Source organism: Streptomyces sp. NPDC001927, from assembly GCF_053594455.1.
This window is the reverse complement of the sequence record NZ_JBSFEN010000011.1, coordinates 114228-171441: the sequence shown is the minus strand read 5'-3', so window position 1 is coordinate 171441 and position 57214 is coordinate 114228. Positions and strand designations below refer to the sequence as shown.

Below are 57214 nucleotides of genomic sequence, written 5' to 3'. Positions count from 1 at the left end.
TGCCCGCCCCGTCCGTCCTGGCCGCCTCGATCAGCTCCGTGGGCAGCGCCCGGCTCAGATGCTGGCGCATGAAGAAGACCCCGAAGGCGGAGACGAGCGCGGGCAGCACGACGGACTGCAACCGGTCGGTCCACGACACCTCGGCGATCAGCATGAACAGCGGTACGACGGCCAGCTGCGGTGGCACCATCATCGTGCCGATCACCACGAGCAGCAGCCCGTTCCTGAACCGGAACCGCAGCTTGGCGAAGGCGAAGCCGGCCAGCGTCGAGAAGAGCACCGTGCCCGCCGCCACCGCCCCCGCGACGACCGTGGTGTTGAGCAGCGCCACCCCCAGATTGGCGTCCGTCCAGGCCGTGGAGAGGTTCGCCGGCAGGTTCCCGCCGAACCAGAGCGGCGGCGGGGTCCTGGCGAGGCGCGTGGTGTCCCGCGAGGCCGCGACCGCCGTCCACAGCAAGGGGAAGAGAGACCCGGCGGTGAAGAGGACGAGCAGGGCGTACACCGGCCACCCGGCCGCCCGCGACGCGGCACGCATCAGGACTCCTCCCGCCCGGCGAACCACGGCCGCAGCAGCCGCGCCACCGCGCCGATCAGCAGCAGGATCAGGAACATGGCCCAGGCGATCGCCGACGCCCGCCCCAGATGGTGGTTCACCCACCCCTGCTCGTACAGATAGAGACCCAGCGTCTGGTACTGGTGGTCCGCCCCGCCCGTGGCCCCGGCGCCCCCGTTGAAGAGCAGCGGCTCCCCGAAGAGCTGCGTCGCGCCGATCGTCGAGACCACGACCGTGAAGAGGATCGTCGGCCGCAGCCCCGGCACCGTCACATGGACGAACTGCCGCCACCGCGAGGCCCCGTCGAGCTCCGCCGCCTCGTACAGCTCGCGCGGGATCGACTGCATCGCCGCCAGATAGATCAGCGCGTTGTAGCCCGTCCAGCGCCAGATCACGATCGTCGACACCGCGACCTGCGAGGCCCACGTCCCGTTCTGCCAGTCCACCGGGCCGAACCCGACCGCGCCGAGCACCCAGTTGACCAGCCCGTGGTCCCGCCCGAAGAGCAGCGCGAAGACCAGCGTGGCCGCGGCCACCGACGTCGCGTACGGAGTCAGGGCCGCGACCCGGAAGAACGTACGGCCGCGCAGCCGGGAGTTGAGCAGATGCGCGAGGCCGAGCGCGATCAGCAGCTGCGGAACGGTCGACAGGACACCGATCGTGACTGTGTTCCCCAGCGCGTTCCAGAAGAAGTCGTCGCTCAGGAGCCGGGTGAAGTTCCGCGCCCCCACCCACTCCATCCGGTCCGGCGCGGTCAGCTCGACCCGGTGCAGCGAGGCCCAGCCGGTGTAGAGGAGCGGGAAGAGCCCGAAGGCGGCGAAGAGGACGAAGAACGGGGCGACCAGCGCGTACGGCCCGTAGCGCAGGTCCCGGCGATGCCGCCGGGCGCGCGGGGTCGCCTCCTTCGTCCGGCGCGCGGGCGCTTCCAGCGGGGGTACGGCGACGTCCACCTCGGCCTCGGTCATCGGGTCACCGGTCCAGGGCGTTGTCGATCGTCTTCACCGCCGCGTCCCACCCGGCCCGCGGCGGCCGCCCCTTCTGGTCGACCTGGAGCATCCCGATGTCGGCCAGGTTCTGCGCGATGACCGCGTCCTTCGGACCGGTGACCGCGACCGGCACGCCCCGGGCGGCCGTCGCGAAGATCGCGCCGACGGGCGCGCCGCCGAAGTAGGCGTGCCGGGCCCCGGAGACGGCGGGCAGGGCGAGGGCGGCCGAGGAGCTGGGGAAGCTGCCCCGCCGCGCGAAGAGCGTCGCCTGCTGGGCGGGCGCGGTCAGCCAGGCCACCAGCTTCGCCGCCTCGGCCCGGTGCTTCCCGGCCGACGGTACGACGAGGAAGGAGCCGCCCCAGTTGCCGGGCCGGGGCGCCGCCGCCACGTCCCACGCGCCCCGGCCCGCGGGCCCGGCCTTGTCCTGGATGTAGCCGAGCATCCAGGCCGGGCAGGAGACCGTGGCGAACCGGCCGTTGGCGTACGCCTGGTCCCAGGCGGGCGTGAACTGCTGGAGCCTGGCCGTCAGGCCCCCGGTGGCGAAGGCGGCGGCCAGGTCCCAGGCGCGCTTCACGGCCGGGTTGTCCTTGTAGACGACCTCGCCGCTGGTGTCGTAGAAGCGGCGGGGGCTGCTTCCGGTGATCGCGGCCATCACCCCGGAGGCGGAGTCGACGAACGCGACCCCGGCGGGCGCGGCGGCCTTGAACCGCCGGCCGACGTCCAGGTACTTCTGCCAGTCCCCGGCCCAGAGCCGCCCGACGGCGGCCCGGTCGGTGGGAAGCCCGGCCTTGGCGAAGAGGTCCTTGCGGTAACAGACGGCCTGCGGCCCGATGTCCGTGCCCAGGGCGACCGTTCGGCCGTTCCGGTCGGTGCCCTGCGCCCATTTCCAGGGCAGGAAGGCGCTCTTGTCGACGCCGCTCGCCCGGCCGAGGTCTTCGAGCCGGTGCCCCTGGGTGGTGGTGACCTCGGCGATGTTGTTCACCTCGACGGCCTGCACGTCGGCGAGGCCGGAGTCGGAGACGAGGTGGGTGAGGAGCTGCGGGTAGTAGTTCTCGTTCCGCTCGATCGAGGTCTGCCGGACGACGATCCCGGGGTGGAGCCGCGTGTACGTGTCGTAGAGCCCGGCCTCCTTCAGGCCGAAGGCGCCGAACACCCCGACGGTGAGCGTGGTCCGCCCGGGCTGTTCGGCGGGGCCCGCGGCGCACCCGGTCGGCAGCGTGCCGGCGAGCACGGCGGCGACGGCGAGGGCGGTACGACTCCTCCGCATGACGGCCTTCCGGTGCCGGGGCGTGGTGACCGTCGTCACGTTAGGCGGCGCCCCCGCCCCGCACCTCGGGGGCGCCGCGCGCGCTCACCCGAAGGGCCCCGGAAAACGACCGAGGCCCCGGTTCTTTCGAACCGGGGCCTCGACCTTCAGGGTGAGTGACGGGACTCGAACCCGCGGCATCCTGGACCACAACCAGGTGCTCTACCAGCTGAGCTACACCCACCATGACCGGCGGTTTCCCGAAGGTTTCCCCGACCGGCCGAGAAGAAGTCTACAGGGTCCGGGAGGGTGCTCGCGCCCGCATTCGACCCGGGGGCGTCAGAGGGGCGTCAGGGGCGCGAGCAGGGCGTCCCAGGGGGGTGTGGGCTACTCCGGGGGCAGGACGTGGCGGGCCGCGATCTGCTTCGCCGTGTCCGAGTCGGGCCCGGGCTGCGGGACGAAGATCGCCTCGCGGTAGTAGCGCAGCTCGGCGATGGACTCGCGGATGTCGGCGAGCGCGCGGTGGTTGCCGCTCTTCTCCGGGCTGTTGAAGTACGCCCTCGGGTACCAGCGGCGGGCCAGCTCCTTGACCGAGGAGACATCGACGATCCGGTAGTGCAGGTGGCTCTCCAGGGCCGGCATGTCCCGCGAGAGGAAGCCCCGGTCGGTGGAGACCGAGTTCCCGCACAGCGGCGCCTTGCCGGGCTCCTTGACGTGCTCGCGCACGTAGGCGAGCACCTGCGCCTCGGCGTCGGCGAGGGTCGTGCCCTCGGCCAGGGCGTCGAGGAGGCCGGAGGAGGTGTGCATCTGGCGCACGATCTCGGGCATGGTCTCCAGCGCCGCTTCCGGCGGCCGGATGACGATGTCCACGCCGTCGCCGAGCACGTTCAGTTCCGAGTCGGTGACCAGCGCGGCCACCTCGATGAGTGCGTCGTCCGTCAACGAGAGCCCGGTCATCTCGCAGTCGATCCACACCATGCGATCGTTCATGCGTCCTACCTTAGGGGGTTGCCCCGGCTTCGGACCCGGACGCCGACGGACGATGCGCGTGTACGCCGGCGGGCGCCCGGGAGAGGTTCTCCCCGGGCGCCCGCCGGTTTTCTCGGTGCGCGGCTTGTGGCACGCGGTCTGGTCGGCCCCTAGGGGGCGCTGCGCTGGCCCGGAAGGGCCGGTCGCCCGGAGGCGTACGCGTCGGAGTGCGGCTTCCCCGGGTCCAGCGGCCCGCCGGGCCGCCGGCCCACCGGCATGCCGCCCTGCGACGGCACCAGCGGGTCGAGGACCGTCACGGGCTCGGCCTGCGGGCGCCGAGCCCGGTAGGCCGCGCGGTACGCGGCCGGCGAGGAGCCGAGCTGGCGGCGGAAGTGCCCGCGCAGCGCGACCGGCGACCGGAAGCCGCAGCGTCCCGCGACCTCGTCGACCGAGTAGTCGGAGGTCTCGAGCAGCCGCTGCGCCTGGAGCACCCGCTGGGTGATCAGCCACTGGAGCGGGGCGGACCCCGTCAGTGAGCGGAAGCGCCGGTCGAACGTACGCCGTGACATGTACGCACGGGCCGCGAGCGTCTCCACGTCGAACTGCTCGTGGAGGTGCTCCAGGGCCCAGGCGACGACCTCGGCGAGCGGGTCGGCGCCGATCTCCTCGGGCAGGGACCTGTCGAGGTAGCGCTCCTGACCGCCGCTGCGCCGCGGCGGGACGACCAGTCGGCGCGCGAGCGCGCCGGCGGCCTCCGCGCCGTGGTCGGTCCGCACGATGTGCAGACACAGGTCGATGCCGGCCGCGGTGCCGGCCGAGGTCAGCACGTCCCCGTCGTCGACGAAGAGCTCCCGCGGGTCCACATGGACCGACGGATAGCGCTTGGCGAGCGTCGGCGCGTACATCCAGTGTGTGGTGGCCGGGCGGCCGTCGAGCAGCCCGGCGGCGGCGAGCACGAACGCGCCGGTGCACAGACCGACGATCCGCGCGCCTTCTTCGTGTGCCCGGCGCAGCGCTTCGAGTGCCTCCGGCGGTGGCGGCGAGGTGATCGACCGCCAGGCCGGTACGACGACGGTTCCGGCGCGACTGATCGCGTCCAGGCCGTACGGCGCGGTCAGTTCGAGGCCCCCTGTGGTCCGCAGCGGGCCTTCCTCACCGGCGCACACGAGCAGCCGGTAACGCGGTACTCCGGCGTCCTGCCGGTCGATTCCGAACACGGAGAGCGGGATGGAGCTCTCGAAGATGGGGCCGCCACTGAACAGCAGCACCGCGACTACTTCGCGGCGGCGGCGCCCGGACAGCTTCCGTGCGGCCTCCGTAACGGCGGAGTCCTGGCTCATGACGCTAAGCCCCCCTCGGTGTTCGCGTCTCCCTGGTCCTGTCGCTCCTGCACGATTCCCCTCGGTTTTGCACGAGACCCCAGTCTTCGATACCCATGATCGAATCTACTGTGTTCCGTAGTGCCGACGTGCCACGTTCTCCATCCAGCACATTGTCGACAAGGCAACTTGGCGCGAAGCATTCGATCACGAAGCGTTCCACTCGTGGGCCGCGCAGGGAAGTGCGCGTGGCTCGCATGGCCCGTCCCCGTAGGGTGCGAAGGCCCGGCGCACGCCTTTCCGGCCTGGTGGCACGGGGGTTGAGGGGTCATTCCGCCAAGGACGCGCCGACATCTGGAACTTGGCTGAAAACATATGGGTGTGGGCGTGCGAATACGTCAGCTTGGCGAGGGACGCGTCACCCGTGACGGTGGTTTCGGCCGCCGTGCGAGCGACGTGCGCGGGGTGCCGCCGTCTCGGCCCGCAGGCCCCGCTCCGAGCGGCGCAGCAGCACCCGGCAGACCGCCGTCACGGCCGCGAGCCCGAGCGCCGTTCCGGCGGCCCCGCCCAGCGAGGTGCCGTAGACCACGAGGACGACCGGGACGAGGACGCAGCAGAAGACCGCCCACCGGACGACATCGCCCGCCGACTCCGTGGGGGCCGCGGACGCGGCGGGCGCGGGGCGGCCGGCGGGTCGGTCGGCGGGTCGGTCGGCGGGGACGCGGTCGAGGGGAAGGTCGTCGGGGCGGGCGGTGGCGGCGGCCGTTGGTGCGGGCACGGGCGGGGCTCCCTGCGACGGTGACTGGACCTGTGGGAACGACAAGCGGAACGTTCCGGTCACTCTCGCGGGCCTCCGTTCGGCCCCCCGGACGGACCCCGTAGGGACCACTGGCGGGACCTCGGAGGGGCACGGAACGGACAGCTGTAGGGGACAGGCGGCATTGCCATAACGGGACGGGCTCGTGCATGCTCCCTGGAACGCCGTGCGAGCGCTGTGTGCGGGCCCTGGACGGCTCTGGGCAGGAGAGGAGTGTCGCCGTACCCTTGGGGGTATGGGCTTGGGAAGATGATTCCCGGACACAGCTCCGCCGCCAACCGTTGCTCCGTACGACGCAGACGTATACGTATACGACGTTCTCCCGTTTCCCTTCCCACGAGGATCTTCTTCGCCGAGACACCGATGGCCGGTCACGAATTCCCCGAACCCGCGGACCGCAAGCGCGTCGCCGATTCCACGGTCGACCCCCTCGCGGTCGAACAGCCACGCCACTCCTGCGATCCCGCCTTCCGCCATGGAGTGGTCGTCGGTTTCGACGGCTCGACCTCCAGTGAGCGAGCCCTCGCCTACGCCATCGGCATGGCCAAACGATCCGGCTCCGGCCTGATCATCGTGCATGTCGCCAACCGGCTCCCCACCACCGTCTGGGCGGGCTGCGAGCCGCCGGTCTTCGTCGACGTCCCCGACCACCGCACCGAGGTGCTCGGTCTGGAGCTCGCCTGCGCGGACTACCTGGCCGAGGTGCCCTGGATCCTCGTCGAGCGAGGCGGCGACATCTGCCACGAGCTGGAGGAGGTCGGCCGGGAGTACTCCGCCGACGCGATCGTGGTCGGCTCGACGCACGGGATCGTCGGCCGGATCTTCGGCTCGGTGGCCGGCCGGCTCGCCAAGCGCGCGCAGCGGCCCGTGATCGTCATCCCCTGACGCGCCTCACTTCCTCGACGCTTCGTCAACTCCCTTCGTACGGCGATAATTTCTGGCCACGAAAGGTGATTTGTGTGCTTGTGAAGGGTACTTAAATGTCACCGGATCAAGCAGCTCACGCAGCACAACTGCCCACTTGAAGGGAGCCCGCCGTGGACAAGGACGTCGCCGCGGGAAACACGACCTCCACTCTCGGCCACCTCGCGCTCGGACTGACCCTGCTGGCCTTCGGCATCGGCAGCACCGGCGTCATCGACAACGTCGCGGCGTCGGACGCCGCATCCCTCGCCACCTGGGTCGGCGGGGTGGCGCTCTTCCTCGTCGGCCTGCTCGCCCTGCGTGCCGGCAACGGCGGTGAGGGCACGGCCTATTCGGCGCTCGGCGCGTTCTGGTTCACCTGGGGGACCGGAGTCGGCGACGGCGGCTCGGCCGAGGCCAGCGGTCTCTTCCTGCTGCTGTGGGCGCTCCTGGCGCTCACGCTGACCATGGCGGCCGCGGGCAGCGGTCTGTTCGGACAGGGTGTCTACGGGCTGCTGTTCGTCGCGCTGCTGCTGCTCGGCATCGGCGCACTCGCCGACAACGGCGGTCTGGCGAAGGCGGGCGGCTGGGTCGCCGCGCTGGCGGGCCTGGCGGCCTGGTACGGCGCGACGGCGGCGGTGGCCCACTGGCCGACCTCGCTGAGCCGCTCGGGCCGCAGCGCGGCCACGGCGAGCTGACGGCAAGAAGACAGGCGCCACGAAACAAGCGGTCCCCGCGCACGAGGTGCGCGGGGACCGCTCTGTGTGTCCGGCCGGGCGTCCGCCCTTCCGGGGACAGGTCCGGAAGGTGGGCGGACGGGCTTTCCCGGCCGTGGTCGAGAGCTCCGGGTGACAGGCCCGGACATCCCCCAAGCTCTCGGCTTCGCTCGAGCAGGGGGGACCCCCAGCTACTCGACCGTGACGGACTTGGCCAGGTTGCGCGGCTTGTCGATGTCGCGGCCCATGGCGAGCGCCGTGTGGTAGGCGAGGAGCTGGAGCGGGATGCCCATCAGGATCGGGTCCAGCTCGTCCTCGTTCTTCGGGACGACGATGGTGTGGTCGGCCTTGGCCTGCTCCTGGTGCGCGACCGCGAGGATGCGGCCGCTGCGGGCCTTGATCTCCTCCAGGGCGGCGCGGTTCTTCTCCAGCAGGTCGTCGTCGGGGACGATCGCGACCGTCGGCAGAGCCGGCTCGATCAGCGCGAGCGGGCCGTGCTTCAGCTCGGAGGCCGGGTACGCCTCGGCGTGGATGTACGAGATCTCCTTGAGCTTCAGGGAGGCCTCGAGGGCGACGGGGTAGCCCCGCACGCGGCCGATGAACATCATCGACTGGGCGCCCGCGTACTCCGCGGCGATCTTCTTGATCTCTTCCTCGGTCTCGAGGATCTCGCTGATCTGGCCGGGCAGCTTGCGCAGGCCCTCGATGATCCGCTTGCCGTCGGTGACCGACAGGTCGCGGATGCGGCCGAGGTGCAGGGCGATCAGCGCGAAGGCGGTCACCGTGTTGGTGAAGCACTTCGTGGAGACGACGCAGACCTCGGGGCCCGCGTGCACGTACACGCCGCCGTCGGCCTCGCGGGCGATGGCGGAGCCGACCACGTTGACGACGCCGATGACGCGGGCGCCCTTGCGCTTCAGCTCCTGCACGGCGGCGAGCACGTCGTACGTCTCACCGGACTGGGAGACGGCGATGTACAGGGTGTCGGGGTCCACGACCGGGTTGCGGTAGCGGAACTCCGAGGCCGGCTCGGCGTCGGCGGGGATGCGGGCCATGGACTCGATGAGCCCGGCGCCGATGAGGCCGGCGTGGTACGAGGTGCCGCAGCCGAGGATCTTGATCCGGCGGATCGAGCGGGCCTCGCGGGCGTCCAGGTTCAGGCCGCCCAGGTGGACGGTGGAGAACCGGTCGTCGATCCGGCCGCGCAGCACGCGGTCGACCGCGTCGGGCTGCTCGGAGATCTCCTTGTGCATGTACGTGTCGTGGCCGCCCATGTCGTAGGAGGCGGCCTCCCACTCCACGGTCTCCGGGGTGGCCGTCGTGGTGGCGCCCGAGGTCGTGTACGTACGGAAGTCGTCGGCCTTGAGGGTGGCCATCTCGCCGTCGTCGAGGGTGACGACCTGGCGGGTGTGGGCGATCAGGGCGGCGACGTCGGAGGCGACGAACATCTCCTTCTCGCCGATGCCGAGGACGACCGGGGAGCCGTTGCGGGCCACCACGATGCGGTCGTTGAAGTCGGCGTGCATGACGGCGATGCCGTAGGTGCCCTCGATGACCTTGAGCGCCTCGCGGACCTTCTCCTCCAGGGTGGTGGCCTGGGAGCGGGCGATGAGGTGGGTGATGACCTCGGTGTCGGTCTCGGACGCGAAGACGACGCCGTCGGCCTCCAGCTTGGCGCGGAGCTCCTGGGCGTTGTCGACGATGCCGTTGTGGACGACCGCGACCTTGTTCTCGGGGTCCATGTGCGGGTGCGAGTTGATGTCGCTCGGCGCGCCGTGGGTGGCCCAGCGGGTGTGGGCGATGCCGGTGGTGCCGGTGAAGCGCTTGGGGACACGGGCCTCCAGGTCACGGACCCGGCCCTTGGCCTTGACCATCTTCAGGCCGGTGGCCTTCGGGCTGGTGATGACGATGCCGGCGGAGTCGTACCCCCGGTACTCCAGCCGCTGCAGGCCTTCCAGCAGCAGCGGGGCGACGTCGCGCTTTCCGATGTAACCGACGATTCCGCACATATAGGTGTCAACCCTCCAAGTTGGTGTGTGTGCCCGGCCGTGACCCGGTCGGCGTCACCCGTAGACGATGCGGCGCAGCTGCCGGAGCGAGAGCTCCGGTGGCGCCACCGCGCGGTGCGGCAGCTCGGCCGCAATGCGCTCGAAGATCTCGGCGTTCACCGCGCCACCGGACTGCAGCTCGCGGTGGCGGCGGCGGACGAAGTCCTCGGTCGACTCGTCGAAGTACGCCAGCACGTCGAGCACCACCCGGGCGGCCTCCCCGCGCTGGAGCGCGGTGCTGCGCACCAGGTGGTCGATGAGGTCGTCATGCGACGGGCGGCGATCGAGCACCCGAGAATACTGAGGGGTCACCCCCATTCTTCGCAAGAATCCTGCCCGAATTCGGGCAGACTCCTTCATGATCACCGCTCTGAGGGCGAAATTGGTCTACACCTTGACCGCTGAAGTGGTGCACGGTACGCATGGTGACTGTTCGGATACGCATATCCACAGCCGTAAAGCCCGACGAAGTTGATCGACGTTCATTGACGTTCATCGAAAGGGACCCAAGTCTGTGAGACAGCGCAGAACGCTTCCCCGCCTCCTCGGCGCCGCACTGCTCCTCGCGGCGGCCGGCATCTCCTGCGTCGGAGCCGCCCCCGTCTCCCACTCCGCCGCCGACTCCACGACCCGCCCGCTCGGCCAGGTCGTCCCCGTCCCGGCCTCCGTGGCCCCGGCCGGACAGCCGTACACGCTCACCTCCGCCACCCGCATCCGGATCGACGAGGACTCCCGCGACTCCCGCGCCGTCGCCGACTACCTCGCCGGCATCCTGCGCCCGTCCACCGGCCTCTCCCTGCGCGTCGTCGACGAGCACGACGCGAGCGGCGGCATCCGGCTCCGCCTCAGCGGTGCGGAGACGTCCCTCGGCGACGAGGGCTACCGGCTGCAGTCGGGACGGGACGGCGTCACCCTCACGGCCCACCGGCCCACCGGCCTCTTCCGCGGCGTCCAGACCCTGCGCCAGCAGCTCCCGGCGGCCGTCGAGAAGAAGACCAGGCAGCCCGGCCCCTGGAAGGTCGCCGGCGGCACCATCACCGACACCCCGCGCTACGCCTACCGCGGCGCGATGCTCGACGTCTCCCGGCACTTCTTCACCGTCGAGCAGGTCAAGCGGTACATCGACCAGCTCGCCCTCTACAAGATCAACAAGCTGCACCTGCACCTCTCCGACGACCAGGGCTGGCGCATCGCCATCGACTCCTGGCCCCGGCTCGCCACCTACGGCGGCTCCACCCAGGTCGGCGGCGGCCCCGGCGGCTACTACACCAAGGCCGACTACAAGGAGATCGTCCGCTACGCCGCCTCCCGCCACCAGGAGGTCGTCCCCGAGATCGACCTGCCGGGCCACACCAACGCGGCCCTCGCCTCCTACGCCGAGCTGAACTGCGACGGCGTCGCCCCGCCGCTCTACACCGGCACCGCCGTCGGCTTCAGCTCCCTGTGCGTGCCGAAGGAGATCACGTACGACTTCGTGGACGACGTCATCCGCGAGCTCGCCGCGCTCACCCCCGGCACGTACCTCCACATCGGCGGCGACGAGGCGCACTCCACGACCCACGCGGACTACGTGGCCTTCATGGAGCGGGTCCAGCCGATCGTCGCGAAGTACGGCAAGACCGTCGTCGGCTGGCACCAGCTCACCGGCGCCGTGCCCGCCCAGGGCGCTCTCGCCCAGTACTGGGGCCTCGACCGGACCAGCGCGGCGGAGAAGGAGCAGGTCGCGGCGGCCGCGCGGAACGGCACCGGGCTGATCCTCTCGCCCGCCGACCGGGTCTACCTCGACATGAAGTACACCAAGGACACCAAGCTGGGCCTCGCCTGGGCCGGCTACGTCGAGGTCCAGCGCTCCTACGACTGGAACCCGGCCGCCTACCTCCCCGGCGCGCCCGCCGAGGCCGTCAAGGGCGTCGAGGCACCGCTGTGGACGGAGACCCTCTCCGAGAACGCGCACATCGACCAGATGGCCTTCCCGCGCCTGCCGGGCGTCGCCGAACTGGGCTGGTCCCCGGCGGCCACGCACGACTGGGAGACGTACAAGACGCGACTGGCCGCGCAGGGGCCGCGGTTCGAGGCCCTCGGGATCGACTACTACCGGTCGCCTCAGGTTCCGTGGCCGGCTGAGTAGACAGAAGCGCGGGCCGGGTGGAGGACCGTACTCCACCCGGCCCGCGCCGGTCCGAAAGGTGAGCTAGCGCGTGAACCGCGCGATCGGGTTCACCAGGTCGCCGACCAGCTGAAGGGCCGCCGACGGGTCCGCCAGGTCCACCATCTGCTTGTTGTTACGCAGCTGGAGGCGGTTGAGGGCGGAGAGCGCGAAGGTCTCCGCGAACAGGTCGTACCGCTCGAACTTCTCCGCCAGCTCCGGCTTCGACTCCTGGTACGCGCGCACGCACTCCGCGACCGTCCGCCAGAACGCGTCCTCGTCGAGCGTGCCCTCCGCCGCGAGCGTCGCCGCGAAGAAGCGGAAGAAGCAGTCGAAGACGTCCGTGAAGATCGACAGCAGCTTCATGTCCTCGGGGACGTCCGCCCGGATCCGCTCCACGGCAGGCGGCAGCACCGCCGTCGGGTCCATCACGCAGATCTCCTCGGCGATGTCCTTGAACACCGCCCGGATCACCGCGCCCTGCTCGTCGAGGACCAGGATCACGTTCTCGCCGTGCGGCATGTAGACCAGGTCGTACACGTAGAAGCTGTGCAGCAGCGGCAGCAGGTACGCGTCCAGGTAGCCGCGCAGCCACGCCGTCGGCTCCAGGCCCGAGTCCGCGATCAGGGCGCCCGCGAAGGACGCGCCCGCGTGGTCGACGTGGAGCAGCGAGGCCATCGTCGCGAGCCGCTCGCCCGGTGCCAGGGAGGCCACCGGCGACTCGCGCCAGAGCGCGGCGAGCATCTTGCGGTACGGGGAGTACCGGTCCGTCGCCGCCTCGTACTCCAGGTGCCGGTAGCCGACCGCCGCCCGCTCGCGGATGATCGAGAACCGAGCTTCCTTGAAGACGGCGTCGGCGTCGATCAGCCCGGCCAGCCAGTCGTTGATCGCCGGGGTCGCCTCCATGTACGCGGCCGAGAGCCCGCGCATGAAGCCCATGTTGAGGACCGAGATCGCCGTCTTGACGTAGTGCTTGGCCGGATCCGCCGTGTTGAAGAACGTACGGATCGACTGCTGCGCGAGGTAGGCGTCGTCGCCCTCGCCCAGGTACACCAGGCGCTGCTGGGCGACCTCGGCGGCGAAGGTGACGGCGAGCTTGTTCCACCACTGCCAGGGGTGGACCGGCATCAGCAGATAGTCGGCCAGGTCCAGGCCCCGCTCGGCGAGGGTCGCGGCGAAGCCGTCGACCGCCGCGTCGCCCAGCTCGGCGCGCACGAAGGCCTCGTACTCGACGTCCGCGCAGCCCGTGAAGGTGGTGCGGTCGCGGCGCGCGGCCAGCCAGATCAGATGGATCGGGGCCGCGGCCTCGGGGGCGTACGCGTGGTACTCGTCGACGCCGAAGCCGAGCCGGCCGTTGTTGGCGACGAAACAGGGGTGACCCTCGGTCATCCCGGTCTCGATCGCCTGGAAGTCCGCGCGCGCCAGCTCGGCGGCGGTGACCGGCGGCTTCGTGGCCTTGTACGCCGTACCGGACAGGGTGGAGGAGATCTCCTCCAGGTAGACCGGCAGGACCTCGTCGCTCAGGCCCAGCGAGCCGCGCAGCTCGGTGATGAACAGCAGGGCGTCGAGCGGGAGATGCTCCTCGCCGCGGTGGCGCGTGATCGACTCGGCGTGGACCTGCCAGTGGTCGAGGGCGTACCGGTCGGCGGCGAAGCGGTACTCGACGGTGCCGTCGTCGCTGCGCACCCGGTAGCGGTTCCCGCCCAGCTCCTGCGGGTTGAGCAGCCGCTCGTGGGCGAACTCGGCGAGGCCCTTGCGGATCAGCGCCCGGTTGGCGTCGGCCCAGCGGGCCGGGGTGAGGTGCGCGACGGGGTCGGCGACGGGGGACGGGCGGCGGCTCATACGGTGGCTCCCACGGCGGCCTCGAACTGCGCACGGGTGCAGAAGGACAGCAGGGCCTTCTTCTCCGGCTTCTGGATCTCGCGCTCGGCCACGAAGCCGACGGCCTCGTTGAGCGCGTGGACGGCCTTGTTGGCCACGTCCGGCTCGACGACGACCCGCTCGGTCGCCGGGTCGGCGAACAGCTCCCGCATGACGGCGGTGATCACCCGGCGGGTGAAGCCGTGGACAGGGGTGTCGGTGGGCGCGACGAGGAAGTGCATGCCGACGTCGCCGGGCTGGGGCTCGTACAGGCCGACCAGCTCCAGCTGGGACGGGTCGTACCGCTCCATGAGGATCGCGGGCACCTCGTCCACCAGGCCGATGAAGGCCTCGTGGTACGGGTTCGCGGCGAACGCCATGTACTCGCGCTCGACGTCCTGGAGCGCGGCGTCCTGCATCATCCAGAACGCGGCCTTGGGGTGCGTGACCCAGCCGTGGATCAGCTCGGCGTCCGCGAGCGGGTCGAGGGGGCGGAAGCGGACGGTGTCGGTGGTGATGTCGGCGGTCACGCGGCGAACTCCTGGAACGCGATGGTCTTCTCGACGGGGTAGTACTCGCGGCCCAGCATCGCTCCGATGATGTACGCGTTGCGGTACGCACCCATGCCCAGGTCGGGCGAGGTGATGGAGTGGGTGTGGACGCTCGCGTTCTGCACGAACACGCGACGCCCTGTGGTGTCGACCGAGTAGTTCCGGGCGACGTCGAAGCGGCCCTGGGAGTCCCAGCGGAGCTGGTCGCGGACCGGCTCCAGGAACGCGGGGACGGAGTACTTGTAGCCGGTCGCGAGGATCAGGCCCTCGGTGTCGAGCGTGAAGTCCGTGCCCTGCTCCTCCTGGTGGAAGCCGAGCGTGTACGTGGAGTTGGTGTCGTCGTACGCGGCGGAGTGCAGGGCCGAGTTGGTGAGCAGCCGGGTGGGGACCGGGCCGGCCAGGTTCTTCTGGTAGAGCAGGTCGAAGATGGCGTCGATCAGCTCGCCGTCGATGCCCTTGAACAGGTTCTTCTGCTGGTTCTCGAGCCGGTAGCGGGTCTGCTCGGGCAGCGCGTGGAAGTAGTCCACGTACTCCGGCGAGGTCATCTCCAGCGTCAGCTTGGTGTACTCCAGCGGGAAGAAGCGCGGAGAGCGGGTCACCCAGTTCAGCCGGTAGCCGTGGACGTCGATCTCGGAGAGGAGGTCGTAGTAGATCTCCGCCGCGCTCTGGCCGCTGCCGACCAGGGTGATCGACCGCTTCTTCTGGAGCGCCTCCTTGTTCGGGAGGTAGCGGGAGTTGTGGATCAGGTCGCCGCCGAGGCCCTGGCAGGAGTCGGGGACGTGCGGCGGGGTGCCGGTGCCGAGCACGATCCGGCGGGCACGGAAGGTCTCCCCGGCCTCCGTGGTCACCACGTACTCCTCGCCGGCCTCGTCGTAGGTGACGGCGGCGACGGTGGTCGAGAAGCGGATGGAGCTCAGCTGGTCGGCGGCCCAGCGGCAGTAGTCGTTGTACTCGACGCGCAGCGGGTAGAAGTTCTCGCGGATGTAGAAGGAGTAGAGCCGGCCCTTCGCCTTCAGGTAGTTCAGGAAGGAGTACGGGGAGGTCGGGTCGGCCATCGTGACCAGGTCCGACATGAACGGCGTCTGGAGGTGCGAGCCCTCCAGGAACATCCCGGAGTGCCACTCGAAGTCCGGCTTGGACTCCAGGAACAGGCCGTTCAGCTCGTCGATCGGCTCGGTCAGGCAGGCGAGACCGAGGTTGAACGGACCGAGCCCGATGCCGATGAAGTCGTACGTGCTGGTCGTATCAGGCGTGGACAAGGGTCTCTCCCAGGTACTGCTCGGCGTGGCCGGCTATCAGATCGAGGACGGCGGCGATGTCGGCCACGGTCGTCTCGGGGTTGAGCAAGGTGAACTTGAGGTACTGGCGGCCGTCGACCTTCGTCCCGGCGACGACGGCCTCGCCGGAGGCGAAGAGCGCCTTGCGGGCGTAGAGGTTGGCGCGGTCGATGTCGGCGGGGGAGGTGACGGCCTCCGGGATGTAGCGGTAGACGAGCGTGGACAGCTGCGGCTGCACGACCACGTCGTAGCGCGGGTCGGCGGCGAGCAGGTCGAAACCCTCCCTGGCCAGGTCGCAGACCTCGTCGAAGAGCTCTCCGACACCGTCGGCGCCCATCACGCGCAGCGTCATCCACAGCTTCAGCGCGTCGAAGCGGCGGGTGGTCTGGAGGGACTTGTCGACCTGGTTCGGGATCTGCTCGGCGACCGTACGGCGGGGGTTGAGGTAGTCCGCGTGGTAGGTGGCGTGGCGCAGGGTCGCCCCGTCCCGGACCAGGAGCGCGGAGGAGCTCACCGGCTGGAAGAAGGACTTGTGGAAGTCGACGGTGACGGAGTCGGCCCGCTCGATGCCGTCCAGGAGGTGGCGGCGGGTGGGCGAGGCGAGCAGTCCGCAGCCGTAGGCGGCGTCGACGTGCATCCAGGCGCCGTACTCCTCGGCCAGGGCGGCGATCTCGTGCAGCGGGTCGATGGAGCCGAAGTCGGTGGTGCCGGCGGTGGCCACGATCGCCATCGGCGTCAGGCCCTCGGCACGGCAGGCCTCCAGCTCGGCGGCGAGGACGACGGACTGCATGCGCCGGGTCCGGTCGACCGGGATGGAGATGACGGCGTCGGGGCCGAGACCGAGGAGGCCGGCGGACTTCTGGACGCTGAAGTGGCTGCAGTCGGAGGTGAAGACGCGGAGCTTGGACAGGTCGGTCGTCTTCGCCTCCTCGCGGGCCAGGAGCAGGGCCTGGAGGTTGGACTGCGAACCGCCGCTGGTGAAGACGCCGTCGGCGGAGGAGACGTCGGAGGAGCGGCCGTAGCCGATGCGGCCGGTGGTCCAGTCGATGAGCTTGCGCTCGATGAGGGTGCCGCCGGCGCTCTGGTCCCAGGTGTCGAGCGAGGAGTTGACCGCCGAGAGGACGGCCTCGCCGAGGACGGCGGGGATCACGACCGGGCAGTTGAGGTGGCCCAGGTAGCGGGGGTGGTGGAAGTAGACGGCGTCGCGGAGGTAGACGCTCTCCAGCTCGTCGAGGGCGGCGGAGGAGTCGCCGAGCGGCTTGTCGAGGTCGACGGCGTCGACGGTGGGGGCCAGCGCGGCGGGCGTGACACCGGTGAACGGGCGGCGCGTCGTGGCGAGTTTCCTCGCCACCCGCTCGACTCCTTCGGTGACGGAGCGCCGGTAGCTCTCCGCCGTGGCGTCGTTGAGCAGGTGCGAGCGCATGGGGATGGTCCTCCGGGGACGGGAGAGGTGAGGGGGAGGGGGTGAGGCGTGAGGGGGTGAGGCATGAGGGGGTGAGGCATGAGGGGGTGAGTGCGCGCCAAGGGTGGCGATGCGTAAGTGAGGTTAGCCTAACCTAACTTTGCCACGCAAAGGACCCCCCACCCGTGAGGGGTGAGGGGTCCTTTGCGTCGCGGGGGAGGGCGCACGGGCCCTCTATGGATCCTCTACTGGTCGTCTTCCTGCGGCGACTCGCGCAGGGCGTCCTCGGACAGCCCCTTGCGCCAGTAACCGACGAACGTCACACGCCTGCGGTCGAGTTCACGATCGCGTACGAAGTGACGGCGCAGCTCCTTCACCGAACCGGACTCGCCCGCGATCCACACGTACGGTGCGTCACCCGGCAGTTCGGCGGCGCGCACCGCGGCCACGGCGGAGGGTGCGCCCTCCTCCCGTACGAGCCAGGTGACGGTGGCCTCGGCCCGGGTGGTGAGCTCGATCCGGTCGCCGGAGAACGGCACTTCGAGATAGACCTGCGCCCGGGTCCCGGCCGGCAGCCACTCCAGGATCGCCGCGGCGGCCGGTAGGGCCGTCTCGTCGGCCCAGAGGAGTACGGAGTCGGCGTCGTCCGGAAGCTGGAAGCGGACGGCGGTGTTCTCGGCGACCGCCGGGCCGAGGACGACCACCCGGTCGCCGGGCTTGGCGCCCTGCGCCCAACGGCAGGCGGGCCCGCCGTCCTCGTGGAGCGCGAAGTCGATGTCGACCTCGTTCGGCCCGTCGGGCTCGGTGCGCTGCTCCCGGACGGTGTACGAGCGCATCACGGCCCGCTCGTCGTCCGGCATCGCGCGCCAGGCGCCCAGGATCGCGTACATGTCCGGGTCGTCCAACGGCGGCAGGACGGGGGCCTCCTGGCCGGGGTGCGGCAGGAAGAGGGAGAGCGACTGGTCGCGCCCCCCGGAGGCGAAGGACTTGAGGTCCTCACCGGTGAAGGTCACGCGGACCAGGGACGGGCCGAGCCGCCTCGTCCGGTCGACCTGGAGGGAGAAGAACTGGAACGGGGCGGTCTCGGCGTTCGCCATGGGTCAGGACACCTTCTTGGCGTTCTCGAGGGCCTTGGCCAGGTCCTCCAGGATCGGGGCGCACTTGGCGTACGAGTAGATCGGCTCGGTCACGCGCGGAATGACCTGGCCGGCCTTGACGGCGGGCAGCGCGGCCCAGGTCGGCTTGGCCTTGAGCGCCTCGGGCTGGAGGGCGGAGGTGCGGTTGTCGAGCATGATGATGTCGGCCTGGTACTTGCCGACGTTCTCCCAGCTCAGCCCCTCGAACCAGCCGCCCTGGTCCAGCTTGTCGGGCGTGACGAGGGTGACGCCCAGCTCCTTGAAGTAGAGCGTGTCGGTCGGCCGGACCGGGGTGGAGACGTAGAACAGGTCGGGGGAGCCGGAGCCGATCAGGACCTTGATGTCCTTCTTGCCCTTGGCGGCCTGGCGGACGCGCTCGGCGGCGGCCTCGAAGCGGGCCTTGTCGTCCTTGAGCTTCTGCGTCTTCACGTCGGCGCCGAGGGAGGCGGCGAGGTCGACGTGGCGCTGGAGCACGGCCGGCATGGACTTGTCCGAGGCCCAGAGCGCGACGCTCGGGGCGATCTTGAGGATCTTGTCCTTCTGCTCGGCCGGGACGTACCAGAGGTCGTTCTTCTCCCACATGTCGGTGATGAGGAGGTCCGGGTTGAGCTTGAGGTACTCCTCGATCTTGAACTCGCCCCAGACGTTGCCGATGACGGTGACCTTGGCGATGTCGAGGTCGCCGGCCTGGACGTCCGGCTTCTTGGCCTTGGTCTTCGGGTCCTCGACGTAGGTCGGGCCGAAGACGCCCTTGACCTCGATGCCGAAGTCCTTGAGGGCGGCGGCCATGCCGGTGAAGGCGACGATGTTCTTCGGGGTCGCCTTCGCCTCGACGGCGGTGCCGCGGTCGTCGGTGAACTTCCACGGCCCGGCCTTCTCGGAGGCCCCGGCGGCGCTGCCGCCACCGTTCTCGGTCTTGGTCCCACAGGCGGCGAGCGCGGCGCCGAGCCCGAGGGCGCCGCCGGCGGCGAGCAGGCCGCGACGGGTGAGGGAGGTGGCTCGGGCGTTGCTGGGCATGGCGGAGTCACTTTCGGTACGTGCCGGGGACGGCCTGGGCAAGTCGAAGGTAGGTTAGCCTAACCTCACGTTGATCTGGAGGGGCGGGGCTGGGGCGCACGTCACATGCTCAGGGCATATGCGGACTTGAGTGGGACCCGGGAAGCCCGATGGTCGACGGGTCGTTCGAAGTTCTGCCCGACAGCGGGGAGTTCCGGTCCGCGCTCCCCGGTTCAGCCGAACGCAGCAGCTCAGCGCGCGTATCGCGGGCGGGTCACCCAGTCTGATCCCATGGGCATACGACCGTGGGTGGTCGTGGAGCCACCCGACAAGCGAGGTCTGCGCCGGATCACCATCCAAGGCAAGAGGGTGGGCAGCGCATGGTCCCTCCGGGAACTGCGGAAGGTGCTCCGTCGCCTCGGCTACCCCGACGACGTGGACGTGGACGACCGTTCGTGTGTCTACTGGCGCGGCGGCGACAGCAGCGTCTGGCCCGACGGCAGAGGCTGGAGGCGGCATCTGGTCATCGCCTTGATGCTCGTGGGCCTGCTCGGTTCGCTGGCTCTGCACGCCGTCATCGGATGGGCGGACGCCTTGGGGGCGTTGACCTTCGCCCAGCGCCTGGTGGGCGTGCTGTTCCTGCTGGCCGCCACCGTTCAGGGCGTCGCGGTGCCCGCGGTCGTCGACTACTGGGGCCGTCGCCAGGTCAAGCTCTCCGGAGCGCTGATCCTGCTGGCCGTACTCGCGACGCTGGCCACCACGAGCCTCCTTCTCTTCCTGTGGCTGCAGGAACGAGAATTCGTACCCCAGCTCCTGGCGTTCCTTTCCTTGTGGATCTGGTCTCTGTGGGCTCTCGGCGTCCTCGTTCGCCACAAGGTCTGGAGAGGCATTCCGCACCCGAGGAAGTTCGCAGCCGGGGTCACGGTCACGGCCGTCCTGACCGGCGTCAGCCTCGGTTACTCGATCCTCTATCAGCCCATCGCCGCCCCCATGCACTTCATCCTGAGGGCGGAATTCGGCACGCCGCGGACGGATGCGAACTCTCCCTACATCCACATCCCTCTCAAGATGTACGTGAAGAACACCGGAGGGATTCCCGTCTATATCGTGGTCGACGACTACACGGTCAACGGAAATCTCGCCGACTTCTCAGACGGAGGTCAAGGGATGGATGAATGGCAGGAGGCTTCCGACGGTGATTGGGCGCGGGATGCGGAAGTCTACGAGAGTAATGTCAACTACGAGATTATTGCTTCAGGCCAGTTCAGAGGTCCAGGTGAAGCGCTCGATGCCGGGCAGGAGTATCAGATAGAAGAGGTGATCACTCTCCCCAAGGACACCGACTACGAGACACTGGAAGCTGTTCTCCAGTTCACCTACGTGAGGCAGGATCGGGGAAAGCTTGACGATGACTTCTTCCTCCCCGTTCCATCGTGGCTGCCAGAGTCGGGAAAGTACTTCTGCCCGCCCGATGAATGCCCCCGACGGGTCATACATCACGGCAAGGTGCGATACAACGACAATTTGATCAACGTGACCCGGAAGCCGCGCTATGTCGCGGCCTTCTGGTCACCGGAGATGGGGCCGGAGGCCTACATCTCCTCATTCAACTTCGAAAAAGAGAGGAGCGATCAACCCTTCTACGACATATATGACGGAATGGATCCCAACGAAATAAGCAGGGAGGCCGAGAGATACGGCCTCGGCTATGGCTGGGTGAACTCGGAGGTCTCCGTCAAGGGACTGCTCAAGCAGGCCGAACCCTGACAGCTTCCGCCGTCGGGTGCCACCCGCCAAGCCGCCACCCCCGGCAACCGGGGGTGGCGGCTTGGCGGGTGGGGGCGCGGCGTCGGCCCGCCGGCTCAGGTGAGAGCGGTGGCCAGGAGGGTGAAGGCGGCGATGATGACGGCGACGCGGACGTAGTGGTAGCGGTCCCAGCGGTTCTTCTGCTCCTTCCAGTCCTCGGGGCGGTTGTCGGGGGTCCACGTCTTGCTCCGGTTGTTGATCGGGACGAGCAGCAGGACCGACATGATCACGCTGACTATCAGCAGCGCGCCGGCGGTGACGAGGAGTCCGGCGCCGTCCTGGTCCCATCCGGTGATGGCCAGGATCGCGACCAGGACGAGCGAGCTGATGTACCAGACCGGCATCACGGCGCCGAGCATCCGGCCCCCGTGCGCGCGGCCGAGTACGCCGCTCTCCTCCGGGAGCGCGTTGAGGATCCGGTTGATGACGAAGGCGACGGAGAACTCCACCCCCACCATCAGGCCGACGACCACGGTGGTGAAGACCTCGAGTGCGTTGAGCATGGGGACCCCTCCTGGGATCTAGCGCCGCTAGATGATGAGGCAACGCTAGCGCTACTGCCGCTCGATTGTCTAGCGGTGCTAGAATCGAGTCATGTCGGTACAGGAACGCAAGCAGCGCGAACGGGCGGACCGTGAGCGACTCATCGTGGCGACGGCCCGCGAACTCGCCGAGGATCAGGGCTGGGACGCGGTCACCACCCGCCGGCTGGCCGAGGCCATCGAGTACAGCCAGCCCGTCCTCTACAGCCATTTCCGCGGCAAGCGCGAGATCATCGGCGCCGTCGCCCTCCAGGGCGCCGCCGAGATGGCCGTGGCGCTCCGGGCCGCAACCTCAGCCGCGGACGGCCCTCGCGCCCGCGTCACCGCCCTCGCCCGCGCCTACCTCGACTTCGCCGAGCGCAACCCGGCGGTCTACGACGCCATGTTCCAACTCGACGGCGGCCTGGCGTTCGCACACGAGGACACCCCGGCCCCACTGAAGGACGCCTTCGCCGCCCTCCTGGAGAGCCTCGCGGGGGTCGCCGGCGACGGCGTCCACCCGGGCCTGTTCACCGAGGTGTTCTGGGCATCACTGCACGGGATGGCAACCCTGACCAGAGCGCGCCGCCTACCCCCGGAGGACACCGAGCGGCGAATGGAGCTGTTGGTGGACCGGCTGGCCCTACTCTGAACTCTGACAGCGCCTCAAGCGCGCACGTTTGCCCCCGAACTCGCCCCCGCATAGCCCACACACCCGGCAACTGCCGCCGTCCGTGTGCGGCTATGCGGAGTTCGCTGCACTTAGGTACCAACAAGTGGCTCCCGCACGGGATTTGGGACCCACCGGGAGCAATCAGACGGGCATGAAGCCCAGCCGGACACCTGCCGTCAGTCGCTGAGCCGGTGCCGTCACCGCCCCATTCCACTGCCGCGCACCCAGAGCCGACCGCCACCAACTCCCCCACCCCCGCCACAAACCGAGCCCCCACCCACCTGGCGCGAGACACCCTGCCGACCGGAGCGATACCCGGCCCCCCACCCACCGGACGCAAGGGACCCACCCCGCCCGGCCAATCCCCAAGCCCCCACCCCCCGGGCCGCAGGCGGCCCCGCGACCGGAGCGATCCCGCCCCTCCCCGTGGCCACGCCCCCGGGGCGCCCTCCGAGAGTGTTTTCGCGCCTGGAGGCGTCGGGTCAAGGGTGGCCGTAGGCCATCGCGGAGCGACGCGACCGGAGGGAGCGCCCTTGATGCGGCGGTGGAAGGTGCGACTCTCGGAGAGAGGGCGGCCCCACCAGAGGCTCACCGGCGCCAGGGCCTCGACCCGCTCGGAAGCCCGAGGCAGTCAAGGCCCCCAACGGCAACGCCCGCCACCCCAAGTGGGGCGACGGGCGTTCCTCGCGTAAGGAGGAAGGCGGCACCGATCACGCAGCCGACAGCCCCAACTCCCGCGCGATCAGCATCCGCTGCACCTCGCTCGTGCCCTCGCCGATTTCCAGGATCTTGGAGTCGCGCCACATGCGGGCGACCGGGTACTCGTTCATGAAGCCGTAGCCGCCGTGGATCTGGGTGGCCTCGCGGGCGTTGTCGACCGCGACCGTGGAGGAGTACAGCTTCGCGATCGCCGCCTCCTTCTTGAACGGCTCCCCGGCGACCAGCCGGGACGCCGCGTCGCGCCAGCCGATCCGGGCCATGTGCGCCCGCATCTCCATGTCCGCGATCTTGAACTGGATGGCCTGGTTGTCGCCGATCGGGCGGCCGAAGGCGTGACGTTCCTTCGCGTACTTCACGGACTCGTCCACACAGCCCTGGGCGAGCCCGGTCGCGAGCGCCGAGATCGCGATCCGGCCCTCGTCGAGGATGCGGAGGAACTGCGCGTACCCACGCCCCTCCTCACCGAGCAGGTTCGCGGCGGGCACGCGGACGTTGTCGAAGGACAGCTCGCGCGTGTCCGAGGCGTTCCAGCCGACCTTGGAGTACGGGGCGGCGACGGTGAAGCCCGGGGTGCCGGACGGGACGATGATCGAGGAGATCAGCGGGCGGCCGTCGGCCTTCCGGCCGGTCACGGCAGTCACGGTCACCAGGCCCGTGATGTCCGTACCGGAGTTGGTGATGAAGCACTTGGAGCCGTTGATGACCCAGTCGTCGCCGTCGCGGACGGCCGTCGTCCGGGTCCCGCCCGCGTCCGAGCCCGCACCCGGCTCCGTGAGGCCGAACGCGCCCAGGATCTCGCCGCTGCACATCCGCGGCAGCCACTCCTGCTTCTGCTCCTCCGTGCCGAAGCGGTAGACCGGCATCGCGCCGAGCGAGACACCCGCCTCCAGGGTGATCGCCACGGACGAGTCCACGCGGGCGAGCTCCTCCAGCGCGATGCCGAGCGCGAGGTAGTCGCCGCCCATGCCGCCGTACTCCTCAGGGAAGGGCAGGCCGAACAGGCCCATGCGGCCCATCTCGCGGACGATCTCGTAAGGGAACTCGTGGCGCTCGTAGTAGTCGCCGATCTTCGGCGCGACGACGTCGTGCGCGAACTCCTCCACGGTGCGGCGGAGTTCCTCGTGCTCTTCGGCGAGCCGGTGGTCGAGGGACATGGGTGACGTCACTCCTTGTGGGAGAGGGCGCGGACGGTACGGGACGGGCTCGGTCGGCCCAGTTGTTCAGCCATCCACGCGCTGGTGGCGGTGAGGGCGGTCAGATCGACACCGGTCTCGATGCCGAGGCCGTCGAGCATCCACACGAGGTCCTCGGTGGCGAGGTTGCCCGTGGCGCTCTTGGCGTAGGGGCAGCCGCCGAGGCCGCCGGCGGAGGCGTCGACGGTGGTGACGCCGTGCTGGAGGGCGGCGAGGGTGTTGGAGAGGGCCTGGCCGTAGGTGTCGTGGAAGTGCACGGCGAGGCGCCGCGTCGGCACCCCGGCCTCGTTCAGGCCGCGCAGGAGCTCGGTGACGTGGCCCGGGGTGGCGACCCCGATCGTGTCGCCGAGGCTCAGCTCGTCGCAGCCCATCTCGGCCAGGGCCTTCGTGACGCGCACGACCTGCTCGACGGGGACCGGGCCCTCCCAGGGGTCGCCGAAGCACATGGAGAGGTAGCCGCGGACGCGGAGACCCTGCTCTATGGCGCGCGTGACGACGGGCTCGAACATGGCGAGGGCCTCGTCGACGGTCCGGTTGAGGTTGGCCTTCGCGAAGGACTCGGTGGCGGAGGCGAAGACGGCGACGTCGCGGGCGCCGAGGGCGAGGGCGCGGTCGAGTCCGCGCTCGTTCGGTACGAGTACGGGAAGCCGGGCCGGCACCCCGCCGAGCATCGGGAACAGCTGCTCGGCGTCGGCGAGTTGGGGAACCCACTTGGGGTGGACGAAGCTGGTCGCCTCCACGGTGGAGAGCCCGGCGGCGGCGAGCCGTCGTACGAACTCGGCCTTGACGTCCGTCGGGACGACGGTCTTCTCGTTCTGGAGCCCGTCGCGGGGGCCGACCTCGTGGATCCGGACTCGGGCGGGGAGCCCGGGGGCGGGCACGCGCATGGGCAGGCCCGTGGTCATGATTCCTCCCTGGGGGTCACCACGGCGAGGATCTGGTCCATGGCGACGGTGGAGCCGGGGGTGACGTCCAGCTCGGTGACGGTGCCGGCGTGCGGGGCGGAGATGACGTGCTCCATCTTCATGGCCTCGACCACGAGCAGGCTCTGCCCGGCTTCGACCTCGTCCCCGACCGCGACCTTGACCACGGTCACGGTGCCGGGCATCGGCGCGGCCAGCGTGTCGGCGCCGCCGTGCCGGGCGCCGCTGAGCGCCGCGGCGACGGGGTCGTGGTCCTGGAGGTGCCAGGAGTCCCCGTCCCGGCCGAGCCAGAGGCCCTCGGGGGAGCGGGCGACGTGGAAGTGGTGGACGACGCCGTCGAGGCGCACGGTCACGTGGTCGGCGGCGGTTTCCCCCACCCCACCCCTTCCCGAAACCCTGCCGGGGGCTTCGGGGGCGCTGCCGAGCGCGACAGCGAACAACCCTCCTGCCCCGGACGCGTCCGCACCCTCACCCAGCACCAGCTCCGCGCCCCCCGCCGTGCCGCGGATGCGGCTCGCGACCGGGTCGTGGCCCGCCGCGCGGAAGTGGCGCGGGGTCCAGGCCGGTTGGCCGCCGAGGCGCCAGGCGGTCGGGGCGTCGAAGGGGTCCGTCCAGCCGGTCGGCCCAGGAGTCGGGGGAAACTGGCGCAGCAGCGCAGCCGCCGCGTACACCTCCGGCGGGACCGACCCTCCGGTCAGGCTCTCCGCGTCGCGCTCCACCAAGCCCGTGTCCAGGTCCCCGCTCACCACCGACTCGTGCGCCAGCAGGCGTCGCAGGAAGCCCGCGTTCGTCGGGACGCCGAGGGTGACCGTGTCCGCGAGGGCCGCGCGGAGGCGGCGGAGGGCTGTCGGGCGGTCCGGGGCGTGGACGATGACCTTCGACAGCATCGGGTCGTACAGGCTGCCGACCTCCGTGCCCTCGCTCAGGCCCGAGTCCGTGCGCACCCCGTCGCCCTGCGGCTCCCGCAGGGAGAGGACCGTGCCGCCCGAGGGGAGGAAGCCCCGCGAGGGGTCCTCCGCGCAGATCCGGGCCTCGATCGCCCAGCCGTCCAGGCGGATGTCCGACTGCCCGAAGCCCAGCTTCTCGCCCGCCGCGACCCGCAGCTGCCACTCCACCAGGTCCAGGCCCGTGATGAGCTCCGTCACCGGGTGCTCGACCTGGAGCCGGGTGTTCATCTCCATGAAGTAGTACGAGGACGGGTCGCCGCCCGGCACGATGAACTCCACGGTGCCCGCGCCGACATACCCGCACGAGCGCGCCGCCTCGACCGCCGACTCGCCCATCTCCGACCGGAGTTCGGGAGTCAACAGGACGCTCGGGGCCTCCTCGATGATCTTCTGGTGGCGGCGCTGGAGCGAGCACTCGCGCTCGCCCAGGTGGACCACGTTCCCGTGGGCGTCCGCGAGGACCTGGATCTCGATGTGGCGCGGGCGGTCGATCCACCGCTCCACCAGGAGGGTGTCGTCGCCGAAGGACGACCGCGCCTCGCGGCGCGCCGCCGCGATCTCGTCCGTGAGCACCGACAGGTCGCGCACCAGGCGCATGCCCTTGCCGCCGCCGCCCGCCGAGGGCTTGAGGAGGACCGGGGCGCCCAGCTCGCGTGCGGCCGACTCCAGTTCGGGATCGGCGGCGCCCGGGACCACCGGGACCCCTGCCGCCTTCACCGTCTCCTTCGCGCGGATCTTGTCGCCCATCAGCGAGATCGCCGAGGCCGGCGGGCCGATGAACGTCAGGCCCGCCTCCTCGCACGCCTTCGCGAAGCCCGCGTTCTCCGCCAGGAAGCCGTACCCCGGGTGGACCGCCTGCGCGCCCGTGCGACGGGCCGCTTCGAGCAGGGCCGGTACCGACAGGTACGACTCCGAGGCCGGCGGCGGGCCGATCCGTACCGCCGTGTCCGCCTCCCGGACGTGCCGTGCCTCCGCGTCCGCGTCGCTGTACACCGCGACCGAGCGGACGCCGAGCGCCCGCAGTGTGCGGATGACGCGGACCGCGATCTCGCCCCGGTTGGCCACAAGGACTGTGTCGAACATCTGCTGGGGTCCCCTCACATCCGGAAGACGCCGAACTGGGGGTCACCCAGCGGCGCGTTGGCGCAGGCCGTCAGGGCGAGGCCCACCACCTGGCGGGTCTCCATCGGGTCGATGACCCCGTCGTCCCAGAGCCTGGCCGTCGCGTAGTAGGCGTTGCCCTGGGTCTCGTACTGCGCGCGGATCGGGGCCTTGAAGGCTTCCTCGTCCTCCGCGCTCCACTCGTCGCCGAGCTGGTCCCGCTTGACGGTCGCGAGGACCGACGCGGCCTGCTCGCCGCCCATGACGGAGATCTTGGCGTTGGGCCACATCCACAGGAAGCGCGGGGAGTACGCCCGGCCGCACATCGAGTAGTTGCCCGCGCCGTACGAGCCGCCGACGACCACCGTCAGCTTCGGCACGCGCGTGGTGGCCACCGCCGTGACCATCTTCGCGCCGTGCTTGGCGATGCCGCCCGCCTCGTAGTCCTTGCCGACCATGAAGCCCGAGATGTTCTGCAGGAACAGCAGCGGGATGCCGCGCTGGTCGCACAGCTCGATGAAGTGCGCGCCCTTCTGGGCGGATTCGGAGAACAGGATGCCGTTGTTGGCGACGATCCCGACCGGGTGGCCGTGGATCCGGGCGAAGCCGGTGACCAGCGTCTGCCCGTACTCGGCCTTGAACTCCTGGAAGCGGGAGGCGTCCACGATCCGCGCGATGACCTCACGGGCGTCGTACGGGGTACGGGAGTCCACCGGCACCGCGCCGTAGAGCCCGGCCGGGTCCACCTTCGGCTCCTCGACCGGCTCCACCGACCAGGGCAGTTCGCCCCGTGCGGGCAGGGTCGCGACGATGTTCCGGACGATCCGGAGCGCGTGCGCGTCGTCCTCGGCGAGGTGGTCGGTGACTCCGGACGTACGGGAGTGCACCTCGCCGCCGCCCAGCTCCTCGGCCGTGACGACCTCGCCGGTCGCCGCCTTCACCAGCGGCGGTCCGCCGAGGAAGATCGTGCCCTGGTTCCGTACGATCACGGCCTCGTCGCTCATCGCCGGGACGTACGCGCCACCGGCCGTGCAGGAGCCGAGGACGGCGGCGATCTGCGGGATGCCGGCTCCGGACATCCGGGCCTGGTTGTAGAAGATCCGGCCGAAGTGCTCCCGGTCGGGGAAGACCTCGTCCTGCATCGGCAGGAACGCGCCGCCCGAGTCCACCAGGTACAGGCAGGGGAGACGATTCTCCAGCGCCACCTCCTGGGCCCGCAGGTGCTTCTTCACCGTCATCGGGTAGTACGTGCCGCCCTTGACGGTCGCGTCGTTGGCGACGATCACGCACTCACGGCCGGAGACCCGGCCGATGCCCGCGATGACCCCGGCGGCCGGGGCCGCGTCGCCGTACATCCCGTTGGCCGCGAGCGGGGCCAGCTCCAGGAACGGGGAACCCGGGTCCAGGAGCGTGTCCACCCGGTCGCGCGGCAGCAGCTTGCCGCGCGCGGTGTGCCGGGCGCGGGCCTTCTCACCGCCGCCGAGCGCGACCGCGGCGAGCTTGGCGCGGAGCGTCGCGGTCAGCTCCTCGTGCGCCGCCTCGTTGGCCTGCCAGGCCGCGGACGCGGGATCCGCCGCGCTCGTCAGCACAGGTGCCTGCTGCATCCCTCGAGCTCCCTTGCTCGGTTAATGAGCGTTAACGTATGTCCTTCAGGTTAACGACCGCTAACGCGGTTGTCTAGAATCATCTGCATGACCACCACCGCCAGGACCGACGCCCCCACGCGACGCGAGCAGATCCTCAAAGAGGCCGCTCGCCTCTTCGCCGAGCGCGGCTTCCACGGCGTGGGCGTCGACGAGATAGGAGCCGCGGTCGGCATCAGCGGCCCCGGGCTCTACCGCCACTTCCCGGGCAAGGACGCGATGCTCGCGGAGCTGCTCGTCGGCATCAGCGAGCGCCTCCTCGACGGCGGCCTGCTGCGCGTGGGCGACGCCGCAGGCGACCCGCGGGCGCTGCTCGGCGCGCTCATCGACGGACACATCGACTTCGCGCTCGACGACCGGCCCCTGATCACCCTGCACGACCGGGAGCTCGACCGGCTCAAGGACGAGGACCGCAAGCGGGTCCGGCAGCTCCAGCGGCAGTACGTCGAGCTGTGGGTGACGGTCGTACGGGAGCTGTACCCGGCGGCCTCCGAGGGCGAGGCCCGGGCCGCCGTCCACGCCGTCTTCGGGCTCCTGAACTCGACCCCGCACCTCGCCGCCGTCGGCCGCGATTCGATGGAGGAGCTGCTGCGACGCCTCGCGCACGGGGCCTTCGGCGCCCTCGCGGAGGCGTAGCGGGCGGCACGGACTCCGGTCCAGGAGGTGAAACCGGGCGGACGGCCGCCCGGCGGCCCGGCAGAATGAGCATCATGCCGATACTCAGTCGCCCCGCCCTGGTCGAGCACCTCGTGCGGACCCGGATCGCCGGAGACGTCGCCACCCCGCGCGACAACAACCTCTCCCACTACCGCAAGCTCGCCAACGGCGACCGGCACTACTGGCTCGGCCTGGAGCTCGGCGACCGGTGGACCGACGAGCAGGACGTGCTCGCCGTGATGGCCGAGCGGTGCGGGGTGAACGACGACCCCGCCCACCGCGCCGGCCAGGACACCATCGACCCCGAGCTGACCGTCGACGCCCTCGACCGGGCCGCCGCCCGGCTCCGCAAGGCCGCCGCGGGCAAGCAGCGGGTGCTCTTCGCGACCGGCCACCCGGGCGCGCTGATCGACGCCCACAGCCGCGTCGCCGCCGCGCTGCGGGCCCAGGGCTGCGACATCGTACGGATCCCCGGCGGGCTCACCGCCGACGAGGGGTACGTCGTGCAGTTCGCGGACGTCGCCGTCTTCGAGCGGGGCGCGACCCTCTGGCACACCCATTCGCCGGAGCCGATGAACGCGATCCTGGACGGCCTGGAGGCCCTGGGCGAGCCCCGGCCCGACCTCGTCGTCGCCGACCACGGCTGGGCAGGACGCGCCGGCCAGCGCGGGATCGACTCCGTCGGCTACGCCGACTGCAACGACCCCGCCCTCTTCATCGGCGAGGCCGAGGGCACGATGCAGGTCACGATCCCGCTGGACGACCACGTCATCGACCCCCGCTACTACGAGCCCCTCACCGCCTACCTGCTGGACGCGTCCGGCCTGCTCTGATCCGGTCCGCCGCTCCGACCGGGTCCGCCGCTCCGACGCTGCTGGAGGCCCGGTGTCGGGTCCAGGTACACCCGCTTGACGGCCGGAAAGCGCTCACGCAGCTGCTCTTCGGCCTCCTCGCACGCCCACTCGACCTGCTCGGCCGAGGACATGTCACGGAAGTCGACCTTCGCCGCGATCATGACCTCCTCCGGTCCCTGGATCAGCGTCGTCAGGTCCAGTACGTCGATGATGTGCGGGACCGTCAGCAGCTCCTCGCGGATCTCCGCCCGCATCCGCTTCGGCACCGGGCGGCCGATGAGCAGCTCCGCGTTGGAGCGGCCGAGCACCCAGGCCACGTACACCAGCAGGGCGCCGATGAGGATCGAGGCGACGCCGTCCCAGGCGCTGTCGTCGGTGAGCTCGACGCCGAGCAGCCCGCCCGCCGCCAGCATCAGCCCGCACAGGGCGGCCGAGTCCTCCATGACGACGGCCTTGACGGTGGTGTCGGGGGTGCGCCGCAGATAGCGGCCGAAGGGCGCCTTCTTCCGCTCCGCCTCGCCCTTGACCTGACGGACCGCCGTCCGCAGGGAGAAGCTCTCCAGGACGAAGGCGACGCCGAGCACGATGTACGAGACGAGCGGGTCGCCGACCTCCTCGCCGTGGGTGAGGGTGTGGATGCCGTCGTAGACGGAGAAGACCGCGCCGCCGACGAAGGTGGCGACGGCGGCAAGGAGCGCCCAGACGTAGCGTTCCTGCGCGTAGCCGAGGGGATGGTCCTCGTCGGCCGGCTTCTCGCTCCGCCTGAGCGCGGTGAGCAGCATGACCTCGGTGACCGTGTCGGCGACCGAGTGGGCCGCCTCGGAGAGCATCGCGCTCGATCCGCTGATGACGCCGGCGATGGCCTTGGCGGCGGCGATCCCGAGGTTCGCCACCGCCGCCACGATCACGGTGACGGTGCTCTCGCCGTTCCCCGCGTCCTTCTTCGAGCCGTTCCGCGAGTCTTTCTGCGCCATGAATCGGACGGTATGTCCGGTCATCAGCGCGGGACGCGAACGACACCCTCCTGGATGACGGAGATCGCCAACCGCCCGTCCTGCGTGTAGATCCGGGCCTGGCCGAGTCCCCGGCCGCCCGAGGCGGACGGCGACTCCTGGTCGTACAGCAGCCATTCGTCGGCCCGGAACGGCCGGTGGAACCACATCGCGTGGTCCAGCGAGGCCCCCACGACGTCCCCGACCGCCCAGCCGCCCCGCCCGTGGGCGAGCAGCACCGAGTCGAGCAGCGTCATGTCGGAGACGTACGTCGCCAGGCAGACGTGCAGCAGCGGGTCGTCGGCCAGCTTGCCGTTCGTACGGAACCAGACCTGCGAGCGCGGCTCGCGCGGCTCGCCGACCGAACCCCACGGCGGGGTGTCGACGTACCGCAGGTCCACCGCAGCGCGCGCCTCGACGAGCCGCGCGGCGACGTCCGCCGGGAGGTGCCGGGGCAGCATCTCGGCGGCCGTCGGCAGGGACTCCGGGTCCGGCGCGGGCGGCATGTCGTACTGGTGCTCCAGCCCCTCCTCGTACGTCTGGAAGGACGCGGAGAGGTGGAAGATCGGCTGCCCGTGCTGGACGGCGACGACCCGGCGGGTGGTGAAGGACCGGCCGTCGCGGATCCGGTCCACGGTGTAGACGATCGGCGCGCCCGGATCCCCTGCGCGCAGGAAGTACGCGTGCAGGGAGTGGGCGAGCCGGTCTTCGGGGACGGTCCGGCCCGCCGCCACCAGCGCCTGGGCGGCCACCTGGCCGCCGAAGACGCGGGGGACGACGGCGGAACGGGACTGTCCCCGGAAGAAGTTCTGCTCGATCTGCTCCAGGTCGAGCAGATCGAGCAGGGCGTCGAGAGCCTCGGGCACTTACAGACCCATCGACTTCGCGATGATCGACTTCATGATCTCGCTGGTGCCGCCGTAGATGCGGTTGACGCGGTTGTCGGCGTACAGGCGCGCGATCGGGTACTCGTTCATGTAGCCGTAGCCGCCGTGCAGCTGGAGGCAGCGGTCGATGACGCGGTGCGCGACCTCGGTGCAGAAGAGCTTGGCGCTCGCGGCCTCGGCCGGGGTCAGCTCGCCCGCGTCCAGGGCCTCCAGGGCGCGGTCGGCGACGGCCTCGGCCGCGTCCACCTCGGCCTGGCAGGCGGCCAGCTCGAACTTGGTGTTCTGGAAGTGCGCGACCGGCTTGCCGAAGACCGTGCGGTCCGTGACGTACTGCTGGGCGAAGCGGACGGCGGCCTTGGCCTGCGCGTAGGCGCCGAAGGCGATGCCCCAGCGCTCGGAGGCGAGGTTGTGGCCGAGGTAGTAGAAGCCCTTGTTCTCCTCGCCGAGGAGGTCCTCGACCGGCACCTTCACGTCGACGAACGCCAGCTCGGCGGTGTCGGAGGTGCGCAGGCCCAGCTTGTCCAGCTTGCGGCCGATGGAGTAGCCCTCGGACTTGGTGTCCACGGCGAAGAGGGAGATGCCGAAGCGGCGGTCCTCGGCCGTCGGGGCGGACGTACGGGCGCAGACGATCACGCGGTCGGCGTGGACGCCACCGGTGATGAAGGTCTTGGCGCCGTTGAGGACGTAGTGCGTGCCGTCCTCGGAGAGCTTGGCGGTGGTCTTCATGCCCGCGACGTCGGAGCCGGTGCCCGGCTCGGTCATCGCGAGGGCCCACATCTCCTCGCCGGAGACGAACTTCGGCAGGTACTTCTTCTTCTGCTCGTCGTTGGCGAGCATCTTGATGTACGGCAGGGCGAGCAGCACGTGCACGCCGGAGCCGCCGAACTGCACGCCCGCGCGTGAGGTCTCCTCGTAGAGGACGGCCTCGAACTTGTGGGTGTCCAGGCCCGCGCCGCCGAACTCCTCGGGGACGTTGATGCCGAAGATGCCCAGCTCACCGAGCTTGTCGTAGAACTCGCGCGGCGCCTGGCCCGCGGCGAACCACTCGTCGTAGACGGGGACGACCTCGGCCTCGATGAAGGCGCGGATGGTCTCCCGGAACGCCTCGTGGTCCTCGTTGAATACGGTACGGCGCACGGTACGACTCCTCCGGATGTGCGGGCCCATGTATGGCTAAGCGCTTGCTCAGTCAAGTTACCCATCGGTTCTGGCCGCTGTCCAGGGTTGGGGACGCATGGTTGCCCACATCACGTCCGGTCAGGAGCCGGAGGCCTCTTCGCGGATCCAGCGACGGTTCACGTCGTCGTACGCGAACGAAGGCCTGCCGGCGACGGGGGCGGTGCGGAACGGCTGCCCGTCGTCGGTGATCCGGACCGTCCCCGAACGGCCCTCGCTGCTCCACACCAGCTCCAGGTACCAGCGGCAGTCGCAGCCTGCCGTCCGGGCGGTGACGAGCAGCTCCTCCGGGTCCGACGAGGTCACCGCGTACGGGAAGGAGATCGCCGGGAGCGTCCGGCCCTCCTCCCCGGAGGCGTCGTAACCGTCGCGTGCCCGAGCCACCGGCCGCGGCCGGTCCAGATCCAACTCGAAGAGGCGCGGCGTCACCGCCCCGCCGCACCCGTCGCCCATCCGGTACGCCGCCCACGGCAGCGGCGCGCCCCGCTCCACCACCCGCACGTGCAGCGCCTGGAGCACCACCGCCGCCGCGCCCTTCCCCTGCACCGACACCCGCACCAGCGTCTCCCCGCCGTCCACGGCCTCCTGCGCCGCCGCCCAGCCCCGCGCGTCGGCCGCCTCCGGCGGGGGAGGGGGCGTCCGCTCCATGAGGTAGGTGTACGCGCACCCGCCCTTCCAGATGTCCGAGGCGACCGTCCACGTCAGCGGCGCCGGTGGTTCGGCGGCCCGCTCCCGGGTCTTCCCGGGCAGGAGTACGGCTCCGAGCGTCACCGCCCCCACGACCGCCAGCGCCCCGCAGACCACGCCCACCCATCCCCACCGGCGCCTCCGCCGCTCGGACGGGAGGCCCGGCACGCGCGCGTGCACGGGTGCCAGCTCGGACGCAGACGCAGACGCAGACGCAGACGCAGACGCAGACGCAGACGCAGACGCCGGCTCGGGCTCCGGCTCCGGCTTCGGATCGGGGCCGGGCTCGGGCTCCGACTCCGCGCCGAGCTCCGGTACCGCAGGGCGGCGAGCGCGGTCCGCGCGGGTCCAGGCCGCCTCCAGGGCCCGCCGCTCCTCCTCGTCCGCCCCGCACAGCAGGGCGAGGCGGTCGACCACGGCGAACTCCTCGGGGACGGTCGCGCCGGAGCAGTAGCGGTGGAGGGTGGACGCGCTGACGCTCAGGCGCCGCCCCAGCGCCTCGTAACTCCTCCCGTCCTGCGCCTTCATCGCGCGCACGAGCCGAGCGAACTCCTCGACGGCGGCGTCCTTCGGCATTCCATCCCCCTCGACCACGCGTCCCACCCTTCACGTCCTTGCACGTCAGCGGGGGTGGAATGGTTCCGGGACGGATGGTGGGCGCGTCACCGTTGCAGGCGGCGGGCGCCGGGCCCGACGCTGGTCGAGCACTGACCGAACGACCCGACGGGGGATCCACCACCATGAACAAGATCCGCACGGCACTCGCCACCGCCGCCGCTGCCGCCCTGGGCCTCGCGGCCCTCGCCACAGCCCCGGCGCAGGCCGCCACCCAGCCCGCCTTCCTCGCCGCCTCCCAGATGCCGCCGTCGTCGACGCCGTGGACCGCCACCCAGGTCTTCACCGGCGTCCCGGAGAACGGCGGCGTCCTCTGCGCCCCGTACAAGATCCCGGCGCAGAACACCCGCTACCGCGAGTTCACCACCGAGCTCGACACCAACGGCGTCCAGGTCACCACCGTCGCCCGCACCGAGGCCGACGCCGTGAAGCTGGTCGACACCCTCCGCAAGTCCCTCGCCGGCTGCGGGCCCCTGCTGGAGCGTCAGAACCCGGGCCTGAAGGCCGTCAGCGCCGCCCACGGCAAGGTCGCCGTCGAGGAGGGCGCCTGGGTCTACAGCCTGGACACCGCCGACGCGCAGGTCGACAACACGGACATCCACCTCTTCTCCGTCGGCCGCGACGGCCGCACCGTCACCCTCGTCCGCTGGGGGCAGATGGGCGACCTGGCGGACGCCCCGGTGACCGCCTTCAAGACCACCACCCGTACCGCCGTGAACAAGCTCTGGCCCTGACCGAGCGCTAAAGCCGGCCGAGGGCGAACCACAGCTCCATCCGAACGTCCGCGTCGTCCAGGTCCATGGCCAGGAGCGTCGCGCAGCGCGCGATGCGCTGGCGGACGGTGTTGCGGTGGATGTCCAGGGCGACGGCCGTGCGGTCCCAGTTGCCGTGCAGCGAGAGCCAGGTGCGCAGCGTCTCGGTGAGCGGTTCGTGGAGGGGCGCGAGGAGGGTTCGCGCGTACGCCGTCGCCTCCGCCGTGTCCATCAGCCCGCCGAACCCGGCGGGCCGGTGGCGTACGAGGTCCGTACGGGTCGCCTCCGCGCGGCGCAGCGCCCGCGCGGCCTGCGCGTCGCCGACGGCCAGGTCGCCGGCCGCGACGGGGGCGCTGACCCCGAGGGTCCAGCCGGGCTGGGCGGTGACGGGGGAGGAGGCGGGGAGCAGCAGTCGTACGGACACGGGGGTGCCGTCCGGCTCGCTGCTCCCCGCCTCCGCGTCGGCGCGTCCGGGTGCGCCCCCGCCCGCACCGCCCCCACCCGTGCTGCCCGTGCCGCTCCCGCCCGCGTCCACCAGCGCCGTCCCCAGTGCCGCGCCCAGGCTCGGGGCCGCGAACGGGGTGCCGTCGCCGCCCCTGGCGTGGACGACCGTCCAGGGGCCGGGGCCGAGGGGACGTGAAGCCTCCTCGACGTCGGCCCCGAGGAGGAGGCGGACCAAGGACGTGTCGCGGGCGGAGACGTCCGCGCCGCGGTGCGGGGCGGTCAGCAGGGAGAGCAGGACGACGGCGACGCCCGCGATGGTGTGGTCCCCGGGCTCCCGGCTCTCCGTGGCGACCCCGAGGGTCAGCCCGTCGCCGCCGCCCAGCGCGTACGCGGCCAGGCGCAGCCCGTCGCCCTCGCCGCTCGCCGTGGCCGGGCCGCCGGGCCGGTGGCCCACCACGCCCGCCAACTCCATGAGCGCCCGGGACACCGTGCCCGGCAGCTCCCGCCCCGCCGCCGCGTAGGGCGTGCCGTCCGCCGCGTACAGCACCGCCCGCCCGCCGAGCCGGGAGGCGAGCGCCCCCAGGACCGCCGGGACGGGCGCGGGCCGGGCCGCCGCCACCGCGAGCGACTGCTGGGCCTCGGTCACCCGTCGCAGCTCCCGGTGGCGGGCCTCCGCCATCAGCCGCCAGACCGCCCGCGCCACCGCCGTGAACGGCGTCTGCGGCGGCACTTCGAGCAGCGGCAGCCCGTGCCGCTCGCAGGCGGCGACGAGGGCCGCGGGGACGGTGTCGTACACCGGCGCGACACCGAAGCCGAGCGCCGCCGCGCCCGCCGCCACCACCCGCTCGACATAGTGCGCCGGGTCCGGGAGCTGCACGCCCGCGGTCATCAGGAGCTCGCCGCCGAGCAGGTACGGGTACGGGTCGGCCATCTCGGAGGTGTGCACCCAGTGGATGGCGGCGTCGGCCGGTCCCGCCAGGAGCCGCAGCCCGAGGTCCTTCCGGCCGAGCAGCGCGGCCAGCGAGACGGGTGGGGCCGGTGGCGTGGACGTCGGTTCTTGCGCGGCCATCGCTATGGACCTTTCGTACATCGCACCGGATTAACAGTGGATGAAACTTACGCTTCATCGTCGCTTTCCGGCCACCTAGCCTCGTCCCATCCAGCGGCCGCGGGTACGGGCGGATGTCCTCGCGAACAGTCACTGGTTGTCACTCCACCGCACGACACGCCACCGAAACGAACGAGGGAGGGCCCACCCCATGGCCGTCGACTACACAGTGATCGTCCTGTACTTGGCCGGCATGCTCGCGATGGGCTGGTGGGGCATGCGCCGCGCCAAGTCCAAGAGCGAGTTCCTGGTGGCGGGCCGTCGGCTCGGCCCCTGGATGTACTCCGGCACCATGGCCGCCATCGTTCTCGGCGGCGCCTCGACGATCGGTGGTGTGGGCCTCGGCTACAAGTACGGCCTCTCCGGCGCCTGGATGGTCTTCGCCATCGGCCTCGGCCTGCTGGCCCTCTCGATCTTCTTCTCCGCCCGGATCGCCCGGCTGAAGGTCTACACCGTCTCCGAGATGCTCGACCTGCGCTACGGCGGCAAGGCCGGCGTCATCTCGGGCGTGGTCATGTGGGCGTACACGCTGATGCTCGCGGTCACCTCGACCATCGCGTACGCCACGATCTTCGACGTCCTCTTCGACCTGCCCCGCACGGTCGCGATCGTGCTCGGCGGCGCCATCGTCGTCGCGTACTCGACGCTCGGCGGCATGTGGTCCATCACGCTCACCGACATGGTGCAGTTCGTGGTGAAGACCATCGGCGTGCTGATCCTGCTGCTGCCGATCGCCGTCATCAAGGCGGGCGGCTTCGCCGAGATGAAGGCCCAGCTGCCCACCGAGTACTTCGCGCCGCTCGGCATCGGCGGCGAGACGATCTTCACGTACGTCCTGATCTACACCTTCGGCATGCTCATCGGCCAGGACATCTGGCAGCGGGTGTTCACCGCGCGGACCGACAAGGTCGCCAAGTGGGGCGGCACGGTCGCCGGTACGTACTGTCTCGTCTACGCCCTGGCCGGCGCCGTCATCGGTACTGCGGCCAAGGTGCTCTACCCGAACCTGCCCAGCGCCGACGACGCCTTCGCGACGATCGTCAAGGACGAGCTGCCGATGGGCGTGCGGGGCCTGGTCCTCGCCGCCGCGCTCGCCGCGGTGATGTCGACCTCCTCCGGCGCGCTGATCGCCTGCGCCACCGTCGCCAACAACGACATCTGGTCGCGGCTGCGCGGTCTCACGGCCAAGGGCGACGGGGCCGAGGAGCACGACGAGGTGAAGGGGAACCGTCTCTTCATCCTCCTCATGGGCATCGCCACGATCGCCATCGCGATCGCCCTCAACGACGTCGTCCAGGCGCTGACCGTCGCGTACAACCTGCTGGTCGGCGGCCTGCTCGTGCCGATCCTCGGCGGACTGCTGTGGCGCCGGGGCACCGTGCAGGGCGCGCTCGCCGCGGTCACGGTCGGCGGCCTGTCCGTGATTGGCCTGATGTGGGCTTACGGAATCTTGGCAAATGAGCCTGTTTACTATGGTTTGTTGGCCTCGCTCGCCGCATATGTGATCGTTTCCCTGGCGACCCGCCCGACGGACGCCGCCGTGCTCGCCCACTGGCGTGACCGGCTGGCGGGCCGGAACACCCCCGAAACGGACGCCGACACCGGCACCGACGCCGACCCGACGAAGCCGGAGACCGTGCCGGTGTCGTCGCCGGCGACCGGCTGACGGCACCAGACTCCCGGCCGGGGCCCGAGACGACCCTCGGGCCCCGGCCGGACACCACCGACACACCCAGGAGGACCCGACCATGAGCAGCAGCGACCAGAACGCCTTCCGCGGCCCCACCGACTCGTCCCGCATCCCGCGGTACGCCGGTCCCGCGACGTTCGCCCGGCTGCCGCGACTCGACGAGGTCGGCACCGCCGACGTCGCCGTGGTCGGCATCCCCTTCGACAGCGGTGTCTCCTACCGCCCCGGCGCCCGCTTCGGCGGCAACGCGATCCGCGAGGCCTCCCGCCTCCTGCGCCCGTACAACCCGGCGCAGGACGCCTCGCCGTTCGCGCTCGCGCAGGTCGCGGACGCCGGTGACATCGCCGCCAACCCGTTCAACATCAACGAGGCCGTCGAGACGATCGAGGCCGCGGCCGACGACCTGCTCGCCACGGGCGCGCGCATGATGACCCTCGGCGGCGACCACACCGTCGCGCTGCCGCTGCTGCGCTCCGTAGCCAAGAAGCACGGCCCGGTCGCGCTGCTCCACTTCGACGCGCACCTCGACACCTGGGACACGTACTTCGGCGCCGAGTACACCCACGGCACCCCGTTCCGCCGCGCCGTCGAGGAGGGCATCCTCGACACCTCCGCCCTGTCGCACGTCGGCACCCGCGGCCCGCTGTACGGCAAGCAGGACCTGACCGACGACGAGAAGATGGGCTTCGGCATCGTCACCTCGGCGGACATCTACCGCCGCGGCGCCGACGAGGTCGCCGACCAGCTGCGCCAGCGCATCGGCGACCGCCCGCTGTACATCTCCATCGACATCGACTGCCTCGACCCGGCCCACGCCCCCGGCACCGGCACCCCGGAGGCGGGCGGCATGACCTCCCGCGAGCTCCTGGAGATCCTGCGCGGCCTGTCCTCCTGCAACCTGGTCTCGGCGGACGTGGTGGAGGTGGCCCCGGCCTACGACCACGCGGAGATCACGGCGGTCGCGGCCTCGCACACGGCGTACGAACTGACGACGATCATGTCCCGCCAGATCGCGGCGGGGCGCGCCTCCGGCGCGTAGTAACCCCTGGGGTCGGGTGGGGCGTCCGTGAAGGGCGCCCCCATTCGACCACCGGGTCGGGTGGGGGCGTCCGCGAACGGCGCCCCACCCCGACCACCGGGCTGGGTGGGTGCGTCCGCGAACGGCGCCCCACTCCGACCACCTGCCCGTACGCGATCACCGGCCGTACCGACCGACCGAGCCACGCCCCGAGGGGACCCGTCACATGACCCACGACCACGACCTCGTGCTGCGCCCCACCGCCGCGCAGACGGCCGCCGCCCTCAACCCGCCCGCCGGGCGCAACGGCGGTGACCTCGTCGTCGAGACCCTGACCGGTCTCGGTGCGACGACCGTCTTCGGGCTCCCCGGCCAGCACGCGCTCGGCATGTTCGACGCGCTGCGCCGCTCCTCGCTCACGTACGTCGGGCTGCGCGTCGAGAACAACGCGGGCTTCGCGGCGGACGCGTACGGCCGGATGACCGGCGAGGCGGCCCCGCTGCTGCTCTCGACGGGCCCCGGCGCGCTGATGTCGCTCGCCGCGCTCCAGGAGGCGGCGGCCGCCTCCGCGCCGGTGCTCGCGATCGGCAGCCAGGTCCCGGTGGCGGGGCTCGGCGGCGGCCGGCACGGGTACCTGCACGAGCTGCGCGACCAGCAGGCGTCCTTCCGGGACATCGTGAAGTCGGTGCACACGGTCCGTACGCAGTCCCAGATCCCGTCCGCGATCGCGGCGGCCTGGGAGTCCGCGCTGACCGCCCCGCACGGGCCGGTCTGGGTGGAGATCCCGCAGGACGTGCTGCTCGCGGAGACGACCCTGCCGGTCGTCACGGCGATGGACGCGACGCCGGAAGAGGTCGTTCCGCGCCCCGAGCTGACGGCGGTGGCGGCGCACCTGCTCGCGAACGCCGAGCGGCCGGCGATCATCGCGGGCGGCGGAGTCGTGCGCTCGGACGCGACCGGCAAGCTGCTGGCGCTGGCCGAGCGGATCGACGCGCCCGTGGTCACGACCTTCGGCGGCAAGGGCGCGTTCCCGTGGGAGCACCCGCTGTCGCTGCAGTCCTGGCTGGAGGACCGGCACACCACGGACTTCCTGGAGGACGCGGACGTCCTGCTGGTCGTCGGCTCGGGTCTCGGGGAGCTGTCCTCGAACTACCACACGTTCGCGCCGCGCGGCCGGGTGATCCAGATCGAGGCGGACGCGGGCAAGCTGGAGTCCAACCACCCGGCGCTCGGCATCCACGCGGACGCGCGCCTGGCGCTCCAGGCGCTCCTGGAGACGGTGGAGGAGCGTACGGACGCGACGGCCCCGGAGCGGGTGGCGGCCGTCCTGACGAAGGTCAGGGACCGCATCGCGGCGCAGGACCTCGGCCTGGAGCAGCGGATCGTGGCGTCGGTGCGGGAGGCGCTGCCGGACGACTCGCCGAGCTTCTGGGACATGACGATCCTGGCGTACTGGGCCTGGTCGGCCTTCGACGCCCGCCACCCGAACACCATGCACTCGGCCCAGGGCGCCGGCGGCCTCGGCTACGGCTTCCCCGCCGCCCTCGGCGCGGCGGCCGCCGACCCGACGCGCCCGGTCCTCGCGGTCTCGGGCGACGGCGGCGCGATGTACTCGATCGCGGAGCTGGCGACGGCGAAGCAGTACGGCTCGAACGTCACGTGGCTCATCGTCGACGACGGCGGCTACGGCATCCTGCGCGAGTACATGACGGAGGCCTTCGGCGAGGCCACGGCCACCGAACTCTCCCGCCCGGACTTCGTGGCCCTGTCCGAGTCCTTCGGCGTCCCTGCCCTCCGCACGACCCCGGAGACCCTGACGGAGGACCTCGCGAAGTCCCTCGCCACCCCGGGCCCCTCGGTCGTCGTCCTCCCGGCCCTGCTGCGGATGTTCGAGCCGACGCACCTCTGACACTCCCGGTCACGGGGCCGTACCGCGTCTGACGCTCCCGGCCCCGGGGCCGTACCGCGTCCGACGCTCCCGGCCCCGGGGCCGTACCCCGTCTGACGTTCCACGGTCCTAGGACCAGCGACCGGTCTTGCCCCACAGTTTGTTGCGGCGGGATGAAATCGCAGTCCAGCCGTGTTGGAGCCTTCCGGTAGAGCAGGACGAACGGGAGGCACCACGTGGCCGTGGCGGGGCAGAAACAGGCGGGGCGGCAGGGGGAGCCGCGTGCGCAGGGGTGGGCGCGGAGGCTGAGTGCGTACGCCTGGCGGTACAAGGCCAATGTCGTGCTCGCCCTCGGGTCCTCCCTCGCCGGGATGGCCGTCCTCGCGCTCGTACCGCTCATCACCAAGGTCATCATCGACGACGTCATCGGTGCGAAGACCCGGTCGCTGAGCCTGTGGACCGGGCTTCTCGTCGGCGCCGCCGTCGTCGTCTACGTCCTCACCTACATCCGCCGCTACTACGGCGGCCGGCTCGCCCTCGACGTCCAGCACGACCTCCGTACCGAGATGTACGGCACCATCACCCGGCTCGACGGCCGCCGGCAGGACGAGCTGTCCACCGGGCAGGTCGTCGGCCGCGCCACCAGCGACCTCCAGCTCATCCAGGGCCTGCTCTTCATGCTCCCGATGACGATCGGGAACGTCCTGCTCTTCCTGATCTCGCTGGCCGTCATGGCCTGGCTCTCCCTCCCCCTCACCCTCGTCGCCCTCGCCGTCGCCCCCGCCCTCTGGTTCATCGCCAAGCGCAGCCGCGCCCGCCTCCACCCCGCCACCTGGTACGCCCAGGCCCAGGCCGCCACCGTCGCGGGCGTCGTCGACGGCTCCGTGACCGGCGTCCGCGTCGTCAAGGGCTTCGGGCAGGAGGACCAGGAGACCGGGAAGATCCGCGAGGCCAGCCGCAAGCTCTTCGCCGGACGCCTCCGCACCATCCGGCTCAACGCCCGCTACACCCCCGCCCTCCAGTCCGTGCCCGCCCTCGGCCAGGTCGCCGTCCTCGCCCTCGGCGGCTGGCTCGCCACCCGCGGTCAGATCACCCTCGGCACCTTCGTCGCCTTCTCCGCCTACCTCGCCTCCCTCGTCGGCCCCGTCCGCATGCTCGCCATGGTCCTCACCGTCGCCCAGCAGGCCCGCGCCGGCGTCGACCGCGTCCTGGAGCTCATCGACACCGAGCCGGTCATCAAGGACGGCACGAAGGAGCTGCCCGCCGACGCCGAGGCGACCGTCGAGTTCGACGACGTGAGCTTCGCGTACGAGGACGGTCGGCCCGTCCTCGACGGGTTCTCCCTCGAGATCCGCGCCGGCGAGACCGTCGCCGTCGTCGGCGCCTCCGGCTCCGGCAAGTCCACCGTCTCCCTCCTCCTGCCGCGCTTCTACGACGTCGACCACGGCGCCGTCCTCGTCGGCGGCCACGACGTTCGCGAGCTCACCCAGGACTCCCTGCGCGCCGCCATCGGGCTCGTCCCCGAGGACAGCTTCCTGTTCTCCGACACCGTCCGCTCCAACATCGCGTACGGCCACCCCGACGCCACCCAGGAGCAGATCGAGACCGCCGCCCGCGCCGCCCAGGCGGACCGTTTCATCGCCGAGCTGCCCGACGGCTACGACACCAAGGTCGGCGAGCACGGCCTCACCCTCTCCGGCGGCCAGCGCCAGCGCGTCGCCCTCGCCCGCGCGATCCTCACCGACCCCCGGCTGCTCCTCCTCGACGACGCCACCTCCGCCGTCGACGCGCGCGTGGAGCACGAGATCCACGAGGCCCTCGCCTCCGTGATGGCCGGCCGCACCACCCTCCTCATCGCCCACCGCCGCTCCACCCTCGGCCTCGCCGACCGGATCGCGGTCCTCGACGACGGCCGGCTCTCCGACATCGGCACCCACGAGGAGCTGGAGAAGCGTTCCGCCCTCTACCGACGGCTCCTCACCGACCCCGACGAGCTCGGCGGCGTCTCGCCCGGCCACACCGTCCCCGTCGAACTGCCCGAGGACCGCACCCTCCGTGCCGAACTCGATGCCGAGTTCGACGCCGAACGCGGCATCACCCCCACCCTCTGGGTCCGCGAGGAGGCCGAGAGCGAGGAGTCCCAGACCCCCGGGGCCACCCCCGAACTCCTCGCCGCCGTCGAGGCGCTGCCGCCCGCCACCGACACCCCCGACATCGACGAGGCCCGCGCGGTCACCCCCGAGGACTCCTACGGGCTGCGCCGCCTGCTGCGCGGATTCAAGGTCCCCCTCCTCATCAGCCTCGGCCTCGTCGCCGTCGACGCCGGCATGGGCCTGCTGCTGCCGGTCCTGATCCGGCACGGCATCGACGACGGCGTGAACAAGCTCGCGATGGGCGCCGTCTGGGCCGCCTCCGCACTCGCGCTGCTCACCGTCGTCGTGCAGTGGTTCGCGCAGACCGCCGAGATCAAGATGACCGGCCGCACCGGCGAACGCGTCCTCTACGCCCTGCGCCTGAAGATCTTCGCCCAGCTCCAGCGGCTCGGCCTCGACTACTACGAGCGCGAGCTGACCGGCCGGATCATGACCCGGATGACGACGGACGTCGACGCCCTGTCGACGTTCCTCCAGACGGGTCTGGTCACCGCCTTCGTCTCCGTCACGACCTTCTTCGGCATCATGGGCGCGCTGCTCGTGCTCGACCTCCAGCTCGCCCTGGTCGTGTTCGCGACGCTCCCCGTCCTCGCCGTCGCCACGTACTTCTTCCGCCGCTCCAGCGTGAAGGCGTACGAACTGGCGCGTGAGCGGATCAGCGTCGTCAACGCCGACCTCCAGGAGTCGGTCTCCGGCCTCCGCATCGTGCAGGCCTTCCGCCGCGAGCACTCGGGCGTCGCCCACTTCACGGCCCGCAGCGACGACTACCGCGAAGCGCGCGTCCGCGGCCAGTGGCTGATCTCGATCTACTTCCCCTTCGTCACCCTCCTCTCCTCCGTGGCAGCGGCCGCGGTGATGATCGTCGGCGCGAACAGAATCGAAGCCGGCACCCTCACCACGGGCGCCCTGGTCGCGTACCTCCTCTACATCGACCTCTTCTTCGCCCCGGTCCAGCAGCTCTCCCAGGTCTTCGACGGCTACCAGCAGGCCACCGTCTCCCTGAAGCGCATGCAGGAGCTGCTCCAGGAGCCGACGTCGACGGCCGCGGCGCCCGAACCCCTGGACGTCCTCTCCCTGCGCGGCGAGATCGCCTTCGAGGACGTGTCGTTCGCGTACGGCGGCGAGGAGGAGGCCCTGACGGGCATCGACCTGCGGATCCCGGCAGGCCAGACGGTCGCCTTCGTGGGCGAGACGGGCGCGGGCAAGTCCACCCTCGTCAAACTGGTCGCCCGCTTCTACGACCCCACCACGGGCCGGGTCACGGCCGACGGCACGGACCTCAAGGACCTGGACCTCACCTCGTACCGCCACCGGCTCGGCGTGGTCCCGCAGGAGGCGTACCTCTTCGCCGGGACGGTCCGCGACGCGATCGCGTACGGCCGCCCCGAGGCGACCGACGCCGAGGTCGAGGCGGCGGCCCGCGCGGTCGGCGCACACGACATGATCGCGACCCTGGACGGCGGCTACCTCCACGAGGTCGCCGAACGCGGCCGCAACCTCTCCGCGGGCCAGCGCCAGCTGATCGCCCTCGCCCGCGCCGAGCTCGTCGACCCCGACATCCTGCTCCTCGACGAGGCGACGGCCGCCCTGGACCTGGCCACGGAGGCCCAGGTCAACCAGGCCACCGACCGCCTGGCCGGCCGCCGCACAACGCTGGTGGTGGCCCACCGCCTCACCACAGCGGCCCGCGCGGACCGTGTGATCCTCATGGCCCACGGCCGGGTGGCGGAGGACGGCACCCACGACGAACTCCTGGCGAGGGGCGGCAGCTACGCGGAGCTCTGGAAGGCCTTCATCGGCGAGGAGGAGCCGGCAAGGGCTCTCTGAGGACTGCGGACCGAGGACGCAACCGCTTGGCCCCCTCCTGCGTCGTACGCATGTACGGCAAGGAGTCAGGAGGGGATCCAGGTGTTGTTCGGGTTCAAGGTGACGAAACACGGCCGCCGCCTGCTCGGCCACGCCCTCGCGGTCCTGCTCACGACCACCACCCTCACCCTCGCCGGCCCAGCCGTCGCGCGCGCCGACGCCGCCTCGCTCTGCGCAGGCCGCCCGACGAAGACGGTGGCCTTCCCGGGCGGCGAACTCCGCCTCTACCGCAGCCGCCAGTACGTCTGCGCCACCACAGTCGCCACCCACCCCGGCGCCCGCCGCGCGATGTCGATCTCCCTCCAACCCCGAGGCGGCCACCCCGCAGTAGACACCGGCCGCTACACCCGCCAGGCCGGCCCCATAACCGTCCACGCCCTCAACCGCTGCGTCCGCGCCACGGGCGCGATCGCGGGCCGGAGCGCATCGACGGGGTGGGTGCTGTGCTGACGGGCGGGTGACGTCGACGATGCGGCGCCCGGACCGGCCGAAGCCGACCCGGGCGCGCCTCCTTCTCCCGTAGCTACGGCGTCACGCTGAACAGCATTCGCTTGCCCGGGTGTTCGGTGACCGTCCAGAGGCGGTCAGGGGTGCCGGGCCAGACCGAGTAGTCCTCTACGCCGATCGCGGAGATGCGGCGGGGGGAGGTCTCGGTGAGGCGGCCCGTCGCTGTGTCGGGCCTGGCGACGAGGACCCTGCCGTTCTTCTGGCCGCGGCTCTGGCTGAGGTAGTACGTGCCGTCGATGACGGCGGCTCCCTGGATGCCGCCGTTGTCCTCGTAGGCCGAGTCGAACGGGACGCGGTACGCCGAGTCGGCCGCCCAGGTGCCGTTCGCGTTCAGGGCCGGGGTTCCGCCGCTGGTGTTCATCGGCCAGCGGATGATCCGGCCGGTCGTGAGCGCGTCCGTGACCTCCGCCTTCTCGCACCACTCGCCCGTGGTGATGTGCCGCGTGGCCGAGGAACGGTCGAGGCTCGCGAAGCTGGTCTTCGGCGTGATGTCCGTGGCCTTGCAGGTCTTCGTCTCGTCCTGCATGTCGCACGGAGTGCCGGGCGCCGGCTCCACCGTGTCGCAGGCCGCGTTCGTCCAGCCGTCGCTCTGCGGCAGGATGTAGCGGTAGCCATGGGCGTTGTACACGCCGTCCTGCCGGCCGATCGCCGTCTTGGACTTGCCCCACTTCTCGGCCGGCAGCGCACCCAGGTCGATGATGTCGCGCAGGTCGAAGACGCGGAAGCCGCGGTTCGTGTCCGCCACGTACAGGTAGTAGCCGTACCAGACGATCCCGCCCGCGTGCAGCGAGCCGTACTGCTTCTGGCTCGTCGAGTAGTGCTGCGACGTGCGGACGCTCATGTAGCTGGCGTTGCCGGAGTCGTTGATGAACGGGTACACCAGCAGGACGTGGGCGTACTTCCCCGTGCTGGAGTCGATGAACGAGAGCCGGACGCCCTTGCGTTCGGTGTTGGTGCCGCCCTCGTCGACGTCGTCCGGGATCTTGTCCGAGCCGGTCCAGTCGTCCTTGTTGTACCAGGTCACCAGCATCGGCTTGTGGTCCGCCGGGTTCCACCCGGTCTCCGGGTCGCCCCAGGTCTGGTCCTCGTCGGCGTCCGCGACCGTGGTCACGCCCTGCGGCCACCACTCCGAGTCGCTGTTGCCGTTGTCGGAGGCGTCGAAGCAGAAGCTGCGCGCGAAGCCCTGCGGGGTCGTGCCGGGCTCGACGGCCGCCGCGTTGCAGACGCCGTTGCTCCACTGGCCCGAACGGCCGCTCGTCTGCGCCTCCTTGAGCAGCGAGTTCACGCCAATGTTGGGCAGGTCGGCTTTGAGTTTGGATATTCGGCTCTCGAGCTCCGCCTTGTTGGAGAGCGGGCGCAGTTCGAAGTTGGAGAGTTCGAGGCCGGGGTCGGCGGCGGCCTGCGCCGGTGCCGCCATCCCTGTCGCCAGCAGTGACGCGGCGACGGTGGCCATGAGCGCCACCTTCGCCCTCACCCTGTAACTCCTCCTCATACGTGTCCTCCCGTGTCGTGCCTTGTGCTGCATGGCTTGCGGGAGTTTAGGTGATGGCTACACAGATCTTGATCGCGGGTAAGGAGCAACTGGGTCTGGCGGTACGCACGTTGACCCCGCTAGGTTCGCGACACCGTTGTGAACCAAGGGGAGGGTGAATGCGCAAGTCGCTGAGATGGCTGATGTCGCTCACGGTGCTCATAGGCACCGTCGGCGCGGGTGGTGCGGCCACCGCCGCCGAGCCGGCCACCGGCAGTCCGACCGCCGTCGCGGACAGCGCCGTCGGTACGGACATCAAGGACCGCATCCTGGCGATCCCCGGGATGAGCCTCATCGAGGAGAAGCCGTACGCCGGCTACCGCTACTTCGTCCTCGAGTACACCCAGCCGGTGGACCACCGCCGCCCCTGGAAGGGCACGTTCAAGCAGCGGCTCTCGCTGCTGCACAAGGACACCGACCGGCCGACCGTCTTCCACACCAGCGGTTACGGCCTGAGCACCACCCCCAGCCGCCGCGAGCCCACCCGGATCATCGACGGCAACCAGGTCTCCATGGAGTACCGCTTCTTCACGCCGTCCCGGCCGCAGCCCGCCGACTGGACCAAGCTGGACATCTACCAGGCCGCGAGCGACCAGCACCGTATCTTCACCGCGCTGAAGAAGATCTACGGCAAGAAGTGGCTCTCCACCGGCGCCTCCAAGGGCGGTATGACGGCGACGTACTACGAGCGCTTCTACCCCCGTGACATGGACGGCGTGGTCGCCTACGTGGCGCCGAACGACGTGAACAACAAGGAGGACTCGGCCTACGACCGGTTCTTCGAGACCGTCGGCACCAAGGAGTGCCGCGACCGGCTCAACGCGATGCAGCGCGAGGCGCTGATCCGCCGCGAGCCGCTGCAGAAGAAGTACAAGGAGTGGGCGGAGACCGAGGGCGCGACCTTCAACACCGTCGGCTCCCTGGACAAGGCGTACGAGGCCGTCGTCCTGGACTTCGTCTGGGGCTTCTGGCAGTACTACGGCCAGGACGTCTGCGCCGACGTGCCGGACGCGGCCACCGCGAGCGACGACACCGTCTACCAGACGATCGACGCCTACTCGGGCTGGTCCTTCTACACCGACCAGGGCCTCGACCCGTACACCCCGTACTACTACCAGGCCGCCACCGAGCTGGGCTCGCCCGGCATCAAGCTCCCGCACCTCAACGGCCTGACCCGGTACGGCTACCAGCCCGCGCGGAACTTCGTCCCGCGCGAGATCCCGACCACGTTCAAGCCGGCGGCCATGCGCGACGTCGACAGTTGGGTCCGCCACAACGCGAACCAGATGCTCTTCGTCTACGGCGGCAACGACCCGTGGGGAGCCGAGCCGTTCCGCCTCGGCAAGGGCGCCCGTGACAGCTACGTCTTCACGGCCCCCGGCGCCAACCACGGCGCCCAGGTCGCCGGTCTCGTCGAGGCCGAGCGCACCAAGGCCACGGCCCGCATCCTCGCCTGGGCCGGCGTCGAGGCCCCGGCCGTCCAGGCCGGACAGCCCCTGGCCCGCTTCGACGCCCGTCTCGACAACGCGACGGACGACGAGCTGAAGAGGGAGCACGGTCTGCGTCCGTAGACCCGGCTTCAGCGCCCGGCGTGCTTCACAGCCGCCGGGCGCACCCCACCGGGCGCTCCCCGCCCAGCGCCACGAACAGTGCGGTGGTGGGCGGGCAGTGGTCCCGGCTGGTGACCGCCGACGCGACCCGGAACGCGGGTGGCCGTTCCCCCGATCCGTCGCAGGCGGTCTCCTTCACCCGCCCCGCACCCGAGGAATCCGTCGGCGCCACGCAGTCCCCGACGACGGTGTGCGGCCCGCCGCCCTGACCGGGGTCACCGGGATGCGGCGGTTCCAGATTCCGCATGCAGGCGTAGCCGCGCGGTACCGAGCCGTCGCCGTTCTCGTCCGCCGCCGGGCGGCTCTCCGAGACGTGCAGGACGAAGTCCGTGGTCGGCGGGCAGCTCGGGGCGTCCGAGGTGAGCCCCTGGTACCGGGTGGTCACCCGTGCGACGGCCCTCTCGCTCGTGCACGGCACCTCGCGGAACACCGTCCCGCGCGTGGAGCAGTCCCCGGGCCCCAGGAACGAGGCCCCGGGGTCGTGGGGTGTGCTCGTGTACGTGACGGGGAGCGGCGGCCCGCCGTCGGGGGCCTGTTGGCATCCGGTCAGGGCGCATCCGGTCAGGGCGAGGAGCAGCCCCGCCGTCCACACCGCGGGGCTTGAGAGAGCGCGCATGAGAGACCCCCGTTCTCCTCGGTTCCAGCGTCGCCCGCCGGGGCGGGCGGACGCCAGGGAGAACGGGGGGCCTGCGTCACTGGTTACGTCTCGCGTAGGACAGGCCGTGGCCGACCGGGTACAGCACCCGCGCCGGATCGTCCGCACGCTGCACGGGAACGGGCAGACGGCCCTGCGGCCGGGCGTGTCCGGCGATCACCCGGACGGCGGCGCGGAGTTCGACGTCGGTCCAGGAGTACGCGGCGAGCGTGGCCCGCTGTCCGCGGAGCTGGGCGATGTCGTACGGGTTGCGGATCGCGACCGTCACGACGGGCACCCCGGTCGCCACGAGGCGGTCGACGAGGGTGCGTTGGGGGCTGGTCGCCGAGACGTTGTACGTGCCGACGACGACCAGGTCCTTGCCGGCGGCGGCCGCCACGGCCTCCTCGATCTTCGCCGCGGTCGGGGTGATCCCGGTGGACAGCGCGGTGGCGGTGAAGCCGAGCGCCGTGAACTCGCCGGCCAGGGTGGTGGTCGGCGGCCCGGTGGTGCCCGAGGGGGAGGCCGGGTCGGCGCCGACGACCAGGACCGCGGAGTGGCTGCGGCGGCTGACCGGCAGGAAGCCGCGCTCGTTGAGGAGCAGGGTGGTGGTGGCCTCGGCGATCCGGTCGGCCCGGGCGAGATGCCCGCGGGTGCCGACCGTACGGTCCACTCCGCCGCCGGTCACGTACGGGCGGCGGAAGAGCCCCAGCTTCGCCTTGAGGCGCAGGATCCGCAGGATCGATTCATCTAGCCGGGCCTCGGTCAGCTCGCCGTCCTGGACGGCCTTGAGGACCGCGTTCCAGGCGATGTCCAGCTTCGGCGGGTTGAGCAGCTGGTCGACGCCGGCCTTGAGCGCGAGGACGGGCACGCGCTCGTCGCCGTACTTGGTCCGTACGCCCTCCATGCCGAGGGAGTCCGTCACCACCACGCCGTCGTAGCCGAGCTGTTCGCGCAGGATGCCGGTGAGGATGGGGCGGGAGAGGGTCGCCGGGTCCTCGCTCGGGTCGAGCGCGGGGACGACGATGTGCGCGGTCATGATCGAGTCGATGCCGGCGGCGATCGCGGAGCGGAACGGCGGGGCGTCGAGCTCGGCCCACTGCTCGCGGGTGTGGGTGATGGTCGGCAGGCCGTAGTGGCTGTCGACGGCGGTGTCGCCGTGCCCGGGGAAGTGCTTGGAGGTCGCCGCGACCCCGGCCGACTGGTACCCCCTGACCTGGGCGGACACCAGGTCGGCGACGGCCTCCGGGTCGGAGCCGAAGGAGCGGACGCCGATGACCGGGTTGGCGGGGTTGACGTTGACGTCGGCGACGGGCGCGTAGTTCTGCCGGATGCCGACGGCGGCCAGTTCGGCGCCCGCGATCCGGGCGGCCTCGCGGGCGTCGGAGCGGGAGCCGCCGGCGCCGAGCGCCATCGCGCCGGGGACCAGGGTGGCCGGTTCGCCGACCCGGCAGACGATGCCGTGCTCCTGGTCGGTGGAGATGAGGGCGGGGACGGGCGTGGGCTGCGCGAGGGCGGCCCGCTGGATGCCGTTGGAGAGGTCGGCGATCTGGTGCGGGTCGCGGGTGTTGTGCGCCCAGGAGAAGTAGATGACGCCGCCGACGTGGTACTTCTCGACCAGCTCGGCGGCGGTGCGGACGCCGATCTCCTTGAGGTTCAGGTCGATGTCGACCTGGTCGGGGGCGGTGGCGGAGTGGCCGTACACCCGCATGACGAAGAGCTGGCCGACCTTCTCTTCGAGGGACATCCGGGAGATGAGCGCCTGGAGCGTGCGCTCGCTCGACGCGTCGCCGGCCGCCTGGGCGGGGGTGCCGACTCCGGTGACGGCGGCCGCGGCGGCCGCGGCGGAGACCGTGAGAAGGGTGCGTCGGGAGGGGGAAGCAGAGGCAGAGGGGGTGGGGGAGGGAGAGGTGGCGGGGGCGCGGTGGTGCACTGATGCTCCTTCCGGCCGTGCGGGATGGGGAGGGAAGTCGGTGAAGGAAACTTCCAAGGAGCACGGATAGCCCGAAAGTAACTGCCAGGTCAAGGACCTGAGCAGGAATCGGCCCCTCAGGTCGCCTCCGACGCCACCCGCGGCCAGTGCTCCTGAAGCGTCCTGACGGTCTCGGTGATCGCCGGGCGGCGGGCCGCGCCCGTACGCCAGAGCGCGTGCAGCCGGCGCCTCGGCACCGGGTCGAGCCGGACCGGGGTCACCTCCGGCGGCAGCGTCCCGCGCCCGAGGCGCGGCACCATCGCGATCCCGAGACCGGCCGCGACCAGGGCGACCTGGGTGTGGTTCTCCTCGGCCTGGTGAACGACGTGCGGTTCACAGCCGGTCGACCGCAGGGTCTGCATCAGCCAGTCGTGGCAGACGGAGCCCGGCGGCTGCGTGATCCACCGCTGCTCCGCCAGCTCCTCCCGCCGTACCGACGCCCGGCCCGCCAGCGGATGGCCGTGGGGGACGAGGACGTCGCACAGGTCGTCGCCGATCACCGCCTGTTCGAGCCCGGGCGGGGACGGCATCGGAGAGATGTCCCAGTCGTGGGCGACGGCGAGGTCGATCACTCCCCGTCCGACGAGCTCGATGGAGATGTGTGGGTCGACCTCCGTCAGGCGGGCGTCGAGCGCGGGGTGCCGGGCCGCCAGATCGGCGAGGACCCGGGGCATCAGGCCGCGTGCCGCGCTCGCGAAGCAGCCGATCGAGAGCCGCCCGGCGGGCAGCCCGCGGCGCTCTTCGAGCCGTACCTCCGCCTGCTCGACGATCGACAGCAACTGCTCGGCGGTGGCGGCCAGTTGGTACGCCTCGTCGGTGAGCCTGACCCCGCGGCCCCGGCGTTCGAGCAGGGTCGTACGGGTCTCCCGCTCCAGCTTCGCGATCTGCTGGGAGACGGCCGACGGGGTGTACCCGAGAGCGGCGGCCGCGGCGCCGACGGACCCGTGGACGGAGACGGCGTGAAGGGCGCGCAGGCGGCCGAGATCGAGCATGGGCGGGCTCCTCGGGGCTTCTCGGGGCGCCTCGGGGCGCCTCGGTTCGGCGAGGCGGGCGTGGCTCTGGATGAAGTGTTGCTTCATCCAACCATGAAGAGATACGCGCTGGTGCTACACGATGGGGATGGGTGACGCTCTTTCTTATGCGCCCTGCCCACATCGCCCTGGCCGCGTTCGTCGCCGCCGTCTGGGGAGTCAACTTCGTCGTCATCGAGATCGGCCTCGACCACTTCCCGCCGCTGCTCTTCTCCGCCCTCCGCTTCCTCGTCGCCGCGCTGCCCGCGGTGTTCCTGGTCGGCCGGCCCACGGTCGCCTGGAAGTGGATCGTGGGGGTCGGACTCGCCCTGGGCGTGGCGAAGTTCGGGCTGCTCTTCACGGGCATGGACCTCGGCGCCCCCGCCGGGCTCTCCTCGCTGATCCTGCAGATCCAGGCGGTCTTCACGGCCCTGTTCGCCTTCGTCGCGCTCGGCGAACGGCCCGGGAAGGTGAAGATCGCGGGCATGGCGGTCGCACTCGCGGGCATCGGCGTCGCGGCGGTCGACGAGGGCGCGTCCGGGCCGCTGGTGGGCTTCGCGCTGTGCATCGCGGCGGCGGCCTGCTGGGGCGTCTCCAACGTCCTGACCCGCAAGGCGTCCCCGCCCGACGCCCTCAACTTCATGGTCTGGGTCAGCACCGTGCCCGTGCTGCCGCTGCTCGCCCTCTCGCTCCTCCTGGAGGGGCCGGAGCGCGACTTCGAAGCGCTGCGCGGGCTCGACTGGACCGGCGCGGGCGTCATCGTCTACTGCGCCTGGGTCGTCACCGTCTTCGGCTTCGGCGCGTGGGGCTGGCTGCTGCGCCGCTACCCGGCGTCCTCGGTAGCCCCGTTCTCCCTCCTGGTCCCCGTCTTCGGCATGTCCTCGGCGGCGCTGTTCCTGGGCGAGGGCGTCTCACCCCTGCGCTGGTGCGCGGCGGCGCTGTTGGTCGGGGGAGTGGCGCTGTCGACGCTGACGTGGGGTCGAGCGGCGGGCACGGCGAAGGGGGACGCGGCTATGGACCCGGCCTCGGAGGTGCCTGCCCACGCGCGAACCTGAGAGGCGCCTCGCGGGCGCCTCGTCAGGCCCTTGGGCGCCCCCTCACCCCCGCGGGCGCGCCGTCGACTCCCGTACCAGCAGTTCCGCCGGGATCGTCGTCACGCCGCCCGGCGGGGGCTCCTCCGTGCCGACCGCGAGCCGGCCCGCGCGGGCGCCCGCCTCGTGCAGGGGCAGGCGTACGGTCGTCAGCGCCGGGACCGCGTCGATCGAGAACGGCAGGTCGTCGAAGCCCGCGACCGAGACGTCCTCCGGTATCCGCAGCCCCTGGTCCCGCAGCGCCGCGCAGGCGCCCAGCGCGACCGTGTCGTTGGCCGCGAGGACGGCGGTCAACGCCGGTTCCCGCCGCATGAGTTCGAGCGTGGCGTCGTAGCCCGAGCGCCGGTCGTACGGGCCGTGCACCGTCGGTCCCTCGGGCAGCCCCGCCGCCGCGAGGGCGTCCCGGTGGCCCTCCAGGCGGTGCCGGGTCGTCGTCCGGTCCGCGGGCCCCGCCACGTAACCGATCCGCCGGTGGCCGAGCGAGAGCAGGTGCTCCGTGAGCCGGCGCGCGCCCGCCCGGTTGTCGAAGGTGAGCGCCGCCACGCTCGCGTCCCCCGCCACGGGCGGCCGGCCGCACAGCACGATCCGGGTCCCCGCGTCCGTCAGCTTCGCGAGCTTCGTCGAGACCGCCGCCACGTGGTCCGGGTCCTCCAGGGCCCCGCCGGTCAGGATGACGGCGGCGGCGCGCTGGCGCTGGAGCAGTGTGAGGTAGGTGAGCTCGCGCTCCGGGGAGCCGCCCGTGTTGCAGACGACCGCCAGTTTCTCGCCACCCGCACGGCCCGGCGCCCCTTCGCCGATCGCGTTCTGCGCCGCGCCCGCCATGATCCCGAAGAAGGGGTCGGCGATGTCGTTGACGAGGACGCCGACCAGGTCCGAGGTGGCGGCGGCCAGCGAGCTCGCGGGCCCGTTCAGGACGTAGTCCAGCTCGTCCACCGCCCGCAGCACCCGCTCCCTTGTGGAGGCGGCGACCGGGTAGTTGCCGTTCAGGACACGGGAGACGGTGGCGGGGGACACCTGGGCACGCGCGGCCACATCCGACAGCGTGACGGTCATCGCGTACCTCCGGGAAGAGCGGGCGAGAGCGGAGCGAGAGCCGGGTCGGGGGCGTCGAGGAGAGTCCGGCGGACCCCTTGTCCGGTGTGTTGTCGGCAGGCTAGCGTCTTCGTTCGTAGAAAGCGCTTTCTGTTTGAGGTTGTGTACGTGATGGAGGCACCTTCGTGACACGCAGGACGGTCCGTATCGCCATGAACGGCGTCACCGGACGCATGGGCTACCGCCAGCACCTGGTCCGCTCGATCCTCGCCCTGCGCGAGCAGGGCGGCCTCGACCTGGGCGACGGCACGACCCTCTGGCCGGAACCCGTCCTCGTCGGCCGCCGCGAGTCCGCGCTGCGCGCGCTCGCCGAGAGGCACGGCCTCACCGAGTGGTCCACCGACCTGGACGCCGTGCTCGCCGACGAGTCCGACCGGGCCGTCGACATCTACTTCGACGCCCAGGTCACCTCGGCCCGCGTCGAGGCCATCCGCAAGGCCGTCGCCGCCGGCAAGCACGTCTACACCGAGAAGCCCACGGCCGGTGACCTCGCGGGCGCCCTCGACCTGGCCCGGCTCGCCGCCGAGAAGGGCGTCAAGCACGGCGTCGTCCAGGACAAGATCTTCCTGCCGGGCCTGCTCAAGCTGAAGCGGCTGATAGACGGCGGCTTCTTCGGCCGGATCCTCTCCGTGCGCGGCGAGTTCGGCTACTGGGTCTTCGAGGGCGACTGGCAGGACGCCCAGCGCCCCAGCTGGAACTACCGCGCCGAGGACGGCGGCGGGATCGTCGTGGACATGTTCCCGCACTGGGAGTACGTCCTCCACGAGCTCTTCGGCCGGGTCACGAGCGTCACCGCGCACGTCGCCACCCACGTCCCGGAGCGCTGGGACGAGGACGGCAAGCCGTACTCCGCGACCGCCGACGACGCCGCGTACGGCATCTTCCAGCTGGAGGGCGGCGCGGTCGCCCAGATCAACTCCTCCTGGACGGTCCGCGTCAACCGCGACGAGCTCGTGGAGTTCCAGGTGGACGGCACGCACGGCTCGGCCGTCGCCGGCCTGCGCAACTGCCGCGTCCAGCACCGCTCGGCCACCCCGAAGCCGGTCTGGAACCCGGACATCCCGGCGACCGAGCCCTTCCGCGAGCAGTGGCAGGAGGTCCCGGACAACGCCGCGTTCGACAACGGCTTCAAGGCGCAGTGGGAGCTGTTCCTGCGCCACGTGGTCCTGGACGAGCCGTACCACTGGGACCTGCTCGCGGGCGCGCGCGGTGTGCAGCTCGCCGAACTGGGGCTGCGCTCCTCTGTCGAGGGCCGGCGCCTCGACGTCCCGGAGGTCACGCTGTGATCCGGCTGCCCGACGCGACCGGCGGCGTACGGGAGTACAGCCCGCGCCCCGCGCGCCCCCTCGCCCCCGTGGGCGGCGCCCTGACCTCCCGTACGGTCTTCTCCGCGGCCCACGTCGTCGCCGATCCGTACGCCGACACGACCCCCGACGGCCCGGCGGCCGTCGACTGGGACGCCACGCTCGCCTTCCGCCGCCACCTCTGGTCGCACGGCCTGGGCGTCGCCGAGGCCATGGACACCGCCCAGCGCGGGATGGGCCTGGACTGGGCGGGCGCGGCCGAGCTGATCCGCCGCTCGGCGGCCGAGGCGAAGGCGGTCGGCGGCCGGATCGCGTGCGGCGTGGGCACGGACCAACTGACCGGCCCCGCGGACCTGGTGGCGATCCGCGCGGCGTACGAGGAGCAGCTCGCGCTCGTCGAGGAGGCCGGCGCCCAGCCCATCCTGATGGCCTCGCGCGCCCTCGCGGCGGCGGCCGGGGGCCCGGAGGAGTACCTCGACACCTATACGGGTCTGCTGCGCCAGGCGACCGAGCCGGTGATCCTGCACTGGCTGGGCCCGATGTTCGACCCGGCGCTCGGCGGGTACTGGGGCTCGGCCGACCTGGACGCGGCGACCGAGACCTTCCTGGAGGTCATCGCGGCCCACCCGGACAAGGTCGACGGCATCAAGGTCTCCCTGCTCGACGCCCAGCGCGAGATCGAGCTGCGCCGCCGCCTCCCGGAGGGCGTCCGCTGCTACACGGGCGACGACTTCCACTACCCCGAGCTGATCGCGGGCGACGACCGGGGCTTCAGCCACGCGCTGCTCGGCATCTTCGACCCGCTGGGCCCGCTGGCGGCGGAGGCCGTACGGATCCTGGACACGGGGGACGCGAAGGGGTTCCGGGAGCTGCTCGACCCGACCGTGGAACTCTCCCGGCACCTCTTCGAGGCGCCGACCCGCTTCTACAAGACGGGAGTCGTGTTCCTGGCGTGGCTGGCCGGCCACCAGGACCACTTCACGATGGTCGGCGGCCTGCAGTCGGCGCGCTCGCTGCCGCACCTGGCCCGGGCGTACGAACTGGCGGACGGCCTCGGCCTGTTCCCGGATCCGGAGCGGGCGGAGTCGAGGATGCTGTCCCTTCTGACGGTGTACGGAGTCGAGCAGTGAACCAAGCAGTGAACCAAGCAGTGAACCAAGCGGGGAACCACCCTCTCGCGCGCTTCAGCATCAACCAGATGACCGTGAGGCAACTGTCCCTGCC

General features: G+C 71.3%; 47 protein-coding genes and 1 tRNA gene (2 of these 48 only partly in view). 18 read left to right on the top strand and 30 right to left on the bottom strand.

The window, feature by feature from the left end; translation table 11 throughout:
* The 7 genes from ACWCO8_RS28585 to ACWCO8_RS28555 all read right to left on the bottom strand — a co-directional run.
* Window positions 1-535: the 5' portion of a carbohydrate ABC transporter permease gene (locus tag ACWCO8_RS28585; protein WP_451034688.1), read on the bottom strand. It extends 296 nt beyond the left edge of the window; 535 of the gene's 831 nt are visible here — the first part of the coding sequence; its start codon is at window positions 533-535; its stop codon lies beyond the left edge, outside the window.
* Window positions 535-1518, bottom strand: a complete 984-nt coding sequence (locus ACWCO8_RS28580) for a carbohydrate ABC transporter permease (protein ID WP_451034687.1) — start codon at window positions 1516-1518, stop codon at window positions 535-537. The genes ACWCO8_RS28585 and ACWCO8_RS28580 overlap by 1 nt, the downstream gene beginning before the upstream one ends.
* A 4-nt stretch (window positions 1519-1522) precedes the next feature.
* Window positions 1523-2806, bottom strand: coding sequence for an ABC transporter substrate-binding protein (locus ACWCO8_RS28575; protein ID WP_451034815.1), 1284 nt, complete (start codon window positions 2804-2806; stop codon window positions 1523-1525).
* Window positions 2807-2956: 150 nt separating this feature from the next.
* Window positions 2957-3029: transfer RNA gene (locus ACWCO8_RS28570), tRNA-His, on the bottom strand.
* A 143-nt stretch (window positions 3030-3172) separates the two neighbouring features.
* Window positions 3173-3775, bottom strand: coding sequence for an oligoribonuclease (gene orn / locus ACWCO8_RS28565; protein WP_362011557.1), 603 nt, complete (start codon window positions 3773-3775; stop codon window positions 3173-3175).
* Between the two features lie 149 nt (window positions 3776-3924).
* Complete coding sequence (locus ACWCO8_RS28560; protein WP_362011554.1) at window positions 3925-5094, bottom strand: helix-turn-helix domain-containing protein; 1170 nt, start codon at window positions 5092-5094, stop codon at window positions 3925-3927.
* Window positions 5095-5491: 397 nt separating this feature from the next.
* The gene (locus ACWCO8_RS28555; protein WP_451034686.1) at window positions 5492-5851 is read right to left on the bottom strand and encodes a hypothetical protein; all 360 of its coding nucleotides are present in this window, start codon (window positions 5849-5851) and stop codon (window positions 5492-5494) included.
* A gap of 402 nt (window positions 5852-6253) precedes the next feature.
* Between ACWCO8_RS28555 and ACWCO8_RS28550 the strand changes: the two genes are divergently transcribed.
* Window positions 6254-6775, top strand: coding sequence for a universal stress protein (locus ACWCO8_RS28550; RefSeq protein WP_329120266.1), 522 nt, complete (start codon window positions 6254-6256; stop codon window positions 6773-6775).
* Window positions 6776-6927: 152 nt separating this feature from the next.
* Window positions 6928-7491, top strand: a complete 564-nt coding sequence (locus ACWCO8_RS28545; RefSeq protein ID WP_451034685.1) for a GPR1/FUN34/YaaH family transporter — start codon at window positions 6928-6930, stop codon at window positions 7489-7491.
* Between the two features lie 209 nt (window positions 7492-7700).
* Here ACWCO8_RS28545 and glmS read toward each other — a convergent pair whose 3' ends face one another.
* Both glmS and ACWCO8_RS28535 read right to left on the bottom strand, forming a co-directional pair.
* Window positions 7701-9518, bottom strand: coding sequence for a glutamine--fructose-6-phosphate transaminase (isomerizing) (gene glmS / locus ACWCO8_RS28540; protein WP_362011548.1), 1818 nt, complete (start codon window positions 9516-9518; stop codon window positions 7701-7703).
* Between the two features lie 54 nt (window positions 9519-9572).
* Entirely contained in the window at window positions 9573-9848 is a 276-nt protein-coding gene (locus tag ACWCO8_RS28535; RefSeq protein WP_361969256.1) for a hypothetical protein, read from the bottom strand.
* Between the two features lie 223 nt (window positions 9849-10071).
* Here ACWCO8_RS28535 and ACWCO8_RS28530 point away from each other — a divergent pair, with 223 nt between their 5' ends.
* Window positions 10072-11685: a beta-N-acetylhexosaminidase gene (locus ACWCO8_RS28530; protein WP_451034684.1), complete on the top strand. Its 1614-nt coding sequence runs from the start codon at window positions 10072-10074 to the stop codon at window positions 11683-11685.
* 63 nt (window positions 11686-11748) lie between these two features.
* Here the strand turns inward: ACWCO8_RS28530 and ACWCO8_RS28525 are convergent, their stop codons facing one another.
* From ACWCO8_RS28525 to ACWCO8_RS28500, 6 genes are all read right to left on the bottom strand, one after another.
* Window positions 11749-13545, bottom strand: coding sequence for an IucA/IucC family protein (locus ACWCO8_RS28525; protein ID WP_451034683.1), 1797 nt, complete (start codon window positions 13543-13545; stop codon window positions 11749-11751).
* Window positions 13542-14093, bottom strand: coding sequence for a GNAT family N-acetyltransferase (locus ACWCO8_RS28520; protein ID WP_451034682.1), 552 nt, complete (start codon window positions 14091-14093; stop codon window positions 13542-13544). Before ACWCO8_RS28520 ends, ACWCO8_RS28525 begins: the two co-directional genes overlap by 4 nt.
* Window positions 14090-15373: a lysine N(6)-hydroxylase/L-ornithine N(5)-oxygenase family protein gene (locus ACWCO8_RS28515; protein WP_451034681.1), complete on the bottom strand. Its 1284-nt coding sequence runs from the start codon at window positions 15371-15373 to the stop codon at window positions 14090-14092. Before ACWCO8_RS28515 ends, ACWCO8_RS28520 begins: the two co-directional genes overlap by 4 nt.
* Window positions 15360-16814: a pyridoxal phosphate-dependent decarboxylase family protein gene (locus ACWCO8_RS28510; RefSeq protein WP_451034680.1), complete on the bottom strand. Its 1455-nt coding sequence runs from the start codon at window positions 16812-16814 to the stop codon at window positions 15360-15362. Before ACWCO8_RS28510 ends, ACWCO8_RS28515 begins: the two co-directional genes overlap by 14 nt.
* Window positions 16815-17038: 224 nt before the next feature.
* Window positions 17039-17890 (bottom strand): siderophore-interacting protein, encoded by an 852-nt coding sequence (locus ACWCO8_RS28505; protein ID WP_451034679.1) that lies wholly within the window; start codon window positions 17888-17890, stop codon window positions 17039-17041.
* A 3-nt stretch (window positions 17891-17893) separates the two neighbouring features.
* A complete protein-coding gene (locus ACWCO8_RS28500; protein WP_362011529.1) occupies window positions 17894-18946 on the bottom strand; it encodes an ABC transporter substrate-binding protein in 1053 nt (350 codons plus the stop codon).
* Window positions 18947-19216: 270 nt separating this feature from the next.
* On the opposite strand from ACWCO8_RS28500, the gene ACWCO8_RS28495 reads away from it, so the two are divergent.
* The gene (locus ACWCO8_RS28495) at window positions 19217-20692 is read left to right on the top strand and encodes a Yip1 family protein (RefSeq protein ID WP_451034678.1); all 1476 of its coding nucleotides are present in this window, start codon (window positions 19217-19219) and stop codon (window positions 20690-20692) included.
* Window positions 20693-20787: 95 nt separating this feature from the next.
* Here ACWCO8_RS28495 and ACWCO8_RS28490 read toward each other — a convergent pair whose 3' ends face one another.
* Window positions 20788-21234, bottom strand: a complete 447-nt coding sequence (locus ACWCO8_RS28490; RefSeq protein ID WP_451034677.1) for an anthrone oxygenase family protein — start codon at window positions 21232-21234, stop codon at window positions 20788-20790.
* 91 nt (window positions 21235-21325) lie between these two features.
* Between ACWCO8_RS28490 and ACWCO8_RS28485 the strand changes: the two genes are divergently transcribed.
* The gene (locus ACWCO8_RS28485; RefSeq protein ID WP_451034676.1) at window positions 21326-21904 is read left to right on the top strand and encodes a TetR/AcrR family transcriptional regulator; all 579 of its coding nucleotides are present in this window, start codon (window positions 21326-21328) and stop codon (window positions 21902-21904) included.
* Window positions 21905-22635: 731 nt separating this feature from the next.
* Here the strand turns inward: ACWCO8_RS28485 and ACWCO8_RS28480 are convergent.
* Genes ACWCO8_RS28480 through ACWCO8_RS28465 form a run of 4 tightly spaced genes read right to left on the bottom strand, consistent with a single transcriptional unit; the run spans window position 22636 to window position 28413 of the window.
* Entirely contained in the window at window positions 22636-23799 is a 1164-nt protein-coding gene (locus tag ACWCO8_RS28480; RefSeq protein WP_451034675.1) for an acyl-CoA dehydrogenase family protein, read from the bottom strand.
* A gap of 8 nt (window positions 23800-23807) precedes the next feature.
* Complete coding sequence (locus tag ACWCO8_RS28475) at window positions 23808-24743, bottom strand: hydroxymethylglutaryl-CoA lyase (RefSeq protein ID WP_451034674.1); 936 nt, start codon at window positions 24741-24743, stop codon at window positions 23808-23810.
* Entirely contained in the window at window positions 24740-26791 is a 2052-nt protein-coding gene (locus tag ACWCO8_RS28470; RefSeq protein ID WP_451034673.1) for an ATP-binding protein, read from the bottom strand. The genes ACWCO8_RS28475 and ACWCO8_RS28470 overlap by 4 nt, the downstream gene beginning before the upstream one ends.
* A gap of 14 nt (window positions 26792-26805) precedes the next feature.
* Window positions 26806-28413, bottom strand: a complete 1608-nt coding sequence (locus tag ACWCO8_RS28465; protein WP_362011513.1) for a carboxyl transferase domain-containing protein — start codon at window positions 28411-28413, stop codon at window positions 26806-26808.
* Between the two features lie 87 nt (window positions 28414-28500).
* On the opposite strand from ACWCO8_RS28465, the gene ACWCO8_RS28460 reads away from it, so the two are divergent.
* Window positions 28501-29088, top strand: coding sequence for an SACE_7040 family transcriptional regulator (locus ACWCO8_RS28460; protein WP_362011510.1), 588 nt, complete (start codon window positions 28501-28503; stop codon window positions 29086-29088).
* Window positions 29089-29162: 74 nt separating this feature from the next.
* On the top strand, window positions 29163-29942 hold the full coding sequence (locus ACWCO8_RS28455) for a phosphatase (protein ID WP_451034672.1): 780 nt from the start codon (window positions 29163-29165) through the stop codon (window positions 29940-29942).
* Here ACWCO8_RS28455 and ACWCO8_RS28450 read toward each other — a convergent pair.
* The 4 genes from ACWCO8_RS28450 to ACWCO8_RS28435 all read right to left on the bottom strand — a co-directional run bounded on the left by ACWCO8_RS28450 (window position 29912) and on the right by ACWCO8_RS28435 (window position 34281).
* Window positions 29912-30937 (bottom strand): cation diffusion facilitator family transporter, encoded by a 1026-nt coding sequence (locus tag ACWCO8_RS28450; RefSeq protein WP_451034671.1) that lies wholly within the window; start codon window positions 30935-30937, stop codon window positions 29912-29914. The genes ACWCO8_RS28455 and ACWCO8_RS28450 overlap by 31 nt on opposite strands.
* A 23-nt stretch (window positions 30938-30960) precedes the next feature.
* The gene (tesB, locus tag ACWCO8_RS28445) at window positions 30961-31821 is read right to left on the bottom strand and encodes an acyl-CoA thioesterase II (protein ID WP_451034670.1); all 861 of its coding nucleotides are present in this window, start codon (window positions 31819-31821) and stop codon (window positions 30961-30963) included.
* Window positions 31822-32979, bottom strand: coding sequence for an acyl-CoA dehydrogenase family protein (locus ACWCO8_RS28440; RefSeq protein WP_451034669.1), 1158 nt, complete (start codon window positions 32977-32979; stop codon window positions 31822-31824).
* Between the two features lie 120 nt (window positions 32980-33099).
* Window positions 33100-34281, bottom strand: coding sequence for a helix-turn-helix domain-containing protein (locus ACWCO8_RS28435; RefSeq protein ID WP_451034668.1), 1182 nt, complete (start codon window positions 34279-34281; stop codon window positions 33100-33102).
* Between the two features lie 164 nt (window positions 34282-34445).
* On the opposite strand from ACWCO8_RS28435, the gene ACWCO8_RS28430 reads away from it, so the two are divergent.
* The gene (locus ACWCO8_RS28430; protein ID WP_451034667.1) at window positions 34446-35054 is read left to right on the top strand and encodes a hypothetical protein; all 609 of its coding nucleotides are present in this window, start codon (window positions 34446-34448) and stop codon (window positions 35052-35054) included.
* A 7-nt stretch (window positions 35055-35061) separates the two neighbouring features.
* On the opposite strand, the gene ACWCO8_RS28425 is transcribed toward ACWCO8_RS28430, so the two are convergent.
* Window positions 35062-36585 (bottom strand): PucR family transcriptional regulator, encoded by a 1524-nt coding sequence (locus ACWCO8_RS28425; RefSeq protein ID WP_451034666.1) that lies wholly within the window; start codon window positions 36583-36585, stop codon window positions 35062-35064.
* Window positions 36586-36775: 190 nt separating this feature from the next.
* Between ACWCO8_RS28425 and ACWCO8_RS28420 the strand changes: the two genes are divergently transcribed.
* The 5 genes from ACWCO8_RS28420 (at window position 36776) to ACWCO8_RS28400 (ending at window position 45689) form a co-directional block, all read left to right on the top strand.
* On the top strand, window positions 36776-38290 hold the full coding sequence (locus tag ACWCO8_RS28420) for a sodium:solute symporter (RefSeq protein ID WP_451034665.1): 1515 nt from the start codon (window positions 36776-36778) through the stop codon (window positions 38288-38290).
* Window positions 38291-38372: 82 nt separating this feature from the next.
* Entirely contained in the window at window positions 38373-39353 is a 981-nt protein-coding gene (gene speB / locus ACWCO8_RS28415; protein WP_451034664.1) for an agmatinase, read from the top strand.
* 205 nt (window positions 39354-39558) lie between these two features.
* Window positions 39559-41241, top strand: a complete 1683-nt coding sequence (locus ACWCO8_RS28410; protein WP_451034663.1) for a thiamine pyrophosphate-binding protein — start codon at window positions 39559-39561, stop codon at window positions 41239-41241.
* Between the two features lie 215 nt (window positions 41242-41456).
* Window positions 41457-45200 (top strand): ABC transporter ATP-binding protein, encoded by a 3744-nt coding sequence (locus ACWCO8_RS28405; protein WP_451034662.1) that lies wholly within the window; start codon window positions 41457-41459, stop codon window positions 45198-45200.
* Window positions 45201-45284: 84 nt separating this feature from the next.
* Window positions 45285-45689, top strand: coding sequence for a hypothetical protein (locus ACWCO8_RS28400; protein WP_451034814.1), 405 nt, complete (start codon window positions 45285-45287; stop codon window positions 45687-45689).
* A 73-nt stretch (window positions 45690-45762) separates the two neighbouring features.
* On the opposite strand, the gene ACWCO8_RS28395 is transcribed toward ACWCO8_RS28400, so the two are convergent.
* Entirely contained in the window at window positions 45763-47220 is a 1458-nt protein-coding gene (locus ACWCO8_RS28395) for a hypothetical protein (protein WP_451034661.1), read from the bottom strand.
* A 176-nt stretch (window positions 47221-47396) separates the two neighbouring features.
* On the opposite strand from ACWCO8_RS28395, the gene ACWCO8_RS28390 reads away from it, so the two are divergent.
* Window positions 47397-48848 carry an aminopeptidase gene (locus tag ACWCO8_RS28390; RefSeq protein ID WP_451034660.1) on the top strand — a complete coding sequence of 484 codons (1452 nt, stop codon included), beginning with the start codon at window positions 47397-47399 and terminating at the stop codon, window positions 48846-48848.
* 25 nt (window positions 48849-48873) lie between these two features.
* On the opposite strand, the gene ACWCO8_RS28385 is transcribed toward ACWCO8_RS28390, so the two are convergent.
* The 3 genes from ACWCO8_RS28385 to ACWCO8_RS28375 form a co-directional block, all read right to left on the bottom strand.
* A complete protein-coding gene (locus ACWCO8_RS28385) occupies window positions 48874-49503 on the bottom strand; it encodes a hypothetical protein (protein ID WP_451034659.1) in 630 nt (209 codons plus the stop codon).
* A gap of 76 nt (window positions 49504-49579) precedes the next feature.
* A complete protein-coding gene (locus ACWCO8_RS28380) occupies window positions 49580-51454 on the bottom strand; it encodes a glycoside hydrolase family 3 protein (protein WP_451034658.1) in 1875 nt (624 codons plus the stop codon).
* A gap of 116 nt (window positions 51455-51570) precedes the next feature.
* A complete protein-coding gene (locus ACWCO8_RS28375) occupies window positions 51571-52485 on the bottom strand; it encodes a LysR family transcriptional regulator (RefSeq protein WP_451034657.1) in 915 nt (304 codons plus the stop codon).
* Window positions 52486-52631: 146 nt separating this feature from the next.
* Here ACWCO8_RS28375 and ACWCO8_RS28370 point away from each other — a divergent pair, with 146 nt between their 5' ends.
* Complete coding sequence (locus ACWCO8_RS28370) at window positions 52632-53558, top strand: EamA family transporter (protein WP_451034813.1); 927 nt, start codon at window positions 52632-52634, stop codon at window positions 53556-53558.
* 42 nt (window positions 53559-53600) lie between these two features.
* Here the strand turns inward: ACWCO8_RS28370 and ACWCO8_RS28365 are convergent, their stop codons facing one another.
* Window positions 53601-54647, bottom strand: coding sequence for a LacI family DNA-binding transcriptional regulator (locus ACWCO8_RS28365; protein ID WP_451034656.1), 1047 nt, complete (start codon window positions 54645-54647; stop codon window positions 53601-53603).
* 164 nt (window positions 54648-54811) lie between these two features.
* On the opposite strand from ACWCO8_RS28365, the gene ACWCO8_RS28360 reads away from it, so the two are divergent.
* The 3 genes from ACWCO8_RS28360 to ACWCO8_RS28350 all read left to right on the top strand — a co-directional run.
* Window positions 54812-55972, top strand: a complete 1161-nt coding sequence (locus ACWCO8_RS28360; RefSeq protein ID WP_451034655.1) for a Gfo/Idh/MocA family protein — start codon at window positions 54812-54814, stop codon at window positions 55970-55972.
* Window positions 55969-57120, top strand: coding sequence for a dihydrodipicolinate synthase family protein (locus ACWCO8_RS28355; RefSeq protein WP_451034654.1), 1152 nt, complete (start codon window positions 55969-55971; stop codon window positions 57118-57120). The genes ACWCO8_RS28360 and ACWCO8_RS28355 overlap by 4 nt, the downstream gene beginning before the upstream one ends.
* Before the next feature lie 68 nt (window positions 57121-57188).
* Window positions 57189-57214: the start of a sugar phosphate isomerase/epimerase family protein gene (locus ACWCO8_RS28350; protein WP_451034653.1), read on the top strand. 754 nt of this gene lie beyond the right edge of the window; 26 of the gene's 780 nt are visible here — the first part of the coding sequence; it begins with the start codon at window positions 57189-57191; the stop codon falls past the right edge of the window.

Excerpts from the sequence above, each read along its gene's own strand:
- ACWCO8_RS28580 (WP_451034687.1), bottom strand. The coding sequence starts at position 1,518 with ATGACCGAGGCCGAGGTGGACGTCGCCGTACCCCCGCTGGAAGCGCCC.
- ACWCO8_RS28575 (WP_451034815.1), bottom strand. The coding sequence starts at position 2,806 with ATGCGGAGGAGTCGTACCGCCCTCGCCGTCGCCGCCGTGCTCGCCGGC.
- orn (WP_362011557.1), bottom strand. The coding sequence starts at position 3,775 with ATGAACGATCGCATGGTGTGGATCGACTGCGAGATGACCGGGCTCTCG.
- ACWCO8_RS28560 (WP_362011554.1), bottom strand. The coding sequence starts at position 5,094 with ATGAGCCAGGACTCCGCCGTTACGGAGGCCGCACGGAAGCTGTCCGGG.
- ACWCO8_RS28550 (WP_329120266.1), top strand. The coding sequence starts at position 6,254 with ATGGCCGGTCACGAATTCCCCGAACCCGCGGACCGCAAGCGCGTCGCC.
- glmS (WP_362011548.1), bottom strand. The coding sequence starts at position 9,518 with ATGTGCGGAATCGTCGGTTACATCGGAAAGCGCGACGTCGCCCCGCTG.
- ACWCO8_RS28525 (WP_451034683.1), bottom strand. The coding sequence starts at position 13,545 with ATGAGCCGCCGCCCGTCCCCCGTCGCCGACCCCGTCGCGCACCTCACC.
- ACWCO8_RS28510 (WP_451034680.1), bottom strand. The coding sequence starts at position 16,814 with ATGCGCTCGCACCTGCTCAACGACGCCACGGCGGAGAGCTACCGGCGC.
- ACWCO8_RS28505 (WP_451034679.1), bottom strand. The coding sequence starts at position 17,890 with ATGGCGAACGCCGAGACCGCCCCGTTCCAGTTCTTCTCCCTCCAGGTC.
- ACWCO8_RS28500 (WP_362011529.1), bottom strand. The coding sequence starts at position 18,946 with ATGCCCAGCAACGCCCGAGCCACCTCCCTCACCCGTCGCGGCCTGCTC.
- ACWCO8_RS28495 (WP_451034678.1), top strand. The coding sequence starts at position 19,217 with ATGGGCATACGACCGTGGGTGGTCGTGGAGCCACCCGACAAGCGAGGT.
- ACWCO8_RS28490 (WP_451034677.1), bottom strand. The coding sequence starts at position 21,234 with ATGCTCAACGCACTCGAGGTCTTCACCACCGTGGTCGTCGGCCTGATG.
- ACWCO8_RS28485 (WP_451034676.1), top strand. The coding sequence starts at position 21,326 with ATGTCGGTACAGGAACGCAAGCAGCGCGAACGGGCGGACCGTGAGCGA.
- ACWCO8_RS28480 (WP_451034675.1), bottom strand. The coding sequence starts at position 23,799 with ATGTCCCTCGACCACCGGCTCGCCGAAGAGCACGAGGAACTCCGCCGC.
- ACWCO8_RS28475 (WP_451034674.1), bottom strand. The coding sequence starts at position 24,743 with ATGACCACGGGCCTGCCCATGCGCGTGCCCGCCCCCGGGCTCCCCGCC.
- ACWCO8_RS28470 (WP_451034673.1), bottom strand. The coding sequence starts at position 26,791 with ATGTTCGACACAGTCCTTGTGGCCAACCGGGGCGAGATCGCGGTCCGC.
- ACWCO8_RS28465 (WP_362011513.1), bottom strand. The coding sequence starts at position 28,413 with ATGCAGCAGGCACCTGTGCTGACGAGCGCGGCGGATCCCGCGTCCGCG.
- ACWCO8_RS28460 (WP_362011510.1), top strand. The coding sequence starts at position 28,501 with ATGACCACCACCGCCAGGACCGACGCCCCCACGCGACGCGAGCAGATC.
- ACWCO8_RS28455 (WP_451034672.1), top strand. The coding sequence starts at position 29,163 with ATGCCGATACTCAGTCGCCCCGCCCTGGTCGAGCACCTCGTGCGGACC.
- ACWCO8_RS28450 (WP_451034671.1), bottom strand. The coding sequence starts at position 30,937 with ATGGCGCAGAAAGACTCGCGGAACGGCTCGAAGAAGGACGCGGGGAAC.
- ACWCO8_RS28435 (WP_451034668.1), bottom strand. The coding sequence starts at position 34,281 with ATGCCGAAGGACGCCGCCGTCGAGGAGTTCGCTCGGCTCGTGCGCGCG.
- ACWCO8_RS28430 (WP_451034667.1), top strand. The coding sequence starts at position 34,446 with ATGAACAAGATCCGCACGGCACTCGCCACCGCCGCCGCTGCCGCCCTG.
- ACWCO8_RS28425 (WP_451034666.1), bottom strand. The coding sequence starts at position 36,585 with ATGGCCGCGCAAGAACCGACGTCCACGCCACCGGCCCCACCCGTCTCG.
- ACWCO8_RS28420 (WP_451034665.1), top strand. The coding sequence starts at position 36,776 with ATGGCCGTCGACTACACAGTGATCGTCCTGTACTTGGCCGGCATGCTC.
- speB (WP_451034664.1), top strand. The coding sequence starts at position 38,373 with ATGAGCAGCAGCGACCAGAACGCCTTCCGCGGCCCCACCGACTCGTCC.
- ACWCO8_RS28410 (WP_451034663.1), top strand. The coding sequence starts at position 39,559 with ATGACCCACGACCACGACCTCGTGCTGCGCCCCACCGCCGCGCAGACG.
- ACWCO8_RS28390 (WP_451034660.1), top strand. The coding sequence starts at position 47,397 with ATGCGCAAGTCGCTGAGATGGCTGATGTCGCTCACGGTGCTCATAGGC.
- ACWCO8_RS28385 (WP_451034659.1), bottom strand. The coding sequence starts at position 49,503 with ATGCGCGCTCTCTCAAGCCCCGCGGTGTGGACGGCGGGGCTGCTCCTC.
- ACWCO8_RS28375 (WP_451034657.1), bottom strand. The coding sequence starts at position 52,485 with ATGCTCGATCTCGGCCGCCTGCGCGCCCTTCACGCCGTCTCCGTCCAC.
- ACWCO8_RS28370 (WP_451034813.1), top strand. The coding sequence starts at position 52,632 with ATGCGCCCTGCCCACATCGCCCTGGCCGCGTTCGTCGCCGCCGTCTGG.
- ACWCO8_RS28365 (WP_451034656.1), bottom strand. The coding sequence starts at position 54,647 with ATGACCGTCACGCTGTCGGATGTGGCCGCGCGTGCCCAGGTGTCCCCC.